33 protein-coding genes and 1 pseudogene are annotated in these 43,583 nt (G+C 59.9%); 15 read left to right on the top strand and 19 right to left on the bottom strand.

Translation table 11 applies throughout. The annotated features are described in order from the left end of the window. Positions 1–515 (top strand): integrase core domain-containing protein (locus AB5Y95_RS05790; protein WP_368159951.1); only part of this gene is annotated, 515 nt, incomplete at its 5' end. An 826-nt stretch (positions 516–1,341) separates the two neighbouring features. On the opposite strand, the gene AB5Y95_RS05785 is transcribed toward AB5Y95_RS05790, so the two are convergent. The 4 genes and pseudogenes from AB5Y95_RS05785 to AB5Y95_RS05770 all read right to left on the bottom strand — a co-directional run bounded on the left by AB5Y95_RS05785 (position 1,342) and on the right by AB5Y95_RS05770 (position 5,436). Next, on the bottom strand, positions 1,342–3,285 hold the full coding sequence (locus AB5Y95_RS05785) for an acyltransferase family protein (protein ID WP_368159949.1): 1,944 nt from the start codon (positions 3,283–3,285) through the stop codon (positions 1,342–1,344). A gap of 283 nt (positions 3,286–3,568) precedes the next feature. Next, positions 3,569–3,820, bottom strand: a complete 252-nt coding sequence (locus tag AB5Y95_RS05780; protein ID WP_244366440.1) for an ogr/Delta-like zinc finger family protein — start codon at positions 3,818–3,820, stop codon at positions 3,569–3,571. A 67-nt stretch (positions 3,821–3,887) separates the two neighbouring features. Then, a pseudogene (locus AB5Y95_RS05775) lies at positions 3,888–4,359 on the bottom strand (phage portal protein); the annotation flags it as partial. Positions 4,360–4,629: 270 nt separating this feature from the next. Further along, on the bottom strand, positions 4,630–5,436 hold the full coding sequence (locus AB5Y95_RS05770) for a crotonase/enoyl-CoA hydratase family protein (RefSeq protein WP_368159946.1): 807 nt from the start codon (positions 5,434–5,436) through the stop codon (positions 4,630–4,632). Positions 5,437–5,603: 167 nt separating this feature from the next. Here AB5Y95_RS05770 and AB5Y95_RS05765 point away from each other — a divergent pair, with 167 nt between their 5' ends. The 5 genes from AB5Y95_RS05765 (at position 5,604) to AB5Y95_RS05745 (ending at position 11,920) form a co-directional block, all read left to right on the top strand. Next, positions 5,604–7,391, top strand: coding sequence for a putative nucleotidyltransferase substrate binding domain-containing protein (locus tag AB5Y95_RS05765; RefSeq protein WP_368159945.1), 1,788 nt, complete (start codon positions 5,604–5,606; stop codon positions 7,389–7,391). Position 7,392: 1 nt separating this feature from the next. Continuing rightward, complete coding sequence (locus tag AB5Y95_RS05760; protein ID WP_368159943.1) at positions 7,393–8,019, top strand: 3'-5' exonuclease; 627 nt, start codon at positions 7,393–7,395, stop codon at positions 8,017–8,019. Positions 8,020–8,128: 109 nt separating this feature from the next. Beyond that, complete coding sequence (locus tag AB5Y95_RS05755; protein WP_010633800.1) at positions 8,129–8,440, top strand: DUF485 domain-containing protein; 312 nt, start codon at positions 8,129–8,131, stop codon at positions 8,438–8,440. Beyond that, on the top strand, positions 8,437–10,092 hold the full coding sequence (locus tag AB5Y95_RS05750) for a cation acetate symporter (protein ID WP_368159940.1): 1,656 nt from the start codon (positions 8,437–8,439) through the stop codon (positions 10,090–10,092). Before AB5Y95_RS05755 ends, AB5Y95_RS05750 begins: the two co-directional genes overlap by 4 nt. Positions 10,093–10,327: 235 nt before the next feature. Next, entirely contained in the window at positions 10,328–11,920 is a 1,593-nt protein-coding gene (locus AB5Y95_RS05745; RefSeq protein WP_368159937.1) for an ABC-F family ATPase, read from the top strand. 247 nt (positions 11,921–12,167) lie between these two features. Here AB5Y95_RS05745 and ppiD read toward each other — a convergent pair whose 3' ends face one another. The 6 genes from ppiD to tig all read right to left on the bottom strand — a co-directional run bounded on the left by ppiD (position 12,168) and on the right by tig (position 20,683). Continuing rightward, positions 12,168–14,081, bottom strand: coding sequence for a peptidylprolyl isomerase (gene ppiD / locus AB5Y95_RS05740; RefSeq protein WP_368159935.1), 1,914 nt, complete (start codon positions 14,079–14,081; stop codon positions 12,168–12,170). Between the two features lie 151 nt (positions 14,082–14,232). After that, on the bottom strand, positions 14,233–14,505 hold the full coding sequence (hupB, locus tag AB5Y95_RS05735) for a nucleoid-associated protein HU-beta (protein WP_005315375.1): 273 nt from the start codon (positions 14,503–14,505) through the stop codon (positions 14,233–14,235). 240 nt (positions 14,506–14,745) lie between these two features. Next, positions 14,746–17,100 carry an endopeptidase La gene (gene lon, locus AB5Y95_RS05730; protein WP_005301522.1) on the bottom strand — a complete coding sequence of 785 codons (2,355 nt, stop codon included), beginning with the start codon at positions 17,098–17,100 and terminating at the stop codon, positions 14,746–14,748. A 141-nt stretch (positions 17,101–17,241) separates the two neighbouring features. After that, positions 17,242–18,516, bottom strand: a complete 1,275-nt coding sequence (gene clpX, locus AB5Y95_RS05725) for an ATP-dependent protease ATP-binding subunit ClpX (protein WP_368159932.1) — start codon at positions 18,514–18,516, stop codon at positions 17,242–17,244. Positions 18,517–18,662: 146 nt separating this feature from the next. After that, the gene (gene clpP, locus AB5Y95_RS05720; RefSeq protein ID WP_005301526.1) at positions 18,663–19,286 is read right to left on the bottom strand and encodes an ATP-dependent Clp endopeptidase proteolytic subunit ClpP; all 624 of its coding nucleotides are present in this window, start codon (positions 19,284–19,286) and stop codon (positions 18,663–18,665) included. A gap of 86 nt (positions 19,287–19,372) precedes the next feature. Further along, positions 19,373–20,683, bottom strand: coding sequence for a trigger factor (tig, locus tag AB5Y95_RS05715; RefSeq protein WP_368159930.1), 1,311 nt, complete (start codon positions 20,681–20,683; stop codon positions 19,373–19,375). A gap of 428 nt (positions 20,684–21,111) precedes the next feature. Between tig and AB5Y95_RS05710 the strand changes: the two genes are divergently transcribed. Both AB5Y95_RS05710 and yfbR read left to right on the top strand, forming a co-directional pair. Next, the gene (locus AB5Y95_RS05710) at positions 21,112–21,546 is read left to right on the top strand and encodes a YccF domain-containing protein (RefSeq protein WP_368159928.1); all 435 of its coding nucleotides are present in this window, start codon (positions 21,112–21,114) and stop codon (positions 21,544–21,546) included. Between the two features lie 72 nt (positions 21,547–21,618). Further along, a complete protein-coding gene (gene yfbR, locus AB5Y95_RS05705) occupies positions 21,619–22,209 on the top strand; it encodes a 5'-deoxynucleotidase (protein ID WP_010633794.1) in 591 nt (196 codons plus the stop codon). 86 nt (positions 22,210–22,295) lie between these two features. On the opposite strand, the gene lolE is transcribed toward yfbR, so the two are convergent. The 3 genes from lolE to AB5Y95_RS05690 are packed head-to-tail and all read right to left on the bottom strand — an operon-like array spanning position 22,296 to position 25,511. Next, entirely contained in the window at positions 22,296–23,537 is a 1,242-nt protein-coding gene (gene lolE / locus AB5Y95_RS05700; RefSeq protein WP_005301531.1) for a lipoprotein-releasing ABC transporter permease subunit LolE, read from the bottom strand. Beyond that, positions 23,537–24,235, bottom strand: a complete 699-nt coding sequence (gene lolD / locus AB5Y95_RS05695) for a lipoprotein-releasing ABC transporter ATP-binding protein LolD (RefSeq protein WP_005301532.1) — start codon at positions 24,233–24,235, stop codon at positions 23,537–23,539. The genes lolE and lolD overlap by 1 nt, the downstream gene beginning before the upstream one ends. Positions 24,236–24,275: 40 nt before the next feature. Beyond that, the gene (locus tag AB5Y95_RS05690; protein WP_337079527.1) at positions 24,276–25,511 is read right to left on the bottom strand and encodes a lipoprotein-releasing ABC transporter permease subunit; all 1,236 of its coding nucleotides are present in this window, start codon (positions 25,509–25,511) and stop codon (positions 24,276–24,278) included. A 76-nt stretch (positions 25,512–25,587) separates the two neighbouring features. On the opposite strand from AB5Y95_RS05690, the gene AB5Y95_RS05685 reads away from it, so the two are divergent. Together AB5Y95_RS05685 and mfd are read left to right on the top strand one after the other, a co-directional pair. Continuing rightward, positions 25,588–26,163, top strand: coding sequence for a hypothetical protein (locus tag AB5Y95_RS05685; protein WP_010633791.1), 576 nt, complete (start codon positions 25,588–25,590; stop codon positions 26,161–26,163). Between the two features lie 9 nt (positions 26,164–26,172). Then, a complete protein-coding gene (gene mfd, locus AB5Y95_RS05680; protein WP_368159925.1) occupies positions 26,173–29,637 on the top strand; it encodes a transcription-repair coupling factor in 3,465 nt (1,154 codons plus the stop codon). Positions 29,638–29,723: 86 nt separating this feature from the next. On the opposite strand, the gene fbp is transcribed toward mfd, so the two are convergent. Then, a complete protein-coding gene (gene fbp / locus AB5Y95_RS05675; protein WP_017781392.1) occupies positions 29,724–30,758 on the bottom strand; it encodes a class 1 fructose-bisphosphatase in 1,035 nt (344 codons plus the stop codon). A 384-nt stretch (positions 30,759–31,142) separates the two neighbouring features. Between fbp and AB5Y95_RS05670 the strand changes: the two genes are divergently transcribed. After that, a complete protein-coding gene (locus tag AB5Y95_RS05670; protein WP_368159921.1) occupies positions 31,143–32,759 on the top strand; it encodes a peptide ABC transporter substrate-binding protein in 1,617 nt (538 codons plus the stop codon). A 48-nt stretch (positions 32,760–32,807) separates the two neighbouring features. Here the strand turns inward: AB5Y95_RS05670 and AB5Y95_RS05665 are convergent, their stop codons facing one another. The 3 genes from AB5Y95_RS05665 to sixA all read right to left on the bottom strand — a co-directional run bounded on the left by AB5Y95_RS05665 (position 32,808) and on the right by sixA (position 34,734). Further along, a complete protein-coding gene (locus tag AB5Y95_RS05665; RefSeq protein ID WP_368159918.1) occupies positions 32,808–33,725 on the bottom strand; it encodes a DMT family transporter in 918 nt (305 codons plus the stop codon). Positions 33,726–33,926: 201 nt separating this feature from the next. Beyond that, positions 33,927–34,133, bottom strand: a complete 207-nt coding sequence (locus tag AB5Y95_RS05660; protein ID WP_005301545.1) for a DUF1107 domain-containing protein — start codon at positions 34,131–34,133, stop codon at positions 33,927–33,929. Positions 34,134–34,266: 133 nt separating this feature from the next. Beyond that, positions 34,267–34,734 (bottom strand): phosphohistidine phosphatase SixA, encoded by a 468-nt coding sequence (sixA, locus tag AB5Y95_RS05655; RefSeq protein WP_017784731.1) that lies wholly within the window; start codon positions 34,732–34,734, stop codon positions 34,267–34,269. A gap of 162 nt (positions 34,735–34,896) precedes the next feature. On the opposite strand from sixA, the gene AB5Y95_RS05650 reads away from it, so the two are divergent. Then, entirely contained in the window at positions 34,897–37,671 is a 2,775-nt protein-coding gene (locus AB5Y95_RS05650; protein ID WP_368159915.1) for an insulinase family protein, read from the top strand. Between the two features lie 307 nt (positions 37,672–37,978). On the opposite strand, the gene AB5Y95_RS05645 is transcribed toward AB5Y95_RS05650, so the two are convergent. Together AB5Y95_RS05645 and AB5Y95_RS05640 are read right to left on the bottom strand one after the other, a co-directional pair. Then, positions 37,979–38,632 carry a thiopurine S-methyltransferase gene (locus AB5Y95_RS05645; protein WP_368159913.1) on the bottom strand — a complete coding sequence of 218 codons (654 nt, stop codon included), beginning with the start codon at positions 38,630–38,632 and terminating at the stop codon, positions 37,979–37,981. A 216-nt stretch (positions 38,633–38,848) separates the two neighbouring features. After that, positions 38,849–40,198, bottom strand: coding sequence for a leucine-rich repeat-containing protein kinase family protein (locus tag AB5Y95_RS05640; protein ID WP_368159910.1), 1,350 nt, complete (start codon positions 40,196–40,198; stop codon positions 38,849–38,851). A 313-nt stretch (positions 40,199–40,511) separates the two neighbouring features. Between AB5Y95_RS05640 and AB5Y95_RS05635 the strand changes: the two genes are divergently transcribed. The 3 genes from AB5Y95_RS05635 to AB5Y95_RS05625 form a co-directional block, all read left to right on the top strand. Beyond that, complete coding sequence (locus AB5Y95_RS05635) at positions 40,512–41,276, top strand: SDR family oxidoreductase (protein WP_368159908.1); 765 nt, start codon at positions 40,512–40,514, stop codon at positions 41,274–41,276. Positions 41,277–41,327: 51 nt separating this feature from the next. Beyond that, the gene (locus tag AB5Y95_RS05630) at positions 41,328–42,155 is read left to right on the top strand and encodes a bifunctional transcriptional activator/DNA repair enzyme AdaA (RefSeq protein ID WP_042050540.1); all 828 of its coding nucleotides are present in this window, start codon (positions 41,328–41,330) and stop codon (positions 42,153–42,155) included. Positions 42,156–42,574: 419 nt separating this feature from the next. Next, the coding region (locus AB5Y95_RS05625) for an IS481-like element ISAs19 family transposase (RefSeq protein ID WP_368159954.1) at positions 42,575–43,583 on the top strand (1,009 nt) is incomplete at its 3' end.

The following is a 43,583-nucleotide window of genomic DNA, read 5'->3' as shown; positions in this document are numbered from 1 at the left end:
TCAAGGGGGTTGGCAAGGTGTATCTGCAAACCGTGCTGGACTGCTACAGCCGCCACGCCTGGGGGCGGCTCTACACCAGCAAGCTGCCGGTGACCTCGGTCCATGTGCTCAATGAAACTGTGTTGCCGTTCTTCGAGGCTCACGAGGCGCGGGTCTACACCATCCTATCGGATAACGGACGCGAGTTCTGCGGGCGCCCTGACCATCATCCCTACGAGCTGTTCCTGCAACTGGAGGGGATTGAGCACCGGACCACCAAGGTACGCAGGCCACAGAGCAACGGCGTTATCGAACGGCTGCATCGAACCCTGTTGGATGAACACTTCCGTATCAAAGGGAAGACAACCTGGTATGAGTCGGTGGAGCAGATGCAGACAGACCTGGATAGCTATCTGGAGCACTACAACAACCAGCGACCACATCAGAGCAGGATGATGGAGGGTCAGACCCCCTACAGCATGTTCAAAAAGGGACTGAAATTGATACCGAAGGAAGTGCGCTCTAAAGTAGCGTAAACAAGACACCGGTTTGAGGCCGGTGTCAGGTGATAACTAGATCTGTACAGACTGGGCAGACCGACACGAAGTGGAAAGTCCACTGTTTGACGAACTGATGATCGAGGTAGCGTGTGACTGATCTTTTTCCATGCTGAAAGCCCTGCAGGGCGAATTGCCTGATGCATCGCACACCTACAAACCGCTTACGGCGCCACAATATGATGTACTGGAAAACCAGATTTATCGGATGGGGCCCAGATTGACGACACACCGGCATGGCCACAGGAATTGATGCTTGAGTGGTTGCAAGAACAAACACAGCATATTAGAGGTGTGGCTATCGCCATGATGAACCGGCTCTACTGGCCAGAGCATGTAGATCTAACTACCTGTGCCTCAAGCCATCAAAGTTGCAAGAAAATCCACAAGTCGATACTCCCGCAGCTCTCCGCCGATGGGCGCCACCTGGGCAAGCTAGGCGTGGTGGATGGCCTAGTGCCACTAAACATCGATCAGAACGGCACCATCCATAGACCGCATATTCTATATAACACCCGGGTATTCCCACTGAATATCATCAACCCCGAGGCTACCGAGCGGATAAACCCAGCATACAAACCACCAATACACCATGTAGTAATGTGACCACCTAAAAAGCGATGTATGGAATCAGTTAAAAGAATCATAGCTGGCGTAGCGTTTTGGTTGATGAGTATAATATCTTAGAGCTATTCTGCACAGACAAAATTCCGTGAACTACAACGAGAATATATCAAATTATATGTGAGTAAAGGGAGGGGGTACACCTCCCTAACCCGACTCTATACCGCTTAGAAATAATTATTTACTTCAGATATTCATTCAACCCACCGTTTGAAATAATAACCTTAGATACAACATAATCAGAACCTTCGAGTGTTAGATGACCATAGTCCCATGATAAGGGGGTGTTATTACCATCTACTTTTGCCAAGCATTTATCACCTTTACATAAAGAATCAATAATTGACACATACCTAACTATGGAGTCATCATAATTTAAACCACGCATCAGGCGGTTAGTGTTCAATATATCTACATCAATAGCCTTATCATTAAACGATGTTTCATTATCATCAAAATGTCTTAACGCAATGATGTTGGAAAGCGCTATTTTCCATTGAGGAACAGGCCCTATTATTATTATTTTTTTGACTCCAAATTGTTTTAATTTCGCTACTATACCAACGTAATCATTTTGTTCATGCATCCACCTCTGAGCCATCACAACTACATCAGGGGTTGATTTTTTTATTACGTCCCATGCCATATTGTTAGAGCGTTCGCACGCAAGACTAAATTCACCCGAAAGTCCCGGCGCAACACCAATATGAGGAGCACAAGCAGAAGATGCGATCTGGATAAAACCTGTGTCATCACGTAAATGACTTCTTATACCATGGCTTAATGCCTGAGCATGTGAATCCCCCCATAGCATTAATGTCTTTGATTTTCCTTTTTTATCATAACACTCATTGCTAATCGCGGGCTTAGCTATAAATTTTTCTCTGTCATCAAAGAAATTACATTCTGAACGATATTCATGATAAAGTTCACCAGTTAAATATTTGTCTCTACTATACTTCTCAACATAATTAATTTCATCTGAAAATGTTCTGAAGCGTTGATCAATGCCATTTGTATAAATACAGAAAGTTGTGAATAACACAATAACAATAGCAGGGACACCAAGCATCAAAGTCATAAATCCCTGCGATAACTCACGCCCTAGAACTCTGACGTTTCGCTCTAAGATGTAATATATACCAAAGCCCACCACTAATGATAACAACACAGCCATTGCTGTAACATAAGCACTATCATATTTACTGTGCAAAGCAAACAATATCATTATTGGCCAATGAATAAGATAAATAGAATAAGAGCTTTCACCTATTTTTTGAAACAAATAATTATTTGTGAGCCATGAATCCATTCTGTTGGCCACAATTACCAATCCCCCACCTGCAATTGGTAACAGTGCATAACCACCAGGCCAAGCATAGCTTGAATTGAATGTATAAATAAAGACAACCATTAAGAATAAACCTAGCAATTCAAGACATATAGAAGTTCTTTTTGAAAAGCGCCTCCCCTGCATGAAGACCCATATTCCCACACCAGCCAATAGTTCCCAAGCTCGAGTTGGTAACAAATAGAATGCATATTGCGGTTCACTTTCTGTATAAGAGAATGATAAATAAAAAGATAAGGTAAACAATATGAGCAATACTGAAACCAATATCTTCTGGCTACCAAATCTAAATATCGCCATAATAACAATGGGGAAAATTAAATAAAACTGCCACTCAACAGATAAAGACCACGTATGCAAAAGCCACTTTTCATGTGCCAGTGCTTCAAAATACCCAACCTCATTATAAAATAAAAAGTTTGAAACAAATAAAACTGCGGATAACGCCTGCCTTCCTACAAAAGAATACTCAGATGATGGCAAGAAAAACCAGCCATACAACAAAACACTTATAACAATAAAAATTAGAGGTGGAACAATCTTCAATCCTCTACGAAAATAAAAATCAAAAATAGAAAATCGATTTAAAGCTACTTTAGGAATAACAATCCCTGCCATCAAGAAACCGGAGATCACAAAAAAAATATCTACACCAACAAACCCCCCCTGAAACCCTGGCACATTAAAATGATATAATACAACAGCAAGGACAGACCATGCCCGAAGACCATTTATATCATTTCTAAATTCCCTAGAATGAGATTCTCTATACATTTAGAATACAACCCAAGCAAGCATCAAGGAAAAATAAAATTGTTTTATTGTATCATATCCTTTTGTAAAGGATGATCTAGATTTTTTCATACAGTGGCCCCCCTGATTTTTCTATATGCAAACCATTACAACTTGAAAGCAGGTTGACGCTTATGTCTTTATTACAGACTGTTTTGCAAGATTCCATCATGCGGCTAATGCTGGTGCGGGGAACAGATACTCTACCCCAGTCGTTCACCTGCATGGTTTTCCACACATAAAGCGGGCAGCCGAGGAGGGGGCGCTATTGCGCCCCCAGTCCTTTGAGTATCAGCTGCCGCTCCTCTGGTGTGAGCGAACCCATCATGCTGAGTACCAGCTGGTTCGTGGTCTTGGCCGAGGGGCTTAGGGTGTGGGCGAACGATAAGGTGGCCACCCAGCTGTGGCCACACTCTGCGTCGGTGCACTGACAGTAGAGCTCCGAGACATCATCGCTCAGTCGGTTGGTTTTAGTAATGCGGCCCCGCTGGCCACACACTTTGCAATAAACCCGCATTACGCCCCCTTTTCTATCCAAATCAACAGCCTATCTTGCCACAGTAAACACTGTTTGTTTATACAGTTCAACCGATATTCTCCCGAAAATCGACCCAGAGGGAGCGAGGGAGTCCCGCGCTGTTGATGGCATCTTGGATAAGCTCGCACAGCGGCAACACCTCGTTGCGGGCATAGGTCGCATCGTACTTCTCGGGATCCCCGAGCCCTCCCCCACCATTGGTCGGGATGATACCGGCCAGCGCCGCCGGGAAGCGGTGGCTGGTCAATACATCCTGAGCGGTGATCCCCTTGATAGCCGCAAACTCGTCCTTGGTGGCAATATCCCCCACCGGAATAAGCTTGATGCCATCGGACTTGCCGTCCGGGATGTTGACGAACATGGAGCGGAAGTTCCCCACCCCCTTGCTGCGCAATCATCTCCTTCATCTCCTCCTCGGTGTCATCGTCCATGTTCGGGTCGGTGGCGTAGAAGATGAAGCCCATGTGGGCGCCATTGAGGAAGTACTTGCGCCGAAACAGGGTGGCATCCTGGTTGAGCCACAGCAACTGGTTGAGCCACAGCAACATAGGGCCAGGTCATCGACACCTGCAAGCCGCTGGGTCTCTCCATGTTCACAAGCACCCCAAGTACGAACAGGCTGACGGCCTGAACGCCACGTTTTTCAGCTTCCTAGCCAGCCACGGCGCGCCTGGCCTCTAACCCAGCCTGAGAATGAAGAAATGAAGCCTGAACAGTTTGCTCAGAGGCTAGGGGCCTAATGGCCTTGGTACCAAGGCCGATGCTATTTCATTTTTCATCCCTACCTGTCAGAGCGGATTGCGGCGCGGCCCGAACGGCAGACGCCAGCGAAACAGGCTGTTGAGGGTGGCGCGCCACTGATTGGGGCGTCCCAGGATCTGCTTTTGCAACCGGGTCTCTTCTTTGAGCATCGCCTCGTCGCTGCGGGCCCAGGCCTGGTTGTAGAGCTGCTTGATCCCCGCCAGCGCATCGGGCGACTTGGTGATGAGGGTCCTCGCAAACTCCCGCGCCTGGGCCAGCGGATCGTCGCAGACCCGGCTCACCAGCCCGAGAGACTTGGCCTCCGGAGCCGCCAGCTCGCGCCCGCTCATGGCCAGCTCCATGGCGGTATCCACCCCCATCAGGTTGCGCAGGGTGACGCTGCCGCTCATGTCTGGGATGATGCCCCACTTGATCTCCATCACCGAGAAGCGGCAATCGGGGGTGCTGAAGCGAAAGTCGGCGCCAAGGGCGATCTGCAACCCGCCGCCAAAGCAGACCCCCTGGGTCACGGCGATCACCGGCACCGGCAGCTGATGCCAGCCATAGGCCACCCGCTGGGCCAGGTTGGTGGCTTCGTCCGCCTCGCGTTTCAGGATCTCGAGCGCCGCCACCGGCTGCTTGAGCATGGATTTCACATCCAGCCCGGCGCAAAAGGCCCGTCCCTCCCCGTGCAGGATCACCGCCCGCAACCCCTTGTACTGGCGCAGCTGGTCGAGTACTCCGTCGATGGCGCTGAACATGGCCCTGTCCAGCGCATTGAGCTTGTCGCCCCGCGCCAGCATCACCTCGGCGATGCCGTCCCGGATCTCGCATTTGACCCTTGGTTTTTCCATTTTCCCCTGTCCTCTCCTGAGCTCACACTGGTCATACCACCACGTTATCAGAGTGTTATCATCAGGTACAGCGGCCCATGGGATCGGCTGGCCGTGCGACTAAAGTCGGCTGGCCGGCAGCACGCCGCTTTGTCAGACTGATTTGACGCCACCGGCCAAGGATTGCCATGACCAGCCTGTTCAACTTTGCCCGCCCGCCGTTTGACTGCTTGACCGCAGAGGAACGTCAACGGCTCGAGCAGCACCTCTCCATCTGCTATTTTCGCGCCGGCCAAGCTGTGCTCAAGGCCGGCGACGCCCCGCCCGGCCTCTACCTCGTCATCAAGGGGGCGGTGGAGGAGTCGACCCCCCACCATCAGTTCGGCGACTACGGCGAGGGGGACATGTTCGACGTGCGCGCCCAGTTCGACGGCCACTGTCGCCACCAGTTCAACGCGCTGGAAGATCTGCTCTGCCAGCTGATCCCCCGCGATACCTTCCTGGCCTTGTGTGAAGGCAACGACGCCTTCGCCCGCTACTTCACCGCCAGCCTGGCACAGCGGCAGCAACTGCAGGAGCAGCGCGCCCAGCTGGGCCAGAAGAATCTGGCGGAGTTCATCCTGACCCGCATCGAGCCCGGCCATCTGCAGCCGGCGCTCATCGTCGACAGCCGCCTGTCGCTCCTGGCCGCCACCGAAGCCATGGTGGCCAGGAGCACCGACTGCCTGCTCTACCCCGCCACGGACGGCAGCCTGAGCCTGGCAACCCGCAAGACCCTGCTGCACGCCCTGACCCTCAAGGGATTGCCGCTGACGGCGCCGCTGGCAGTGCTGACCCCCACCCCGCTGATCGGTCTGGCCCAGGGCAGCTATCTGTTCGATGCCCTGTTGCTGATGACCCGCCACCGCATCAAGCGGCTGGTTGTCTGGCAGGGACAGGAGGTGGCGGGGCTCCTACACCTGACCCAGGTGCTCGGCCTCTTCTCCACCCACTCCCACGTGCTGACCCTGCGCATCGCCCGTGCCGACACTCTGCCAGCACTGGAAGCGGTGGCCCGTGAACAGCAGCAGCTGACCCGCTCCCTGTTCGCCCAGGGGATCCACACCGCCTTCTTGATGAAGCTCATCGCCACCATCAACGAGCAGCTGATCGCCAAGGCCTTCGCGCTGGTGATCCCGCCCGAGGTGCAGGAGCGGGTCTGCCTGCTGATGCTGGGCTCGGAGGGGCGCGGCGAGCAGATCCTCAAAACCGATCAGGACAATGCCCTGATCCTGCCCGCCGACCTGTCCTGGCCCACCCAACAGGCGGATCTGGCCGCCTTCAGCGAGCTGCTGGCCAGGCTCGGCTACCCACCCTGCCCCGGCCGGGTGATGGTCAACAACCCCGCCTGGGTCAAACCCCTCGACGGCTGGCTGCAGGAGATCGAGCGGGCCTGTGTCGAAGCCAGGGAAGAGGATCTGCTCTGGCTGGCCACCCTGGCCGACGCCCACCCCATCGCCGGCGATCGCGCCCTCCTTCCCCCCGTTGCCCGCAAGTTGCGCGAGCAGCTGGCCGAGCGGGGAGATCTGCTGGCGGAGATGGTGCGACCGGCGGTCGCCTTTCACACCCCCCTCACCCTGTTTGGCCGGCTGGAACGGGCACCGGAGGGGCTGGATCTGAAACGTGGCGGCCTCTTCCCGCTGGTGCACGGCATCCGCATGCTGGCGCTGGAAGCTACCATCCTGGAGACCTCCACCCTGGGGCGGATCGAGGCGCTGGTGACGGCAGAGCGGCTCAGCGCCAGCTTTGGCGCCGATCTGGCGGAGGCGTTCAGACTGTTCGTGCGGCTCAGGTTGCGCAGCCAGCTCAAGGAGGGGGAGAGCCGGGTGCAGGTCAATGAACTCAGCCATGGCGAGCGGGACCTGCTGCGCCAGGCGCTGCATCAGGTGAAGAAATTCCAGCAGTGGCTCACCTTGCACTTTCGTCTGAGACAATAGCGTGTTGAGCCGCCTGCGTCGTCACTGGCTTGGCCGCCGCTTTCACACCTCGGCGTTCGCGCCGCTCTTTGCCGCCCCCCCGGCCGACGAGTGGGTGGCCCTCGACTTCGAGACCACCAGCCTGGATCCCGACCGGGCCGAGATCGTCGCCATCGGGGCGGTGCGCATTCGGGGCAACCGGCTGCTGACCGGTGGAGCGCTCTCCCTGCGGGTGTTGCCACCCGACAACCTCACCGCCGAGTCGGTGGTGATCCACGGTCTGCGCCATCAGGATCTGCAACAGGGCATGCCGCTGGAAGCCGCGCTGCATCAGCTGCTTGCCTTCATCGGCCCCCGTGAACTGGTGGGGTATCACATCGCCTATGATCTGCGCATCCTCAACCTGGCCTGCCGCAAGTTGTGGGGGCTGACCCTGGTGCAGCGGGGCATAGAAGTGAGCCGGCTTTACCACGATCAGCTCTATCGCCGCTATCCTGAGGCCGTCATCGATCTTCATCTCGCGGCGATCTGCCGCCATCTGGCGCTTCCCCCCCTGCCCGCCCACGACGCCCTCAGCGACGCCATCACCGCGGGCCTCATCTTCCTGCGCTTGCATCAGGGCGGGCCACTGGCTTATCCCAAAGTCTAATTGTCCACAAATAACATTTGATTCACATTTTGGTTACATGGGCGGCTTAGGCTGCCCGGTAGGGAACTCCCTCATCCACCGCTGACACTCAACGTCATGGAGCACTGCAATGGAACAGCAACCGTATCTTCGGATCCAGCAAGATCCCAACTTCCAGGCGCTGGTCGCCAAGCGCCAGCGCTTCGCCTGGACCCTCTCCATCCTGATGCTGGGGCTCTACCTGGCGTTCATCCTGCTCATCGCCTTTGCCCCCGGCTGGCTTGGCACCCCCTTGAGCGAAGGATCTTCCGTCACCCGCGGCATCCCGGTCGGAATAGGTCTCATCCTGTCCGCCTTCGTGCTGACCGGTGTCTACGTGTTTCGGGCCAACGGCGAGTTTGACGAACTGAACCAGAAGATCCTCAAGGGAGTGAAATCATGAAAGGCAAGTTTCTGCTGCTGCCGGCCCTGCTGGCATCGTTCCCCCTGATGGCAGCCGATGCGCTGACCGGCGAAGTGCATCGCCAGCCCCTCAACATCCCGGCCATCATCATGTTCGTGGTCTTCGTGGCGGCGACCCTGTTCATCACCTACTGGGCCTCCAAGCGCAACCGCTCGGCTGCCGACTACTACGCCGCCGGCGGGCGCATCACCGGCTTCCAGAACGGTCTGGCCATTGCCGGTGACTACATGTCTGCCGCCTCCTTCCTCGGCATCTCGGCGCTGGTCTACACCTCCGGCTACGACGGTCTCATCTACTCCATCGGCTTTCTGGTGGGCTGGCCCATCATCCTGTTCCTGATCGCCGAACGGCTGCGCAACCTCGGCAAGTACACCTTTGCCGACGTGGCCTCCTATCGCCTCAAGCAGACCGAGGTGCGCACCCTCTCCGCCAGCGGCTCGCTGGTGGTGGTCGCCCTCTACCTGATCGCCCAGATGGTCGGTGCCGGCAAGCTCATCGAGCTGCTGTTCGGCCTGCAATACCATGTGGCCGTGGTGCTGGTCGGCATTCTGATGGTGCTCTACGTACTGTTTGGCGGCATGCTGGCCACCACCTGGGTGCAGATCATCAAGGCAGTGATGCTGCTCTCAGGTGCCAGCTTCATGGCCATCATGGTGATGAAGTCGGTCAACTTCGACATCGGCACCCTGTTCAGTGAAGCGGTCAAGGTGCACGAGAAAGGGAGCGCCATCATGAGCCCGGGTGGCCTGGTCGCCGATCCCATCTCCGCCATCTCGCTGGGTCTGGCCCTGATGTTCGGTACCGCCGGCCTGCCCCACATCCTGATGCGCTTCTTCACCGTGAGTGACGCCAAAGAGGCCCGCAAGTCGGTGTTCTATGCCACCGGCTTCATCGGCTACTTCTACATCCTCACCTTCATCATCGGCTTTGGCGCCATCCTGCTGGTCAGCACCAACCCGGATTTCAAGGATGCCACCGGCGCCCTGCTGGGCGGCACCAACATGGCCGCCATTCACCTGGCCGATGCGGTAGGTGGCAGCCTGTTCCTGGGCTTCATCTCCGCCGTGGCGTTTGCCACCATACTGGCGGTGGTGGCCGGGCTGACCCTGGCCGGTGCCTCTGCGGTCTCCCACGACCTCTACGCCAGCGTCATCAAGAAGGGCAAGGCCAACGAAGCCGACGAGCTGCGCGTCTCCAAGCTAACCACCATAGTGCTGGGAGTGGTCGCCATCGGGCTGGGCATCCTGTTCGAGAAGCAGAACATCGCCTTCATGGTGGGACTGGCCTTCTCCATCGCCGCCAGCTGCAACTTCCCGGTGCTGTTCCTCTCCATGTTCTGGTCACGCCTGACCACCCGCGGCGCCGTCTATGGCGGCTGGCTGGGACTGGTGAGCGCAGTCAGCCTGATGATCCTGGGCCCGACCGTGTGGGTGAAGGTGCTGGGTCACGCCCAGGCCATCTTCCCCTACGAGTACCCCGCCCTCTTCTCCATGGGGCTGGCGTTTGTCGGGATCTGGTTCTTCTCGGTGACCGACAAGTCACAAAATGCTGCCGACGAGCACGCCAAGTTCTTCCCGCAGTTCGTTCGCTCCCAGACCGGGCTTGGCGCCGCCAGCGCCAGCTCCCACTGAGCCTTCCATTGACAGTTGCAAGCCGGCCTCAGGGCCGGCTTTTTTCATGTCGACAGGCTACGGTTAGCGCCCATTGCTGTCCGAACGACGCGGCCATGGCCGCTAGGGTGCGCGAGTGCCCAGCACCACCATCCAAATCCCCCCTGCAATAGACCCGGATCACAGTTCTTGCTAAAACTTTCGGGGGATCTGTGCCATAATGCGCGCCATTTGACAGATCAACCGGGACATTCCAGTGCTTTCAAGCAACAACATCACCATGCAGTTCGGCGCCAAGCCGCTGTTTGAGAACATCAGCGTCAAGTTTGGCGGCGGCAACCGCTACGGCCTCATCGGCGCCAACGGCTGTGGCAAGTCCACCTTCATGAAGATCCTCGGCGGCGATCTGGAGCCCACTGGCGGTAATGTGAGCCTGGACGTCAACGAGCGGATCGGTAAGCTGCGTCAGGATCAGTTCGCCTACGAAGAGATGCGCGTACTGGACGTGGTCATGATGGGTCACACCGAGCTGTGGGCCGCCATCGCCGAGCGCGACGCCATCTACGCCAACCTGGAAGCGACCGACGACGACTACATGAAGGCCGCCGAGCTGGAAGGCCTGGTCGCCGAGTATGACGGCTATACCGCCGAAGCGCGCGCAGGCGAGCTGCTGCTGGGTGCCGGCATTCCCATCGAGCAGCACAACGGCCCGATGAGCGAAGTGGCGCCGGGCTGGAAACTGCGGGTGCTGCTGGCACAGGCGCTGTTCTCCAACCCCGACATCCTGCTGCTGGACGAACCGACCAACAACCTGGACATCAACACCATTCGCTGGCTGGAACAGGTGCTCAACGATCGCGAGAGCACCATGCTCATCATCTCTCACGACCGTCACTTCCTGAACTCCGTCTGCACCCACATGGCGGATCTGGACTACGGCGAGCTGCGCGTCTACCCGGGCAACTACGACGAGTACATGACCGCCGCTACCCAAGCCCGTGAGCGGCTGCTGGCCGACAACGCCAAGAAGAAGGCCCAGATCGCCGATCTGCAATCCTTCGTCTCCCGTTTCAGCGCCAACGCCTCCAAGTCCAGCCAGGCCACCTCTCGCCTCAAGCAGATCGACAAGATCAAGATTGAGGAAGTGAAGGTCTCCAGCCGCCAGAACCCCTTCATCCGCTTCGAGCAGGAGAAGAAGCTCTACCGCAACATCCTGGAGATCGAAGGCGTTTCCAAGGGTTATGGCGACGGTCCCCTGTTCAAGGGGCTCAACATGATGCTGGAAGTGGGCGAGAAGGTCGCCATTCTGGGTACCAACGGGATCGGTAAATCCACCCTGATCAAGACCCTCGTTGGGGCACTGGCACCGGATACCGGCACCATCAAGTGGTCTGAAAACGCCCAGATCGGCTACTACGCCCAGGATCACGCCGAGGACTTCGACACCGACCTCAACGTGTTCGACTGGATGGCCCAGTGGAAACAGGAGAACGAAGACGAGCAGGCCGTACGCTCCGTGCTGGGCCGTCTGCTGTTCTCTCAGGACGACATCAAGAAGCCGGTCAAGGTACTCTCCGGTGGTGAACAGGGCCGCATGCTGTTCGGCAAGCTGATGATGCAGCGCCCCAACATCCTGATCATGGATGAACCGACCAACCACCTGGACATGGAATCCATCGAATCCTTGAACCTGGCGCTGGAGATGTACAAGGGCACCCTGATCTTCGTCTCCCACGACCGTGAGTTCGTCTCCTCCCTGGCGACTCGCATCCTGGAGCTGACCGAGAACGGGATCCGCGACTTCGGCGGTACCTACGAGGATTACCTGCGTACCCAGGGCGTGGTATAACCCCCTGCCCGCACATCCCGTCAATAAAAACCGGCACCTGAGTGCCGGTTTTTTTATGCCTGTTGGCAAGACTCCCTCTTGGGATGCAGACCAGAAGAGCCAAGGGTTTGGCTCTCGCAGCTCATCTTCGGCCTGGCAGCTGGTCTTCGGCCAGAAGGGGCAGCACATCCCGCCCCTTCTGCCGCGCGCAGATAAAAAAACGGCCCCATCAAGGGGCCGTTCTCATATCGACTGGGATCGGTTCGACTTATTCGACCGTGGCTTCCACGTCGGTGAAGTACTCGATCTTGGCAGACTTGCGCAGCTCGTCGATGAGAGACTTGTAGCTCACCTGAGCCTTGCCCTGACCCAGCTGGCCTTGCAGCAGCTTGGCCATGCCGGACGGCTCCTTGGCGACGGTCACCTTGTCCAGGGCCACCACCACGCGGTCGCCATTGGCTTCGGTCACCAGCTCGACGCTCGGCTTGCCATCGGCCGGATGAGGCATGCGGAAGGCCTGTGCCACCAGATTCTGATCCAGATCCTGGGCGAAACGGGCGACGCCATCGTGGTTCTCCACCTTCAGACCCAGTGCAGTCAGCTCAGGCTGGATGTTCTCACCGGCCTTGAGCTTGTCCAGCAGACCCTGCGCCTTGCCACGGGCCACTTCACTGGCCTTGTCGTGCTTGATGGCGGCAATCACCTGATCTTTCACCTCCGCCAGCGGCTTGGCCGCTTTCGGCTGGTGACCGGTGATGTGCATCACCAGCGCCTTGCCGTCAGCCAGCTCGATCACGTCGGAGTTGGTGTTGTCATCGCGCAGCTGCTCGGAGAAGGCCGCAGAGAGCGCCTTGGGATCGTTGAGCGGTGCCGGTGCATCAGCCTGGCTGAAGTAACCGGTGGACTGCACCTTGAGGCCCATGGTCTCGGCGGTCAAGTCCAGCGAGTCCGGGTTTTCGAAGCTGCTGTCGGCCATCTTCTGCTGCTCGGCAAAGAACAGCTCCTTGGCCTTGTCGCTCTGCAGACGGCTGATGGTCTCTGCCTTCACATCGGCAAACGGCTTGGTCTGGGCCGATTCAACCCCCAGCAGCTTGATGACGTGGAAGCCGAACGGGCTCTTGACGACGGCGGAGAGATCGCCGGCCTTGGCCAGGGCAAAGGCCGCCTTCTCGAAGGCCGGATCCATCACCCCTTTCTCGAACCAGTCCAGCTCGCCGCCCTTCTTGGCGGAGAAGGTATCGGAGGAGTCGGCCTTGGCCAGGGCGGCGAAGTCGTCGCCCGCCTTGGCTTTCGCCAATACGGCCTCAGCCTTCTGCTCGGCGGCTTTCTCGTCCTTGCCAAACGGGATCAGGATATGAGCCACATGACGACGCTCGGCACGCTGGAACAGATCCTGGTGCTGATCGTAGTAGTCCTGGGCATCCTGCTCGCTCACCTTGAAGTCTTTGCCAAGGGTGGCGGCGTCCAGCAGCAGATAGTCGACCTTGACCTGCTCGTCGTTCATGAAGCGGTTGCTGTTGGCCTTGTAGTACTGCTCTACCTCTTCATCGGAGACTTTCACGTCCCCCAGATAGGCGGAAGCGGCCAGACGCACCAGACGCAGATCGCGAGTCTGGTTGTAGAGCTTGTCCAGTTGCTCGGCTTCCCCCTTGAGCGCAAATTCGGTGCCCAGCAGGGCGCCCATCAGTTGCTGACGCACCATGTCCTGGCGCAGGGAGTCACGGAACATCTCGGGGGTCATGCCGGCACGGCGGATCAGCTGCAGGTAGCGATCATTGTTGAACTTGCCCTCTTCGGCAAACTCGGGCATGGCTACGATGGCCTGCTTGATCTGCTCATCGCTGACCCGCAGACCCAGTTCACGGGCCTTGCTGTCAAACAGGGCCTGATCGATCAGACGGTCCAGTACGCCGCGACGGAACTGTTTCATGTAATCGGGATTGGCGGCCAGCTGATTGAAGGACTCCCCCATTTGGGACTCCATGCGGGCGCGCTCGTTGCGGTAGGCATTTTCCAGTGCCGCGGCAGTGATATCCGTGCCGTTGACGGTGGCGGGGGCGGTACGGGCCGGACCGTTCAGATAGCTACCTACACCGGCCAAGGCAAAGGAGAGGATGATCAGGCCCAAGATAACCTTGGCCACCTTGCCCTGCGCCCCTTCGCGTAGTTTATCCAACATCATGTTTGTACTTATGCTCCCGAACTCGATGGGCGTAAATAATGAAAAGGCGCACCGATTGCGATGCGCCTTGGTCAATCAGTATGAGGGAGAGCCCTCTCACTTGTCTGGTCTGTGACCAAGGACGGTAGCCGATGTAGAATCAGCGCCCGGCTTAGTTGACCGCGTCTTTCAGGGCCTTACCGGCTTTGAAGGCAGGAACTTTACCAGCGGCGATTTCGATGGTCGCGCCAGTTTGCGGGTTACGGCCAGAACGGGCAGCACGTTCGCGCACGGCGAAAGTACCGAAACCAACCAGAGCAACCTGGTCACCCTCTTTCAGAGCTTCACCGACGGCGTCAATGAAAGCATCCAGCGCACGGCCAGCAGCGGCTTTGGAGATATCAGCACCGTCTGCAATCTTGTCAATCAGTTGAGATTTATTCACTCTTATATTCCCCTTTTATCGAACATCGCTGCGGCGCCGATTTCCCTGGCCACAACAAGTGGAGGTTTTATAGCAAGCCTCCTGATCAGTTGCAAGTGACAATCTGGCGCAAACCCGCGCCACATCACGCCTTGCGACTCATCATGAGTTCCCGATCGGTGGTCAAGGCTACTTCCGTTATCCGGAGCATGCAAGCCTTAACCACCGCCCGAATGCGCCAAATTTGCGGCGCATCAACATTTATACGACAGAAACGCGCTCAAACCCTTGCGGATTGTCCTGCAACGCCAGTTCCAGCACCTCATCAATCCAGCGAACCGGATGAATTTCAAGGTCTTGTTTGACGTTGTCCGGGATCTCCTCGAGGTCCCGCTCGTTCTCTTTCGGGATCAGCACACGCTTGATGCCACCACGATGAGCCGCCAGCAGCTTCTCTTTGAGACCGCCGATGGGCAGCACTTCGCCGCGCAGGGTGATTTCCCCCGTCATGGCCACATCAGCACGAACCGGATTACCGGTCAAGCTGGAGACCAGGGCGGTACACATGGCGATACCGGCGCTCGGACCGTCTTTGGGGGTGGCCCCTTCCGGCACGTGCACGTGGATGTCGCGCTTCTCGTAGAAGTCCGCATTGATGCGCAGCTTCTCGGCACGAGCCCGCACCACCGTCATGGCGGCCTGGATGGACTCCTGCATCACATCACCGAGGGAACCTGTGTAGGTGAGCTTGCCCTTGCCTGGCATGTTGGTGGTCTCGATGGTGAGCAGATCGCCCCCCACTTCGGTCCACGCCAGACCACAGACCTGACCCACCTGGTTCTGGTCGGTCGCCTTGCCGTAGTCAAAGCGCTGCACCCCGAGGAACTCCTTGAGGTTGGCCTGATTGACCTGAACATGCTTGATGCTCTTGTCCAGCAGGATGCGCTTGACCGCTTTGCGACAAATCTTGGAGATCTCGCGCTCCAGGCTACGCACCCCCGCCTCGCGGGTGTAGTAGCGGATCACCCCGACCAGGGCGGAATCCTCGATGGTGATCTCGGACTCTTTCAGGCCGTTGCGCTGGATCTGCTTGGAGACCAGGTGCTGCTTGGCGATGTTGAGCTTCTCGTCTTCGGTGTAACCGGACAGACGGATCACTTCCATCCGGTCCAGCAGCGGACCCGGAATGTTCATGGAGTTGGAAGTGGCCACGAACATCACGTCCGACAGGTCATAATCCACTTCCAGGTAGTGATCGTTGAAGCTGTTGTTCTGCTCGGGATCCAGCACTTCCAGCAGGGCGGAGGCGGGATCGCCGCGCATGTCCGAGCTCATCTTGTCGATCTCGTCGAGCAGGAACAGCGGGTTCTTCACACCGACTTTTGCCATCTTCTGGATGAGCTTGCCGGGCATGGAACCGATGTAGGTACGACGATGACCGCGGATCTCCGCCTCGTCACGCACGCCGCCCAGCGCCATGCGCACATATTTGCGACCGGTGGCCTTGGCGATGGACTGACCGAGCGAGGTCTTGCCCACACCGGGAGGCCCAACCAGACAGAGGATGGGGCCCTTGAGCTTGTTCACCCGCGCCTGCACCGCCAGATACTCGAGGATGCGATCCTTGACCTTCTCCAGGCCATAGTGATCGGCATCCAGCACCTCTTGCGCCTTGCCCAGGTCTTTCTTGACCTTGGAGCGCGCCTTCCACGGCACCTGCACCATCCAGTCCACGTAGCTGCGCACCACAGTGGCTTCCGCCGACATGGGGGACATCATCTTCAGCTTGGCAAGCTCGGCCTGCGCCTTCTCACGGGCATCTTCCGGCATGCCGGCCTCTTCAATCTTGCGATTGAGGGCCTCGAACTCATCCGGACTGTCTTCCAGCTCACCCAGCTCTTTCTGGATGGCCTTCATCTGCTCGTTGAGATAGTACTCGCGCTGGCTCTTCTCCATCTGCTTCTTGACCCGGGAGCGGATGCGCTTCTCGACCTGCAGCAGGTCGATCTCCGACTCCATCATGGCCATCAGAAACTCGATGCGCTCGGACACAGAGGCGATTTCCAGTACCTTCTGCTTGTCTTCGAGCTTGAGCGGCATGTGGGCAGCCATGGTATCGGCCAGGCGCGCCGCATCGTCGATCGCCGAAATCGAGGTGAGCACCTCGGGCGGGATCTTCTTGTTGAGCTTGATGTAACCTTCAAACTGACCGATGGCAGAACGTACCAGCACGTCCTGGTCCTTCTCGTCGATCGCCTTGGAGGCGATGTACTGCGCCTCGCCAACGAAGAAGTCCCGGTCGTCGATCATCCGCTCAAGACGGGCACGCTGGCCCCCTTCCACCAGCACCTTGACGGTGCCGTCGGGCAGCTTGAGCATCTGCAGAATATTGGCCACTGTCCCGACGGAGAAGATCTCCTCCACCGTCGGCTCATCGGTTGACGCATCCTTCTGGGCCACCAGCAGAACTTTCTTGTCCTGCTCCATGGCCGCTTCCAGACAGCGAATGGATTTTTCCCGCCCCACAAAGAGTGGAATGACCATGTGGGGATAAACCACCACGTCACGAAGAGGCAGGACGGGAATCTCGATGCGTTCTGAACGCTCTAGGTTCATATATGTCCTCTCGGCTTGTTATACCGTTGGCAAAGCGCTTGGCTGAGTATATGGGGGCGCTTAGATGAGATTCAATCGCCGAAACCGCAAAAAGCATGAAAGGGGCAAAAAGCCCCTTTCATTTGATTAAAAATCAGACATTTACTCTGATGCGGCGGCCTGGGTCTCGGGATTTTCGTAGATCATCAAGGGCGCGGAGTCCCCCTTGATCACGGTCTCGTCGATCACCACCTTGCTGACCCCTTCCAGAGAAGGCAGGTCATACATGGTATCCAGCAGCACGGCCTCCACGATGGAACGCAGCCCACGAGCGCCGGTTTTGCGCTCCATCGCCTTGCGGGCAATGGCGTTCAAGGCGTCGTCACGGAACTCCAGCTCCACCCCTTCCAGATCGAACAGCGCGGCATACTGCTTGGTCAGCGCGTTCTTCGGCTCTTTCAGGATCTGGATGAGGGCAGCCTCGTCCAGCTCGGTCAGGGTCGCGACCACCGGCAGACGACCGATGAACTCGGGGATCAGACCGTATTTGATCAGATCTTCCGGCTCCACCTTGGCAAAGCTCTCGCTCAGGGTCGCCTTGGCGCTCTTGGACTTGACCTCGGCACCAAAGCCGATGCCGGTGCCCTTGACGGAGCGCTGCTCGATCACCTTGTCCAGACCGGCGAAGGCGCCACCGCAGATGAACAGGATCTTGGAGGTATCGACCTGCAAGAACTCCTGCTGCGGGTGCTTGCGACCACCTTGCGGCGGCACGGAAGCGATGGTCCCTTCGATCAGCTTGAGCAGGGCCTGCTGCACCCCTTCCCCGGAGACGTCGCGGGTGATGGAGGGGTTGTCCGACTTGCGGGAGATCTTGTCGATCTCGTCGATGTAGACGATGCCGCGCTGGGCCTTCTCCACGTCGTAGTCGCACTTTTGCAGCAGCTTCTGGATGATGTTCTCCACGTCCTCGCCCACATAACCGGCTTCGGTCAATGTGGTGGCGTCGGCCATGGTGAACGGCACATCCAGCAGACGAGCCAGGGTTTCGGCCAGCAGGGTCTTGCCGCTGCCGGTCGGACCGATCAGCAGGATGTTGGATTTGCCCAGCTCCACACCACCGGACTCGCTGCCGCTGCGCAGCCGCTTGTAGTGGTTGTAGACGGCTACCGCCAGCACCTTCTTGGCGTACTCCTGCCCGATCACATAGTCATCCAGATGAGCGCGGATTTCATGAGGGGTCGGCAGCTCGCTACCATCGCGCTTGGGCGAGATCTCGCGGATCTCCTCGCGGATGATGTCGTTGCACAGCTCGACGCACTCATCACATATGTAGACGGAAGGGCCAGCGATCAGCTTGCGCACTTCATGCTGGCTTTTGCCGCAAAAAGAGCAGTAGAGCAGCTTATCACCCTCACCCTTGCGTTTTTCTGTCATTCAGCAACCTCGTTTTATCAATAGAGGATGGATTGTCCTGTTGAGTTTACAACAGTCCGGAACACCCTGCCCATGCCTGATCTGCCGATTGAGGGCATCACCAAATCAGATGATGTCCTCAATGATGGTACGGGCTAGCTCGTGGCTCAGCCGCGGCGGCTCAGGACACCATCAACCAGACCATAGGCCACGGCCTGCTCGGCGGACATGAAGTTGTCACGGTCGGTGTCACGCTCGATGGTGGCCATGTCCTGTCCGGTATGGAAGGCAAGACGCTCGTTCAGGGTATTCTTGATCTTCAGGATCTCCTGGGCGTGGATCTGGATATCAGATGCCTGGCCCTGGAAACCGCCAAGCGGCTGGTGGATCATCACCCGGGCATTGGGCAGGCAGAAACGCTTGCCCTTGGCACCACCGGCCAGCAGGAAGGCGCCCATGGAGCAGGCCTGCCCCATGCACACAGTGCTGACGTCCGGCTTGATGAACTGCATGGTGTCATAAATGGACATACCGGCCGTGACGGCCCCACCCGGAGAGTTGATGTAGATGCTGATGTCCTGATCCGGATTTTCGGACTCCAGGAACAGCAGCTGAGCCACCACCAGATTCGCCATGTGATCTTCAACCTGACCGGTCAGGAAGATCACCCGCTCCTTCAGCAGACGAGAATAGATGTCGTAGGAACGCTCCCCTTTCGCGGTTTGCTCTACCACCATCGGGATGAGCGCATTGCGTGGGGATTCAGTCACATCGTTATAGTTCTTGTACATAAGGCATTGTCCCTAAAATAAAATGGCCCGAGTGGAGATCACACGAGCCATTATACTTAACAGTCTTGACCTTAAGTCAAATGTTCTTAGGCAGCGGCACCGGACTTGTTGATCACTTCGTCAAATGCAACTTCCTTCTCGGTCACCTGGGCCTTGGAGAGGATCAGGTCGATGGCTTGATCTTCAACTGCCAGGTTGCGAACACCGTTCAGCATCTGTTCGTTCTTCTGGTAGTACTCGATCACTTCCTTCGGATCTTCGTAGGCAGTGGCCATGGATTCGATGATGCTGTTGACGCGCGCTTCATCAGCCTTGATCTCGTTGGTACGGATCACGTCGCCCAGCAGCAGACCTACGCGTACACGACGCTCGGCCTGGGCCTGGAACAGTTCGGCCGGCAGTTCAGGTGCGTTGCCGCCCTGGAAGCCGCCGAAACGCTGCAGCGCCTGCTGACGCAGGGCATCGATTTCCTGAGCAACGGCAGCCTTCGGCAGATCGATCTGGTTGGCTTCAACCAGGCCGTTCAGCACCTGCTCTTTCACACTGTTTTTCAGGGCTTGAGCCAGTTCGCGCTCCATGTTCTTGCGCACTTCGGCTTTCAGCTCTTCAACGCTGCCGCTCTCGATGCCGAAACGCTTGACGAACTCTTCGGTCAGCTCAGGCAGGATCTGCTCTTCCACCTTGTTCAGCTTGGAAGCGAACTTGGCAGCTTTGCCTTTCAGGTTTTCAGCGTGGTAGTCAGCCGGGAAGGTCACGTCGATGGTGAACTCGTCGCCTGCTTTCTTGCCCATGATGGCGTCTTCGAAGCCAGGGATCATGCGACCGGCACCCAGTACCAGGTTGAAGCCTTCGGCCTTGCCGCCGTCAAACTCTTCACCGTCGATGGAACCGACGAAGTCCATGGTCACACGCATGCCATCGGCAGCGGCGGCGTCCACGTCACTCCAGGTAGCGTGCTGCTTGCGCAGGGTGTCGATCATGTTGGCCAGATCTTCATCCTTCACTGTAGCAACCGGCTTCTCGACCTTGATGGTCTCCAGACCGGCAACTTCGAACTCCGGATACACTTCGAAAGTGGCGGTGAATTCGAAATCCTGACCCTCTTTGATCTCTTTCGGATCCATGGTCGGGGCACCGGCCGGGCTCAGTTTATTGTCGATGATGGCCTTGATGAAGTTGCTCTGCATCATTTCGTCAGCAACGCGAGCATGAGCCATGGCGCCGAACATTTTCTTGATGATGGCAACCGGAGCCTTGCCAGGACGGAAACCGTCGATGCGACGGGTTTTGGCCAGGCCGTTCAATTCTTTGCGCACGGCGGCGTCAACGGTAGCGGCCGGTACGGTGATGGTAAGACGGCGTTCCAGACCCTGGGTTGTCTCTACAGAAACTTGCATTCTTCTACCTCGTTCAACTCAGCACTGCGTGCTGACCCTTTATTGCCCCTGGGCAAAGCCCGGAGTCTTCCTGTTTATAAAGACAACGACTGTCTTTGTGATGAGAAAATATGACGCGACATTATAGCGGCGCACTTTGATCGAGTCGAGCCACACGTCCCCAAACCGGGCTGGCAATGGCACAATTCGCGCAAAACTGCCCCTTATATGGGGAAAACCGAGCCCGACTTCAAGGATGCAGACTGCAAGAATTTGCACTTGCTCACCTTTTTTCGTGCAAGAGCCTACTTTTTCAGCTCATCAGCCGGCAGACCGGCCACGGCGTGCAGGCTGCGACCCAAATTGTCCGCCCCGCCCCTTCAACCATTGCGTCCATGACCATCGCTCGTTATGGTGGCAGCCATCTTGATAAGTCTGGAGTCACCGACATGGCCTTTTTCCGCTTCTTGTTCAATCTGCTCTGGTTCGTACTGGGAGGCGTCTTCATGGGGCTGGCCTGGTGGCTGGCCGGACTGCTCTGTTTCATCTCCCTCATCGGCATCCCCTGGGGACGCGCCTGCTTCGTCATCGGCACCTTCACCTTCTTCCCGTTCGGCAAGCAGGCAGTCAACCGCAAGACCATGGCGGGGTTGAGCGACATGGGCACCGGCACCATGGGGCTGATTGGCAACATCATCTGGTTCGTGCTGATCGGGATCTGGCTGGCCATCGGCCACATCGCCTCGGCGCTGGCCTGCTTCGTCACCATCATCGGCATCCCGTTCGGCATTCAGCACCTCAAGCTGGCACTCATCAGCCTGGCCCCCATCGGCCAGATGATCGTCACCAATCAGGAAGCCGAATCCGGTCGCTATATTCGTTAAGGGCGATGCCGCCGACCGCAAAAAAGGGCAGACTAGGGTCTGCCCTTTTTCATTGCCATCTTGAGGTACCCCATGCTGCCCAGCCACTTCTTCGCCAATCTCGCCCGCATGAAACTCATCTACCGCTGGCCGCTGATGCGCAACATCCAGCCCGAGAACATCGCCGAGCACAGCCTGCAGGTGGCCATGGTGGCCCACGCCCTCGGCCTCATCAAAAACCGGCTCTTTGGCGGCAGTGTGGATGCCGATCGCGCCGCCGTGATGGCCCTTTATCACGACAGCAGCGAGGTGCTGACCGGCGATCTGCCCACCCCGGTCAAGTACTTCAATCCCGAGATTGCCCGCGAATACAAGAAGATTGAGTTGGCGGCCGAGCAGCGCCTGCTTGGCATGTTGCCGCCGGAGCTGGTGGAGGATTTTCGCCCGCTGCTGGACTCGGGTGCCCAGGACGGCGAGCTGGCCAGGTTGGTGAAGGATGCCGACACTCTCTGCGCCTATACCAAGTGCCTGGAGGAGATCAACGCCGGCAACCGGGAGTTCGAGCCGGCGCGCAAGCGCCTCGAGCAGATGCTGGCCGCCCGGATGAGCGACGAGATGCGCTACTTCATCGACATCTTCGTGGCGAGCTTCTCCCTGCCACTCGATGAACTCAACGCCCATTAAACCAGCCAGCTCCCCTCAAAACAGAAAGACCCGCCGGTTTGCGCCGGCGGGTCTTTCGTTTTTATCAGCAGGCAAGATGCCGCGTATCAGTGCCCCAGCTCGCGCGACGGCACCAGCCCGCTCGCCCGCCAGGCGGGGTAAAGGGTCGCCACCAGGCTCATCAGGATGGCGGCGCCGGTCACAATGAGCAAGTCCTGCATGTGCAGCTCGGTCGGCAGAAAGTCGATGAAGTAGATGTCCGGATTGAGGAAACGGTGGCCGATCACCCCTTCAATGGCGCTCAGGATCTGGGTCAGCTTGCTGGAGAGCAGGCCGCCCAGCAGGGCGCCGAGCAGAGCCCCTGCCACCCCGTTCACCATCCCCTGAATGACGAAGGTGAGCCGGATCTGGCCCGGGCTCGCCCCCATGGTCTTCAAGATGGCGATCTCGCTGCGCTTCTCGTTCACCGCCATCACCAGGGTGGAGACGATGTTGAAGCAGGCCACCGCCACCACCATCAGCATCACCACGTACATCACGGTGCGCACCATCTGGATGTCCTGATAGAGATAGCCCTGGCGGCTCATCCAGCTGCTGATGTAGACGTAGTGCGGAAACTTCTGGGCGGCCGCCACCGTGATGGACTGCGCCTTGAGCACGTCGTTCACCTTGAGACTGAAGCCCTCTACCGCGCTACCCATGCCGGTGATGGCCTGGGCATCCGCCAGATGCATGAAGCCGAGCACCCCATCGAGCTGGCCGCCGATCTCGAGCAGCCCCACCACCTTGAGGGTCTCCCGCTTCGGATTCTTGATGCCGGTGGCATCGCCCCCCTGAGGCAGCAGCAGGGTGACGGTATCCCCTATCTTGACCCCCAGCTTGTCGGCGATGGTCTTGCCGAGGATGAGACCGTGCTCGCCGGCTTGCAGTTCGCGCAGGCCGCGCCCCGTCATGTAGTTGCCCGCATCGGAGAGATTGGCCTCGAGCTCCGGCAGCACGGCGCGCACCTGCAGCCCCTTGAGGGCGCTGCCGTGCTCCAGCAGGCCGTCGAGCCGGATCACCGGGGCGGCAGCCTCCACCCCGGGCTGTGCCAGCAGGTAATCCCGCAGTTTGGGCCAGTTGGGGAGCGGCGCCTCCATCCCCATCAGCTCGCCGTGGGGCACCACGGAGAGCACCCGGTTTTTGAGCTCCCGCTCAAAGCCGTTCATGGCGGAGAGCCCCAGGATCAGCGCCATCACCCCGAGGGCGATGCCGATGAGGGAGGAGGCGGAGATAAAGGCGATGAAGCCGTTGCGACGACGGGAGCGGCTGTAACGCAGGCCCAGAAACAGGGGCAGCGGTTTGAACATCAGGCGACCTCCGCCATCACGCCGCTCACCAGGGTCACCCGGCGATGGAGCTTGGCCGCCAGGCTCAAGTCGTGGGTCACCACCACGAACGCGGTGCCGAGCTCACGATTGAGCTCGCAGAGCAGCTCATAGACGGCGGTGGCGCTGGCGTGATCCAGGTTGCCGGTGGGCTCGTCCGCCAGCACCAGGCTGGGTTCGTTGACCAGGGCGCGGGCGATGGCCACCCGCTGGCGCTCACCACCGGAGAGCTCGGACGGTCTGTGGTTGAGACGATGGGAGAGTCCCACCCGCCCCAGCATCTTGCTCGCCTTCTCGGTGGCGCTCGCCACCGACTCGCCGGCGATCAGCAGCGGCATGGCGGCATTTTCCAGCGCACTGAATTCGGAGAGCAGGTGGTGGAACTGGTAGACAAACCCCAGCTCCTGGTTGCGAAACTTCGCCTGGGTGCGGCTGTCCCAGCGGTGGATATCCTGCCCCTTGAACAGCACGGCGCCGCTGGAGGGGTTGTCGAGCGCCCCCATCAAGTGCAGCAGGGTGGTCTTGCCGGAGCCCGAACTGCCCACCACCGCCAGCATCTCGCCGGGCGCCACGCTAAGATCGATGCCCTTGAGTACCTGGGTCTCCAGATCGCCCTCTTTGTAGACATGGTTGAGGGCCTGACAGCGCAGCAGCGGCTCGCAGGAGACGGATTGATTCATAAAGGGGGCTCCACTTGCACCAGTAACAACAGAAGATGAATTATTCATAGCGCAGCGCCTCCGCCGGTTTGACCCGGGCCGCACGGGCTGCCGGATAGAGGGTGGCGCTGAAGCTGAGCAGCACGGCGCCCAGCAAAATGGTCACGACCTGGGCGGGTTCGACGATGACCGGCAGGCCTGAGCCGCCGGCCGTCATATAGAGGTTGAGCCCCACAGCATTGAGCAGGGGGTTGAGCCCCATGGAGAGTGCCAGCCCCGCCAGCCCCCCGAACAGGGCGCCGATGACGCCGCTGGAGGCCCCCAGCACCATGAAGATCTTGACGATGCCAGACTCGCTCATGCCCATGGTACGCAGGATGGCGACCTCCCCTTCCTTGTCGGTCACCACCATCACCAGGGCGGAGAGGATGTTGAAGGTGGCGACCGCGATGATCAGCACCAGCATCAGACCCATCATCCGCTTCTCCATGGCCACCGCCTGGAACAGCTCGCCGCGCTCGCGGCGCCAGTCCTGCCACTCTAGCCCGTCAGGCAGCGCCGTCTTCACCACCTGATCAGCGGCGAAGGGATCATCCAGCCAGAGGCGGATGCCGCCTACCTTGTCCGCAGGCAGGCGCAGCAGACGCTGGGCATCTCCCAGCGCAATCAGGGCAACCTGGCTGTCCACGTCGGCGCCGACCCCGAAGATGCCGGAGACGGTGAAGAGGCGCTGGGCCGGCACCCGGCCAAACGGGGTGAAGCGGGTGCCTTCGGTCAGGATCAGACGGACCTGGTCGCCCATGGAGACCTTGAGACGATTGGCCACCCCCTGCCCCAGCACTATGTGGTATTCGCCGGCTTGCAGGCTGTCCAGACGCCCCATCTGCATCTGGGCGTGCAGGATGTCATCCTTGGGCCACTGGGCGGGATCGATGCCCTGCACGCTCACGCCGGTGAGCTGACCGGGGCTTTGCAACATGCCTTCGCTGTCGAGCATGGGGGCATGGGCGATCACGTGGGGCAACTTGGCCAAGTCCGGCAGCCCCTGCGGCGCGGCGTCGATGCGCCCCGCCGGGCTGGTCACCACCACATGGGGGATCACCCCGAGGATGCGCCCCTTGAGCTGCCCTTCAAAACCGTTCATCACCGAGATGACCACCATCAGGGCCGCGACCCCGATGGCAATGCCGAAAGTGGAAAACAGGGAGATAAATGACACGAAGCGATTGCTGCGTCGCGAGCCTGCGTAACGCAGGCCGATGGCCAGCGACAGTGGCTGAAAAAGTCCAGTCTTCAAGGATATCTACGTTGCCAACAAAATAAGATACCGGATAATAAAGGGAAACCGTCTATGACAACAAGGGATAGCCTCCATGCAGGAACAGTTCTTCAGTGTCACCCATGCCACGCCGGTCAATGTGATCCCCATGCCCGGCGATTTTCACCTGCCCTCGCTGGAGGCACTGGAAGCCGAGCTGCCCGAACCCTTTCGCATCGCCTCCTCCATCACCTCCATCGACATGGTGACCAGTCGCCTGCTCCGCAACCAGAGTGAGTCGATGCACGATCTGGTGGAGATCATCAACCAGCAGTCGCGCAAGATCGACATGATCATGGGCTATGTGCTGTCGGTGCAGGATCACCCGGAGCACCGCTTCCACACCCTGCGCTTTGGCGCCGGCCAGCTCACCTATCTGCACCCGCGCCAGGGCCACGGCGAGGCACCGCACCTGCACCAGATAGTGCGGCTCAAGATCTTCCTGCGCGAAGAGGCCTCCGCCATCTACTGCTACGGCCAGGTCAAGCAGCTGGAACCGAGCGAGCACGGCACCCAGGTGGTGCTCGACTATGTGCGGATCCGCGAGGATGACCGCGAATTGCTGGTGCGTGCCAGCCTGCATATCCAGTCCAAACAACTCAAACTTCGTGCGCAAGACCGTCAACGTTAAAAGAATCGAATGATGCCAATGAAGCTCCCCGCCTTGCCCGCCAAGGCGGGCCAAAAGTTAACGCTCGGCCAGCTGACAGGCAGCAGCCTCTCGCTGATGGCCGCCCGCCTCACCCAGGAGGCGCATCGCCCCGTCCTGCTGGTGACCGCCGATACCCCGAGCGCCCTGCGCCTCGAACAGGAACTGCAATACCTGTTGGCCGACACCGACTGTCCGGTGCTGCTGTTCCCGGACTGGGAGACCCTGCCCTACGACACCTTCTCCCCCCATCAGGACATCATCTCCCAGCGGCTCGAGACCCTCTACAAGCTGCCGCAGATGAGCAGCGGCGTGCTGATCGTGCCCATCTCCACCCTGATGCTGCGCACGGCGCCTCGGGTCTATCTCGACAAATACAGCCTGATGGTGAAAAGCGGCCAGCGCCTCAACCTGCAGCAGCTGCGCGCACGCCTGGCCGAGGCAGGTTACGTGGCGGTAGAGCAGGTGCTGGAGCACGGCGAATTTGCCGCCCGCGGCTCCCTGCTCGATCTCTTCCCCATGGGCAGCAGCAGCCCCTATCGCATCGATTTTTTCGACGACGAGGTGGACTCCATCCGCCCGTTCGACCCCGAGACCCAGCGCTCCAGCGAGCCGGTCAAGAGCGTCAGCCTGTTGCCGGCCCGGGAGTTTCCCACCGATGAAGCCGCCATCGAGCTGTTTCGCGGCCAGTATCGCGAACAGTTCGAGATCTCCCGCGCCGATGGCTCCATCTATCAGGAGGTGAGCAAGGGGCGCTGGCCGGCGGGCATCGAGTACTATCTGCCGCTCTTCTTCCAGCAGACCGCCAGCCTGTTTGATCACCTGCCGGACAACACCCTGCTGCTGACCGTGGGGGAGATCTACCCCGCCGCCCAGCGCTTCTGGAACGACATCGGCCAGCGCTACGAAGACAGGCGCTGGGACAATACCCGTCCCCTGCTGCCGCCCCAGCAGATCTACCTGCCGGTGGAGCAGCTGTTTGCCGCCCTGGGCCAGTATGCGGCCGTACGGCTGCAGGAGGCCCCCACCGCCGGTGATGCAGGCCAGCACGACCTGCCCCTCTCGGCGCTACCGGATCTTCAGCTCGATCACAGCAAGGAGCAGCCGCTGCTGGCCCTCAGCCAGTTCCTACAAGATTTTGCCGGCCGCACCCTGTTTGCGGTGGAGTCCGAAGGACGGCGCGAGGTGCTGGGGGACCTGCTGGCGCGCATTGCGCTGCAACCCAAGGAGTTCACCTCGCTCGATGCCTTCATCACCAGCAAGGCCCGCCATGGCCTGCTGGTGGCACCGCTCGAACGCGGTTTCTTGCTGCGAGAGCCGGGGCAAGAGGAGCTGGCGCTCATCACCGAGACCGAACTGCTGGGCGGCAAGATCCGCAGCAAACGGCAACGGGAGAAGAGCAAGAATTTAAGCTCCGATGCGGTGATCCGAAACTTGGGCGAGCTGACCCAGGGTCAGCCGGTGGTGCACCTGGATCACGGGGTCGGCCGCTATCTGGGGCTGGAGACCATAGACGCCGGCGGCCTGCCCACCGAGTTTCTGACCCTGGAGTACGCCGGTGGCGACAAGCTGTTCGTGCCGGTCACCAGCTTGCATCTCATCAGCCGCTACACAGGTTCCGACAATCCGCCCAGCCACAAGCTCGGCGGCGAGGCCTGGGTCAAGGCGCGGCGCAAGGCGGCCGAGAAGGTGCGCGACGTGGCGGCCGAGCTGCTCGATGTCTACGCCCACCGCGCGGCCCGCGCCGGCTTTGCCTTCAAGCACGACCGCGAGGCCTATCGCCAGTTTGCCGCCGGCTTCCCGTTCGAGGAGACCGACGATCAGCTCAACGCCATCAACGCCGTGCTCGGCGACATGTGTCAGGCCAAGAGCATGGACCGCCTGGTGTGCGGCGACGTGGGCTTTGGCAAAACCGAAGTGGCGATGCGAGCGGCCTTTGTGGCCGTGCACGGCGGCAAGCAGGTGGCTGTGCTGGTGCCCACCACCCTGCTCGCCCAGCAGCACTACGACAACTTCCGCGACCGCTTCGCCAACTGGCCGGTGCGGGTAGAGGTGCTGAGCCGCTTCCGTTCCGCCAAGGAGCAGAGCGCGGTGATGAAGGAGATGGCCGAGGGCAAGGTGGACATCATCATCGGCACCCACAAGCTGCTCGGCGCCGAGCTCACCTTCAAGGATCTGGGCCTGCTCATCGTCGACGAGGAGCATCGCTTCGGGGTGCGCCAGAAGGAGAAGATCAAGGCGCTGCGCGCCGACGTGGATATTCTCACCCTTACCGCCACCCCCATTCCGCGTACCCTCAACATGGCGATGTCGGGCATGCGGGATCTCTCCATCATCGCCACCCCACCCGCCAAGCGCCTGGCCATCAAGACCTTCGTGCGCCAGCATGAGCCGGCGGTGGTGCGCGAGGCGGTGCTGCGGGAATTGAAGCGCGGCGGCCAGGTCTACTACCTGCACAACGACGTGGAGAGCATCGAGAAGTGCGCGGCGGATCTTGCCGAGCTGGTGCCGGAGGCGCGCATCGGTATCGCCCACGGCCAGATGCGCGAGCGCGAGCTCGAGCGGGTGATGTCGGATTTCTACCACCAGCGCTTCAACCTGCTGGTCTGCACCACCATCATCGAGACCGGCATCGACGTGCCGAGCGCCAACACCATTATCATGGACCGGGCGGATCATCTGGGCCTGGCCCAGCTGCACCAGCTGCGGGGCCGGGTCGGCCGCTCCCACCACCAGGCCTATGCCTACCTGCTCACCCCTCATCCCAAGCTGATGACCAAGGACGCGGCCAAGCGGCTGGAGGCCATCGCGTCGCTCGAAGATCTCGGCGCCGGCTTTGCGCTCGCCACCCACGATCTGGAGATCCGCGGCGCCGGCGAGCTGCTTGGCGACGATCAGAGCGGCCAGATCGAATCGGTCGGCTTCACCCTCTACATGGAGATGCTGGAGCAGGCGGTGGAGGCGCTCAAACATGGCAAGGAGCCGTCGCTCGAACAGCTCATGAGCCAACACACCGAGGTGGAGCTGCGCCTACCTGCCTTGCTCCCGGACGACTACATCCCGGACGTCAACATGCGGCTCTCCATGTACAAACGGATCGCCAGCGCGGCGGACGAGCAGGAGCTGCGCGAACTCAAAGTGGAGCTCATCGACCGCTTCGGCCTGCTGCCGGAGCCAACCAAAACCCTGATGGAACTGGCCGCCTTCCGCCAGCGCGCCACGGCGCTGGGCATTCGCCGGGTGGAGATGAGCGAGCGCGGCGGCTATCTGGACTTTACCCAGGAAACCAAGGTCAACCCTGCCTATCTGGTCAAGCTGCTCTCCGAGCAGCCGCGCATCTACAAGATGGACGGGCCGACCCGGCTTCGCTTCCAGGTGCCGACCCAGGATCGGGCCATGCGCCTCAAACTGGTGGATGGTCTGCTGGCGGATCTCGCCAGCCACGCCAGCCCCTGAGGTAGCATTCCTTGAGCGGCTAGCCACTCACCCAAATAAAACGGGAGCCATATTGGCTCCCGTTTTTTATCCCGTGACACAAGCGGTCAAGCCTGCTCGGCCGGGTTCTCGTGGGCGGAGAACTCCCGCATGAAGGCCTCGGCCCGTTCCACCATCTTGGTGGAGCCCACGAAATAGGGGGTGCGCTGGTGCAGCGCGGTGGGCTGGATATCCATGATGCGGTTGAAGCCGTCGGAGGCTCTGCCACCCGCCTGCTCCACCAGGAACGCCATGGGGTTGCACTCATAGAGCAGACGCAGCTTGCCGTTCGGCGAGTTGGTGCCGGACGGATAGATGTAGATGCCACCCTTGAGCAGGTTGCGGTGAAAATCGGAGACCAGAGAACCGATATAGCGAGAGGTATAAGGGCGGTGGGTCGCCTCGTCCCGCTCCTGGCAATATTTGAGGTACTTCTTCACCCCGTCCGGGAACTTGATGTAGTTGCCCTCGTTGATGGAGTAGATCTTGCCCTCTTCCGGAATGCGGATGTTCTCGTGGGAGAGGCAGAAGCAGCCGATGGAGGGGTCGTAGGTAAAGCCGTTGACGCCAAAACCGGTGGTGTAGACCAGCATGGTGGAGGAGCCATAGACCACGTAACCGGCGGCGACCTGGCGGTTGCCCGGCTGCAGGAAGTCTTCCAGGGTGACGCCGGCACCCGGCTTGCTGACCCGGCGATAGATGGAGAAGATGGTCCCGACGGAGACGTTGACGTCGATGTTGGAGGAGCCGTCGAGGGGATCTATCAGCACCACGTACTTGGAGTGGCGGGAGAGCTCGGAATCGAAGGAGACGAAATCCTCCTCCTCTTCGGAGGCCATGCCACACACCTCGCCACGGGCTTCGAGCGCCGCCTTGAAGCGCTCGTTGGCGTAGACGTCCAGCTTCTGCTGCACCTCGCCCTGCACGTTTTCAGCACCCATGGAGCCGATGATGTCCGCCAGCCCCGCCTTGTTGATCTCCCGGTTCACCACCTTGGCAGCCAGGCGAATGGAGCTGAGCAGGGAGGTCAGCTCGCCGGTCGCAGTGGGATAATCCGCCTGCTTTTTGACGATGAACTCGCCCATGGTGATCATGTTTCGCATTATGGTTCCTTTAAGATCGTTTCCGTTGGCATTGAAAACGTTTGCAAGCATCAGCAAAAAAAGTGCCGATCCTCGGCAGCGTTGTTTTGTAACCTAATGTAACGTCTGTTTTTTGTTTTTGCAGCGAATTAAGCCGCTTGATAAATGCGCATTCCCGCCATTTTTTCTGCCCGGCGCTCGCCATAAACTGGTTTCAATCGGTAACTTTTCGAATGTTAATTCGTGGCAAAAAATCACGAAGATGTTGCCATGAAGGCGCCAAGATCCCCGCTCTGCCCCCTATCTGGGGCGCATGCCAAAGGAGACCGGCCTGCCTCTTGAGATCTCGCCATCAATCCCGCACACTGGCCAGGCTTTGGAAGCAAAAAAACATAAGGATATTCAATGAAAAGGACTCTCATTGCCGGCACGGTGGCCGCACTGTTCGCACTCCCCGTCCTGGCGGCTCAGGTACCGGCCGGTACCAAGCTGTTACCCGCAGAGCAGCAAACCTTCATCCGCAACATAGGTACCGAACCCGCCTCCATCGATCCCCAGATGGTGGAAGAAAGCGCAGGCAGCGAAATCGTCAACGATCTGTTCGAGGGGCTCTACACCCTGGATGGGGACGGCAAGCTGCAGCCTGCCGGCGCCCTGGGTTACCAGCTCGATCCCACCGGCACCGTCTACACCTTCAAGCTCAGACCCGATGCCAAGTGGTCCAACGGCGAGCCGGTGACGGCGGCCGATTATGTCTATGGCTGGCAGCGGGCGGCGGATCCCAAGAACGCCTCCAACTATGCCTGGTTCATCGAGCTGACCGGCGTCACCAATGCCGCCGAGGTCATCCAGGGCAAGCAGAGCCCGGATACGCTGGGCATCAAGGCGCTCGATGACCATACCCTGCAGATCACCTTGAAAAACCCGGTCCCCTTCTTCCTGAAGACCCTCTCCCACTACACCACCTTCCCGGCGCCGAAGGCGACCATCGAGAAGTTCGGTCATGAGTGGGTCAAGCCGGGCAACATCGTCTCCAACGGCGCCTTCGTGCTCAAGGAGTGGACCCCCAACGAACGTCTCATCGCCGAGCGCAACCCCCATTACTGGGACAACAAGAATACGGTGCTGAACAAGGTGCTCTATCTGGAGATCGTCTCCGATACCGCCGCCTACAACCGCTACCGCGCCGGCGAGCTGCACTACACCAGCTACCCGCTCGAGCAGTACAAGCAGCTCAAGCAGCAGAGCCCGCAGGAGCTGGTGAGCGTGCCGACCCTGGCCACCTACTACTACGTGTTCAACACCCAGCGCAAACCGTTCGATGACCCCAAGGTGCGCAAGGCGCTGTCGCTGGCCATCGACCGGGACACCATCACCGAGAAGATCCTGGGACAGGGTCAGATCTCCGCCTTCAGCCTGACTCCGCCCATCGTCGACGGCTTCGAGCTCAAGCGACCGGCCAGCGAGCTGATGAGCAAGGAGGAGCGGATCAAGCAGGCCAAGGCGCTGCTCGACGAGGCGGGCTACGGCCCGGACAAACCACTGACGGTGGACATCCTCTACAACACCAACGAGGGGCACAAGAAGATAGCGCTGGCCATCTCCTCCATGTGGAAGCACAACCTGGGTGTCCAGGCCAAGCTCAACAACATGGAGTGGAAAACCATGGTCTCGGCCCTCAACGAAGGGGATTTCGGGGTCAGTCGCTACTCCTGGAACGGGGACTACAACGATGCGTCCACCTTCCTCGATATCCTGACCTCCAGCAGCAGCGCCAACAGCGGCAAGTGGTTCAACAAGGAGTACGACGCCCTGCTGAGCAAGGCCCACGACTCGCAGGATGGCGCCGAGCGCAACCGCCTCTATCAACAGGCGGAAGCGGTGATCGAGGCCGACGCCCCCATCGCCCCGGTCTACTTCTACGTCAAGTCCCGCCTGCTCAAGCCCAACATCAAGGGCTACCCCTACCAGAATCCGCAGGATCTGGTCTACTCGAAGGACCTCTACCTCACCGCGCAGTGAGGCTAGCTATCCCGCATAAAAAAAGACCGCCATTCGGCGGTCTTTTTTTCAATCCTCCTGGCAGGCGGCCAGTGCCACCCTGCGCCGGCGCAGCACCACAGGTTGCACCAGCAGCTGGGCCAGCAAGACCCCAAACAGGGTCATGCCACCGCCGATCAGGTGGTAGCTGGTGAGCCGCTCGCCGAGCCAGCTGATGGCCAGACCGGCGGTCATCACCGGCAACAGGTTCATGAAGATGGCGGTGCGACTTGCCCCGAGCAGAGCAATGCCCTGCATCCAGAGCCAGGGGGACAGGGCCGAGGTCGGGATCCCCGCATAGAGGATGAGCCAGAGCGCCCGCCCGTCCGGCCAGTGTCCATCCACCAGCAGATAAAACGGGGTGAGAAACAGCAGGCTGCAGAGCACCTGGCCGTAGAGCATGGACCAGTTGTCGAGCCCCAGATCCCACTTCTTGAGCAGCACGCTGTAGAGCGCATAGGTGCCCGCCGACAGCAGCATGTAGACGGAGCCGATGTGGATGCCCTGGGTAAAGAGGCGGGCGGGATCCCCCTGCCCCAGCAAAATGGCCAATCCCAGAATGGAGATGACGCCGCCTAACAGCGCACCCCAGGTGGGACGTTCGCGCAGCAACCAGATGCTGAGCAGCACAGTCATCAACGGCGTCAGCCCCATCATCAGGCCGATCTCGGTCGCCCCCAGGGTCTGCGCCGCGTAGTAGCCGAAGGTCTGGTTGAGCACCATGCCAAGCAGGGCCTGCGCCGCCAGCTGATAGAAACCGGCCCGCAGTTTGGCTCGCTCGCGCCAGGCCCGATGGGCCAGAAACGGGGTCAGCACGATGGCGGCCACCATCCAGCGTGACCAGGCCAGCGCCGCCGGTGAGAGCACCCCCACCGCCAATTTGCTGACGATGGCGTTGCCGGCCCAGATGGCCATGCAGGAGAAGGGAAACAAGAAGGCAAGGGGCATCGCTATATCCAGAAAAAGCCAGCGGGTATTTCAGGCGGGAGTATAGGGAGGCCGGCAGGATTAGCAAGCGCCAGGCCGTCCGGGGTGGATTGCCTGACAAAAAGGGGAACCGAACAGCGCCAAAGAGGCCGGAATGGCCCCAAAAACAATCATGCCCGCGCGGTGGCGGGCATGACGCGGATCAGCGAGGTGACGAAGCTATCACGCCGCATCCATGTGCAGTCTCGAGATCAACGCGTTGACCTCGACCACGGTCTGGCGGTGGGGAATGTCCGCCGACGTGGGCATCATCAGCAAGCCGGACTGGAAGTCGAAGCGTCCTCTGCCGTGGATGTAAATCCGCCCCTTGAAGAAGGTTTTGACATGTTTTGCCACCATCAGTGGCAGGTACTTCTTGAATACTCTCATCGTTTGCAACCTCTTGCAGTTGTATCCGTATGACAGCAGCTTCTGCGAAATAATTCCGTCAAATCTGTATAAAAATCCGGAAAAATCGCAACTCTCTTCCCCAAAAAACCAATCTATAACTTTTTATTAACTTTTAGCGTATTGTATGTGGTCCTTCCAGCCAGAGCAAGACCCCCTTGCCATCCTGCCACTCGATACAGGCCAGGCCCGAGGTGGCAAACATGGGGGCACCCGCCGCCGGACAGAGGCTCTGCACCAGGTATCCCACCAGCGGCAGGTGGCTCACCATCAGGATGCTGTCGTGCTTGGCTGCCAGCGTGGTGAGGTAGCTCGCCACGAAGGCCGGATCGCCATAAGGGGTGATGTCACCGCTCTCTTCGACGGCCCCCGCCTTGGGTAATTCACTGCATATGCTCTGCCAGGTTTGTCTGGCGCGCAGATAGTTGCTGTGGATCACCCGATCCAGCTTGCCGCCAAGCTGGGGGGCCAGCCAGCGAGCCATGTGGATGGACTCTTCGATTCCCTGCTCGGTCAGTGGACGCTGTTCATCTGTTTTCGCATTCATGCCAGCCTGGCCATGACGCATGATGTAGATTTTCATTACAACCTCGCCCAACGGGCCTGTTTTGATAGCGGGGGGATCTTACCCCGCCATGCCGGGGGAAACAATTGCGCTACCTCTCAGAAAAGGGTTTGCCTCACCGGGTAGCGGGGTCGATAATCATGTTTAAATTCAAATAAATCCAACAAGAGTCACGCGCCAATGAGCCCATATGCCAGTCCCAACGACCATCGGCAATACCACTATCTGGAGCTGGCGAACCGGCTCAGGGTCTTGTTGATCTGCGATCCCGACACCGACAAGTCTGCCGCCTCACTGGCCGTCAACACCGGCCACTTCGACGATCCGGCGGACCGGCAGGGGATGGCTCATTTCCTTGAGCATATGCTGTTCCTTGGCACCTGCACCTATCCCAAACCTGGTGAATACCAGCAATTTATGAGCCGTCATGGCGGCAGCAACAACGCCTGGACCGGCACCGAGTTCACCAACTTCTTCTTCGAAATCGACAACGGCTTCTTCGAGGCAGGGCTGGATCGCTTCTCCCAGTTCTTCATCTGCCCCACCTTCGATCCCGAGTGGGTGGACAAGGAGCGCAACGCGGTCGACTCCGAATACCGCCTCAAGCTGCAGGACGACGTGCGCCGCAGCTACCAGGTGCACAAGGAGACGGTCAATCCCGCCCACCCCTTCGCCAAATTCTCGGTGGGCAATCTGGATACCCTGGCCGATCTGCCCGGCCGGGATCTGCGCTCCGACCTTATCCGGTTTTACGAAACCCACTACAGCGCGGATCTCATGGCGCTGGTGATGCTATCGCCAGCCACCATCGAGACCCAGCTGGGTTGGTGCGATCGCTTTTTCGCTCCCATTTTGAATCGCAATCTGGGAACGCCGACCCTAGACATGCCCCTCTACCGGCTCGATGACCTGGGCATTCGCATCCAGATCAACCCGGTCAAGGAGACCCGCAAGCTCGCGCTCACCTTCCCGCTGCCCAACGTGGATGAGTATTACGACAAGAAGCCCCTCACCTTCCTGAGCCACCTCATCGGCTACGAAGGGGACGGCAGCCTGCTCTCCCTGCTGAAAGCGAAGGGCTGGGTCAACCAGCTCTCCGCCGGCGGTGGCATCAGCGGCGCCAACTTCAAGGATTTTGGCGTCAACTTCGGGCTGACCCCGCTCGGGCTCGAACACGTCAACGAGATAGTGACGGCCCTGTTCGGTTACTTGAAGCTCATCGAGCGCGGCGGAGTGGAAGCCTGGCGCTATGACGAGAAACGCACCGTACTCGAATCGGCGTTTCGTTTTCAGGAGCGGGGCCGGGCGCTCGACACCGTCTCCGGGCTGGTGTTGAACCTGTTCAGCTACGCCCCAGATGACCTGCTCTACGGCGACTACATGATGCGCGCATACGACGAGCCGCTCATTCGCCGCCTGCTCGCCAAGCTCACCCCGCACAACCTGCGCATGACCGTCACGGCGCCGGAGCTCGGCACGGACCGGCTGGCCCGCTGGTATCAGACCCCCTACAGCGTCTCCATCATCACCGAGGCGGAGAAGATCCGCTGGCAGCAGAGCGAGCCGGATCCGGCGCTGGCCCTGCCGCTGCCCAACCCCTTCATCAGCAACCGGCTCGACGTGCGCACGCCCGAGCTTGCCGCCGACATGCCCGCCTGCCTCATCGATCGGCCCGGCTTTCGGCTCTGGCACCTGCACGAGCATCAGTTCAGCGTGCCCAAGGGCAACCTCTACATCTCCATCGACAGCGAGCACGCGGTCAAGAGCCCGCGCCACATCGCCATGGCACGCCTCGCGGTGGAGCTGCTCACCGACCACCTCAACGCCCTCACCTACCCGGCGGAGCTGGCGGGGCTCGGTTACCAGATCTATGCCCACCAGGGCGGCTTTACCATCAACCTGAGCGGCTTTGCCGACAAGCAGCCGCTGCTGCTCGACATGATCCTCGGCAACCGCACCCTGGGTTACCCGGATCCGGCCCGCTTTAGCGAAATCAAGGAGCAGCTCATCCGCAACTGGGACAACCAGTCCAAGGCGCGCCCCATCTCCCAGCTGTTCAACCAGCTCACCAGCCTGCTGCAGCCCAACAACCCGCCGTTCGAGCAGTTGCTGCGCCACCTGCGCAGCGTCGAACTGGACGAGATGCCCGCCTTCGTGGCGAGCCTCTTTGCCGAGGTGCACGTAGAGACCCTGGTGCACGGCGACTGGACCGCCGCCGAGGCCCTCGAGCTCGCCGCCCTGCTGGAGCGCCACCTCGGCGTCAACAGCCAGCCCAGTGCCGAGACCCGTCGCCCGCTCATCTCCATCCAGGACAGGGGCACCCTCATTCGTGAACAGGGCTGCGAGCATGAAGACTCGGCCCTGCTGGTCTACTACCAGTCGCGCACCACCCGGGCACGGGATCTGGCCTGCTTCACCCTGGCCAACCACATCATGTCCTCCACCTTCTTTCACGAGCTGCGCACCCGTCAGCAGCTCGGCTACGTGGTGGGGGCCGGCAACCTGCCCCTCAACCGCCATCCCGGCCTCATCTTCTACATCCAGTCGCCGGTGGCCGGGCCGCAGATCCTGCTGGATGCGGTGGAGGAGTTCATCGATCTGTTTCCGCTGGCCATGCTCGAGCTCACCGCCCGCCAGTGGCAAGACAGCAAGGCGGGCCTGCAGGCCCAGCTGAGCGAGCGGGATGCCAACCTGCGCAGCCGTGGCCAACGGCTGTGGGTCAGCATCGGCAACAAGGATCTGGGCTTTGATCAGCGCGAAAGGGTGTGCGAGGAGGTGGGCAACCTGAGCCGCGCCGATCTGGTGCGCTTTATCACCCAGCTGAGATCGAGAACGTCGGATCGGCTGATCCTCTGCAGCTATGGTCAGGGCCACGAGCACGACGAGCGCATCACCGGCCAGTTTATCGACGACCCGCGCGCATTCCGGCTCAATGCCGCCACCTTCGAGGCCTGATCAGGCCTCCTTTCCCTCTGTTGCAGCCAATAAAAAGCCGACCCCTTGGGGTCGGCTGGAAAAACCATAATCAATTGCGACCAGAGCCGCCAAAAGTGAACATGAGCGTGAAAATCAGACACTGAGTTGATGGTCGGCGGGCAGTCCCAAACCAGAGCGCGCCTGCCGATGACAACAGTGATTGAGAAACAGGCTCATCTTAGGCACTCCCCTCCCTTGTCACGTTGATCTATGTCAAAGGAGGTAATAAAGAGTCAACCAGCTGCAGCTTTATGGCCAGTTTTATCGCCTCAGCTCACGCTTTTGGTCAGGCCTTTGGACGGCGCACCAGCCGGTAGGCCACTTCGTCGAAGTAGGAGAGCTGGCCCGACAGCACCCTGGGGTGATCGAGCTCGGCCGCTCGCCCCAGCACCTCTACCTGGAAGTGGCGCTCGAACAGGGTGCGTACCTCCATCTCCCCCACCGAGAACGGCGGCTGGCGCTGCTGCTCCGGCTGATACTCCAGAGTCACCAGCAGGATCTGACCGCCCGCCTCGATAAGCCGGCTCATCAGCTCGGCATATTGACGGCGCATGGCGGTCGGCAGCGCAATGAGGGCCGCCCTGTCGTAGGCCAGCCGATAGCGGCGGCCAAGTTCGGGGGCGGCGAAAAAATCCCCCTCATAGATGCGCAGGCTGTCGTGCTGATGGCACTGATAGGGCCCCTCGGCACTCACCGTTTCGCTCAGTTTGTTCTCGCTGAAAAAGCTGTTGATGGCGACGGACGAGAGTTCGAACCCGTCGACCGGATGGCCCTGCCCGCTCAGCCAGAGCATGTCGCGGGACTTGCCGCACAGGGGCACCAGCACGGGCTCGCCCTGCTGCTGGGCCGACCACCAGGATTGCAGCCAGCGATTGAAATCCGCCTGATGAAAGCCGATCCGGTTCTCTTCCCAACGCTGATGCCAAAAAGCCGCTTCCATCCCGTCACCCCTGTCATGTAAAGATGCCTCAATATCACAACTTAGCCCGCTGCACGCAAGCACCAACAGGGCGGCAGCCGTAACTTTTGCCCAAAAAAGCACAGCAAAACAAAAAAGGGCCCCAAGGCCCCCTTTTGACATCTTTTTGTCATCCACTCCTGCTCTTGCTCGCCTGCTTTGCGCCTGCTTGCTACCGCGACGGCAGGGCGAGCCGGATCAGAGCAAGACTGGCTCGGCAAAGATGACCGCCGCCACCGCAGCTAGCCTGGCTGTAATCTGGGTAAAATCTGGGCGCGTCGCCACTACCTCGGCGAGACAGTCATCCACCAGCACATGCAGGGCATCCAGCCTGTCATCACGGGGGACACAGCGGGCCAGCAGCTCTTCCAGCAGGCAGCCGAAGGCTCTCACTTCCAATCGCTCCAGCAAGCCGGCCAGCTCGCCGTCGGTTCGCTCGTAACAGGAGGCGGCGCCGAAATCCCCGAGCAGCAGCCGGCCCTCCCTTTGTGAGGCGTACAGCATGTTGTGGGCGTAGAGATCGCCATGCAGGATGCCGCGCCCGTGCAGATGCAGCGCGGCGCTCGCCACCCCCTGCGCCATGGCCAGCAGCGCAGCCGGGGTAAAGCGAGCATCGGCCGGGTAGATGTCGCGAGTACAGGAGTCCAGGCTCGGCGGTCCCGCCAGGTTGATAAAATCGGGGTCTATCAGCGCCATCACCAGCGCCGGGATGCCGGAGGGGTGATCGCCCACCCGCCCCTCGACCCCGACCAGATGGGGATGACGGCCAGCCGCCAGCGACACCGCCAACTCGCAGCGGGGCAGCCCATCGCTGGTCACGGTCCCCTTGAAGCACTTGACCGCCACCGCCCGCGGCCCCGCTGGCGTTGCCAGCTCGGCGCGATGGATGACGCCGGATGCCCCCTGCCCCAGCAACTCGCCCACCTGCAGTGCAGCCCACGGGATGTCGGCCACCGAGGCGCACTGGCTCAACCGCTGCTCTTGCCTGTCGCTGAAGGGGTTGCCCGCATACGCCAACCAGGCAAGACGCGGCAGCCTCGCCAGCCAATCCGGAAGCGCCTCGAGCCGGTTGGCGGCGATACGCACCAGCTCCAGACGCTGGCAGTTGGCCAGGCTTGCCGGCAGCTCGCGCAGGCGATTGCCCGAGAGCATCAGCTTTTGCAGGGCGCCGCACTGACCCAGCTCATCGGGTAGCTGCTCCACCGCGTTGTCGGTCAGGATCAACCAGCGCAGCCCCGCCGGCAGCGACGCGGCGGGAACCGTGGCGATCCGGTTGGCCTTGAAGCCCACCATGGTGAGCGCCGGGCAGCGCCCCAGCACCTCGGGCAGCTCGGTAAAGCGATTCTCGGAGCAGAAAATGATGTGCAGCTTGCTGAACCCGGCCAGCTCGTCAGGCAGCCGACTCAACTGGTTGCCGGTGAGATCCAGCACCTCCAGCGTCTCTTTGAGACTAAAGATCTCGGGCGGGAACTCCGTCAGGTTTTCGGCGAGTTTGAGGTGGCGGGCGCCGCAGAGTTCACCTGCGCGCAGCTGTTCCAGGGTATGCATGACATCGTCTCTATCGGGGTGGCCGGCTCGCGGCCAGCGGCGCTGCCGGTGGTTGGCTCAGCAGTCAAACCGGCAGTCAAAAAAGAGGGAGCATTATAGAGAATGACGGCCGAAGATCCCCTGTTTTGTTGCCGCGAGGGCCGCTATCTGCGCGCAGCAAAGCGGCATGGGGGCAAAGAGAGCAAGATCCGGGTCGTGTCTGCGAGGGCTGGTTGCCATAGTGGAGCCGAACCAGCGTGGGGTCGAACCTATTGAGGTTCCAACCCACTGCCAACCCTGTGCGCCTGCACAACACACCTGCGAGGGAACTGCCATGTCATTACTGTCCAACAAGGTCGCCATCATCACCGGCGCCAGCTCCGGCATCGGCCGCGCCAGCGCCATCCTGTTTGCCCGGGAAGGCGCCAGCGTGGTGGTCGGCGCCCGCCGCCAGAGCGAGCTGGATCTGCTGGTGGAGGAGATCCGCCACGAGGGGGGCCAGGCGGTGAGCCTGGCGGGAGATGTGAAAAGCGAAACCTATGCCCGCGCCCTGGTGGATCTCGCGCTGACCCGTTTCGGAGGGCTCGATATCGCCTTCAACAACGCAGGCATCACGGGGACACCGGGCAGCGTGCCGGCGCTTGAACTGGCGCAGTGGCAGGAGACGCTGGATACCAACCTCACCAGCGCCTTTGTGGGGGCCAAGTACCAGATCCCCGCCATGCAGGCACGCGGCGGCGGTTCGCTTATCTTTACCTCCACCTTCGTCGGCCATACCCTGGGGCTGCCCGGCATGGCGGCCTATGCCGCGAGCAAGGCCGGCCTGATTGGCCTGACTCAGGTGCTGGCTGCCGAATATGGGGCACAAGGGGTGCGGGTCAACGCCCTGCTGCCGGGGGGCACCGACACCCCCATGGGGCGGGCCTTTACCAATACCCCGGAGAGCCTCGCCTTTGTGCAGAATATGCATGCCATCAAACGGCTGGCCCAACCGGAGGAGATCGCCCGCTCGGCCCTTTATCTCGCGTCCGATGCATCCAGCTTTACCACCGGCATTGCTCTGCTGGCCGATGGTGGGGTATCTATTTGTCGCACATGACCTTGTCGCACCCAAGATGCTGCGGCTGCAAACCTATCGTGAGAGCGCCTTATGTCTGATTACGCCCGCATCGCCGATGCCATCCGTTTTATCGCAAGCCAGGTGGCGCGCCAGCCCACCCTGGACGAGATAGCGGCGCACGTTCACTTGAGCCCCTTTCACTTCCAGCGGCTGTTCAGCCGCTGGGCCGGGGTGACACCCAAACGCTATCTGCAGGTGCTGACTCTGGAGCGGGCCAAGGCACTGCTGCAGGAGTCACGCCCGCTGCTGGAAGTGGCCGATACCCTGGGCCTGAGCAGCGGCTCGCGGCTCTACGATCACTTCGTGCAGCTCGAAGCGGTGACGCCGGGCGAGTACAAGCAACGCGGGGCCGGGCTGGTTATCGATCACGGGGTGCACGACACCCCCTTCGGCCAGGCGTTCGTCGCCCTGACCCCGCGAGGGGTGTGCAACTTCTCGTTTCTCGATGAGCAGGATCCACAGACGCCACTGGCCGCCCTCGCCCACAACTGGCCAGAGGCAGAACTTAGGGAGGCACCGTCACGTACCCAGGGGGTCATCCACACCATGTTCGATGGCAGCAAGGCGCCGGATCGCCCCATCTCCTTGCACGTGAGCGGCACCAACTTTCAGATCAGCGTCTGGCGGGCGCTGCTGCAGATCCCGCCTGCCAAGGTGGTGAGCTACGCCCAGGTGGCGAGCGCCGTCGGCAACCCCAAGGCCGCCCGCGCCGTGGGGCTGGCGGTGGGCGCCAACCCCGTCGCCTTGATGATCCCCTGCCACAGAGTCATCCAGCAAAACGGCAAACTCGGCGGCTATCACTGGGGCGAGACCCGCAAACAGGCGATACACGCCTGGGAAGCGGCGAGGTATGAGTGAGCTTGGCCTTTTCTGCTCGCCCTGATGGGAGGAAAAACAGGAGTGTTGGTGGTGAATCAGCAGACTATCAAACCATGCCGGACGAGCAGGCAGTGATATAAAGCAGGGGCATTAGAAGAGTCGGGGCGCAGATCGCCCCTTTTGTTACCTTGATAACGAGGCATGGCGCTCAACCACACCACCCCAACGGATTGACACAACAGGTAGGGTGCAATAAGCGCAGCGCATTGCACCGTTTGCAGAGCGGCTTTTGTACGGGGTATAAGGCTCAAAAATAGAGGTGCAATTTCATGGCCCCCTACGGCACTGGTTGTATGGAGATGGTATTCACCTGACAGTTGCCCACAAAAGGGAGTAGTCATACGGCTTCAAACCGGATAACAAAACGGTACCCCTACCGTGTTATCTGGAGTCACCGCATCACCACCAACGAGAAAGTAGCACGTCGCAAACTCAGCCTGCTAGAGCTCGCCAAAGAGCTCAATAACGTCAGCAAAGCCTGCAAGCTCATCGGATACAGCCGCCAGCAGTTCTACGAGATCCGGCGCAACTACCAGACCTATGGCGCCGAGGGGTTACTCGACAAATTGCCCGGTTGTAAAGGGGCTCATCCCAACCGGGTTGCGCCCGAGATTGAACAGGCCATCCTCGATTACTCCCTCACCAGACCAACCCATGGCCCGCTGCGGGTCGCGCAAGAACTGGCTCTGCAAGGCATCAACGTCAGTGCGGGAGGTGTGCGTGGCGTGTGGCAACGTCATGACTTGCTCTCCAAACATGACCGTTTGTTGCGCCTCGAGAAAACCCATAGGGAACAGACCATTGAGCTCAATGACGAGCAAATTCGCCTGTTAGAGCGCTTCAGTCCCGAGTTTCGCGAACGCCAGATAGAGGTCCACTACACCGGGGAACTGGTGGCGGTCGATACCTTCTTCGTCGGTGCACTCAAGGGGGTTGGCAAGGTGTATCTGCAAACCGTGCTGGACTGCTACAGCCGCCACGCCTGGGGACGACTCTACACCAGCAAGCTGCCGGTGACCTCGGTCCATGTGCTCAACGAAACGGTGCTGCCGTTCTTCGAGGCTCACGAGGCGCGGGTCTACACCATCCTGTCGGATAACGGACGTGAGTTCTGTGGGCGCCCTGACCATCATCCCTACGAGCTGTTCCTGCAACTGGAGGGGATTGAACATCGGACAACCAAAGTACGCAGGCCGCAGAGCAACGGCTTTATCGAACGGCTGCATCGTACCCTGTTGGATGAACACTTCCGTATCAAGGGGAGAACAACCTGGTATGAGTCGGTGGAGCAGATGCAGACAGACCTGGAGCACTACAACACCCAGCGGCCACATCAGGGCAGGATGATGGAGGGTCAGACCCCCTACAGCATGTTCAAAAAGGGTCTGAAATTGATACCGAAGGAAG

This window comes from Aeromonas sp. R5-3 (assembly GCF_040908225.1).
Lineage (GTDB): Bacteria > Pseudomonadota > Gammaproteobacteria > Enterobacterales > Aeromonadaceae > Aeromonas > Aeromonas dhakensis.
Note: the sequence above shows the minus strand (reverse complement) of the source record. Positions and strands in the feature narration are given on the sequence as shown.

Excerpts from the sequence above, each read along its gene's own strand:
- AB5Y95_RS05785 (WP_368159949.1), bottom strand. The coding sequence starts at position 3,285 with ATGTATAGAGAATCTCATTCTAGGGAATTTAGAAATGATATAAATGGT.
- AB5Y95_RS05780 (WP_244366440.1), bottom strand. The coding sequence starts at position 3,820 with ATGCGGGTTTATTGCAAAGTGTGTGGCCAGCGGGGCCGCATTACTAAA.
- AB5Y95_RS05770 (WP_368159946.1), bottom strand. The coding sequence starts at position 5,436 with ATGGAAAAACCAAGGGTCAAATGCGAGATCCGGGACGGCATCGCCGAG.
- AB5Y95_RS05765 (WP_368159945.1), top strand. The coding sequence starts at position 5,604 with ATGACCAGCCTGTTCAACTTTGCCCGCCCGCCGTTTGACTGCTTGACC.
- AB5Y95_RS05755 (WP_010633800.1), top strand. The coding sequence starts at position 8,129 with ATGGAACAGCAACCGTATCTTCGGATCCAGCAAGATCCCAACTTCCAG.
- AB5Y95_RS05750 (WP_368159940.1), top strand. The coding sequence starts at position 8,437 with ATGAAAGGCAAGTTTCTGCTGCTGCCGGCCCTGCTGGCATCGTTCCCC.
- ppiD (WP_368159935.1), bottom strand. The coding sequence starts at position 14,081 with ATGATGTTGGATAAACTACGCGAAGGGGCGCAGGGCAAGGTGGCCAAG.
- lon (WP_005301522.1), bottom strand. The coding sequence starts at position 17,100 with ATGAACCTAGAGCGTTCAGAACGCATCGAGATTCCCGTCCTGCCTCTT.
- clpX (WP_368159932.1), bottom strand. The coding sequence starts at position 18,516 with ATGACAGAAAAACGCAAGGGTGAGGGTGATAAGCTGCTCTACTGCTCT.
- clpP (WP_005301526.1), bottom strand. The coding sequence starts at position 19,286 with ATGTACAAGAACTATAACGATGTGACTGAATCCCCACGCAATGCGCTC.
- tig (WP_368159930.1), bottom strand. The coding sequence starts at position 20,683 with ATGCAAGTTTCTGTAGAGACAACCCAGGGTCTGGAACGCCGTCTTACC.
- AB5Y95_RS05710 (WP_368159928.1), top strand. The coding sequence starts at position 21,112 with ATGGCCTTTTTCCGCTTCTTGTTCAATCTGCTCTGGTTCGTACTGGGA.
- yfbR (WP_010633794.1), top strand. The coding sequence starts at position 21,619 with ATGCTGCCCAGCCACTTCTTCGCCAATCTCGCCCGCATGAAACTCATC.
- lolE (WP_005301531.1), bottom strand. The coding sequence starts at position 23,537 with ATGTTCAAACCGCTGCCCCTGTTTCTGGGCCTGCGTTACAGCCGCTCC.
- lolD (WP_005301532.1), bottom strand. The coding sequence starts at position 24,235 with ATGAATCAATCCGTCTCCTGCGAGCCGCTGCTGCGCTGTCAGGCCCTC.
- AB5Y95_RS05685 (WP_010633791.1), top strand. The coding sequence starts at position 25,588 with ATGCAGGAACAGTTCTTCAGTGTCACCCATGCCACGCCGGTCAATGTG.
- mfd (WP_368159925.1), top strand. The coding sequence starts at position 26,173 with ATGATGCCAATGAAGCTCCCCGCCTTGCCCGCCAAGGCGGGCCAAAAG.
- fbp (WP_017781392.1), bottom strand. The coding sequence starts at position 30,758 with ATGCGAAACATGATCACCATGGGCGAGTTCATCGTCAAAAAGCAGGCG.
- AB5Y95_RS05670 (WP_368159921.1), top strand. The coding sequence starts at position 31,143 with ATGAAAAGGACTCTCATTGCCGGCACGGTGGCCGCACTGTTCGCACTC.
- AB5Y95_RS05665 (WP_368159918.1), bottom strand. The coding sequence starts at position 33,725 with ATGCCCCTTGCCTTCTTGTTTCCCTTCTCCTGCATGGCCATCTGGGCC.
- AB5Y95_RS05660 (WP_005301545.1), bottom strand. The coding sequence starts at position 34,133 with ATGAGAGTATTCAAGAAGTACCTGCCACTGATGGTGGCAAAACATGTC.
- sixA (WP_017784731.1), bottom strand. The coding sequence starts at position 34,734 with ATGAAAATCTACATCATGCGTCATGGCCAGGCTGGCATGAATGCGAAA.
- AB5Y95_RS05650 (WP_368159915.1), top strand. The coding sequence starts at position 34,897 with ATGAGCCCATATGCCAGTCCCAACGACCATCGGCAATACCACTATCTG.
- AB5Y95_RS05645 (WP_368159913.1), bottom strand. The coding sequence starts at position 38,632 with ATGGAAGCGGCTTTTTGGCATCAGCGTTGGGAAGAGAACCGGATCGGC.
- AB5Y95_RS05640 (WP_368159910.1), bottom strand. The coding sequence starts at position 40,198 with ATGCATACCCTGGAACAGCTGCGCGCAGGTGAACTCTGCGGCGCCCGC.
- AB5Y95_RS05635 (WP_368159908.1), top strand. The coding sequence starts at position 40,512 with ATGTCATTACTGTCCAACAAGGTCGCCATCATCACCGGCGCCAGCTCC.
- AB5Y95_RS05630 (WP_042050540.1), top strand. The coding sequence starts at position 41,328 with ATGTCTGATTACGCCCGCATCGCCGATGCCATCCGTTTTATCGCAAGC.